Annotated in this window: 44 protein-coding genes and 1 riboswitch; of the genes, 31 read left to right on the top strand and 13 right to left on the bottom strand. The window is 55.4% G+C overall.

Annotated elements, in window-relative coordinates:
* The first annotated feature begins 451 nt into the window (after positions 1 to 451).
* From HRQ60_RS21260 to HRQ60_RS21220, 9 genes are all read left to right on the top strand, one after another.
* Entirely contained in the window at positions 452 to 1684 is a 1233-nt protein-coding gene (locus HRQ60_RS21260; RefSeq protein WP_172199972.1) for an aminopeptidase, read from the top strand.
* Positions 1685 to 1767: 83 nt separating this feature from the next.
* On the top strand, positions 1768 to 2184 hold the full coding sequence (locus HRQ60_RS21255) for a DivIVA domain-containing protein (protein ID WP_172199969.1): 417 nt from the start codon (positions 1768 to 1770) through the stop codon (positions 2182 to 2184).
* A 115-nt stretch (positions 2185 to 2299) separates the two neighbouring features.
* A complete protein-coding gene (locus HRQ60_RS21250) occupies positions 2300 to 2620 on the top strand; it encodes a thioredoxin family protein (RefSeq protein WP_172199966.1) in 321 nt (106 codons plus the stop codon).
* A 441-nt stretch (positions 2621 to 3061) separates the two neighbouring features.
* Complete coding sequence (locus tag HRQ60_RS21245; protein WP_172199963.1) at positions 3062 to 3595, top strand: RNA polymerase sigma factor; 534 nt, start codon at positions 3062 to 3064, stop codon at positions 3593 to 3595.
* Positions 3579 to 5393, top strand: a complete 1815-nt coding sequence (locus HRQ60_RS21240) for a hypothetical protein (protein ID WP_172199960.1) — start codon at positions 3579 to 3581, stop codon at positions 5391 to 5393. Before HRQ60_RS21245 ends, HRQ60_RS21240 begins: the two co-directional genes overlap by 17 nt.
* 326 nt (positions 5394 to 5719) lie before the next feature.
* Positions 5720 to 6253, top strand: coding sequence for an RNA polymerase sigma factor (locus HRQ60_RS21235; RefSeq protein ID WP_172199957.1), 534 nt, complete (start codon positions 5720 to 5722; stop codon positions 6251 to 6253).
* A complete protein-coding gene (locus HRQ60_RS21230; protein WP_172199954.1) occupies positions 6237 to 7982 on the top strand; it encodes a hypothetical protein in 1746 nt (581 codons plus the stop codon). The genes HRQ60_RS21235 and HRQ60_RS21230 overlap by 17 nt, the downstream gene beginning before the upstream one ends.
* Before the next feature lie 145 nt (positions 7983 to 8127).
* Positions 8128 to 8664, top strand: coding sequence for an RNA polymerase sigma factor (locus HRQ60_RS21225; RefSeq protein ID WP_216671661.1), 537 nt, complete (start codon positions 8128 to 8130; stop codon positions 8662 to 8664).
* On the top strand, positions 8648 to 10357 hold the full coding sequence (locus HRQ60_RS21220) for a hypothetical protein (protein ID WP_172199951.1): 1710 nt from the start codon (positions 8648 to 8650) through the stop codon (positions 10355 to 10357). Before HRQ60_RS21225 ends, HRQ60_RS21220 begins: the two co-directional genes overlap by 17 nt.
* Before the next feature lie 408 nt (positions 10358 to 10765).
* On the opposite strand, the gene HRQ60_RS21215 is transcribed toward HRQ60_RS21220, so the two are convergent.
* Positions 10766 to 12046, bottom strand: a complete 1281-nt coding sequence (locus tag HRQ60_RS21215) for an MFS transporter (protein WP_172199948.1) — start codon at positions 12044 to 12046, stop codon at positions 10766 to 10768.
* 180 nt (positions 12047 to 12226) lie between these two features.
* On the opposite strand from HRQ60_RS21215, the gene HRQ60_RS21210 reads away from it, so the two are divergent.
* The gene (locus tag HRQ60_RS21210; RefSeq protein WP_246281428.1) at positions 12227 to 13444 is read left to right on the top strand and encodes a cation:proton antiporter; all 1218 of its coding nucleotides are present in this window, start codon (positions 12227 to 12229) and stop codon (positions 13442 to 13444) included.
* Between the two features lie 82 nt (positions 13445 to 13526).
* Here the strand turns inward: HRQ60_RS21210 and HRQ60_RS21205 are convergent, their stop codons facing one another.
* The 5 genes from HRQ60_RS21205 to queC form a co-directional block, all read right to left on the bottom strand.
* The gene (locus HRQ60_RS21205; protein ID WP_172199945.1) at positions 13527 to 13922 is read right to left on the bottom strand and encodes a rhodanese-like domain-containing protein; all 396 of its coding nucleotides are present in this window, start codon (positions 13920 to 13922) and stop codon (positions 13527 to 13529) included.
* A gap of 133 nt (positions 13923 to 14055) precedes the next feature.
* A complete protein-coding gene (gene queF / locus HRQ60_RS21200) occupies positions 14056 to 14553 on the bottom strand; it encodes a preQ(1) synthase (RefSeq protein ID WP_172199942.1) in 498 nt (165 codons plus the stop codon).
* A 48-nt stretch (positions 14554 to 14601) separates the two neighbouring features.
* Positions 14602 to 15339 carry a 7-carboxy-7-deazaguanine synthase QueE gene (gene queE, locus HRQ60_RS21195; protein ID WP_172199940.1) on the bottom strand — a complete coding sequence of 246 codons (738 nt, stop codon included), beginning with the start codon at positions 15337 to 15339 and terminating at the stop codon, positions 14602 to 14604.
* Complete coding sequence (queD, locus tag HRQ60_RS21190) at positions 15336 to 15839, bottom strand: 6-carboxytetrahydropterin synthase QueD (RefSeq protein ID WP_172199938.1); 504 nt, start codon at positions 15837 to 15839, stop codon at positions 15336 to 15338. Before queD ends, queE begins: the two co-directional genes overlap by 4 nt.
* On the bottom strand, positions 15836 to 16498 hold the full coding sequence (gene queC / locus HRQ60_RS21185; protein ID WP_172199936.1) for a 7-cyano-7-deazaguanine synthase QueC: 663 nt from the start codon (positions 16496 to 16498) through the stop codon (positions 15836 to 15838). Before queC ends, queD begins: the two co-directional genes overlap by 4 nt.
* 268 nt (positions 16499 to 16766) lie before the next feature.
* Positions 16767 to 16804, bottom strand: a riboswitch (PreQ1 riboswitch).
* Between the two features lie 346 nt (positions 16805 to 17150).
* Here queC and HRQ60_RS21180 point away from each other — a divergent pair.
* The 17 genes from HRQ60_RS21180 to HRQ60_RS21100 all read left to right on the top strand — a co-directional run bounded on the left by HRQ60_RS21180 (position 17151) and on the right by HRQ60_RS21100 (position 33778).
* Positions 17151 to 17897, top strand: coding sequence for a metal-dependent hydrolase (locus HRQ60_RS21180; protein ID WP_172199984.1), 747 nt, complete (start codon positions 17151 to 17153; stop codon positions 17895 to 17897).
* A 58-nt stretch (positions 17898 to 17955) separates the two neighbouring features.
* Positions 17956 to 19224 (top strand): MFS transporter, encoded by a 1269-nt coding sequence (locus HRQ60_RS21175; RefSeq protein WP_425501736.1) that lies wholly within the window; start codon positions 17956 to 17958, stop codon positions 19222 to 19224.
* An 80-nt stretch (positions 19225 to 19304) separates the two neighbouring features.
* Positions 19305 to 20063: a VWA domain-containing protein gene (locus HRQ60_RS21170; RefSeq protein WP_172199932.1), complete on the top strand. Its 759-nt coding sequence runs from the start codon at positions 19305 to 19307 to the stop codon at positions 20061 to 20063.
* Positions 20064 to 20177: 114 nt separating this feature from the next.
* Positions 20178 to 20624: a tellurite resistance TerB family protein gene (locus HRQ60_RS21165; RefSeq protein ID WP_172199930.1), complete on the top strand. Its 447-nt coding sequence runs from the start codon at positions 20178 to 20180 to the stop codon at positions 20622 to 20624.
* 281 nt (positions 20625 to 20905) lie between these two features.
* Positions 20906 to 21505: a TerD family protein gene (locus HRQ60_RS21160; protein WP_172199928.1), complete on the top strand. Its 600-nt coding sequence runs from the start codon at positions 20906 to 20908 to the stop codon at positions 21503 to 21505.
* Between the two features lie 60 nt (positions 21506 to 21565).
* Positions 21566 to 22147, top strand: a complete 582-nt coding sequence (locus tag HRQ60_RS21155; RefSeq protein ID WP_172199926.1) for a TerD family protein — start codon at positions 21566 to 21568, stop codon at positions 22145 to 22147.
* Between the two features lie 158 nt (positions 22148 to 22305).
* Positions 22306 to 22887 carry a TerD family protein gene (locus tag HRQ60_RS21150; protein ID WP_172199923.1) on the top strand — a complete coding sequence of 194 codons (582 nt, stop codon included), beginning with the start codon at positions 22306 to 22308 and terminating at the stop codon, positions 22885 to 22887.
* A gap of 36 nt (positions 22888 to 22923) precedes the next feature.
* Complete coding sequence (locus tag HRQ60_RS21145) at positions 22924 to 24390, top strand: TerD family protein (RefSeq protein WP_172199920.1); 1467 nt, start codon at positions 22924 to 22926, stop codon at positions 24388 to 24390.
* Positions 24391 to 24569: 179 nt separating this feature from the next.
* A complete protein-coding gene (locus HRQ60_RS21140) occupies positions 24570 to 25373 on the top strand; it encodes a TerC family protein (RefSeq protein ID WP_343044780.1) in 804 nt (267 codons plus the stop codon).
* Between the two features lie 298 nt (positions 25374 to 25671).
* Positions 25672 to 26856 carry an HpcH/HpaI aldolase/citrate lyase family protein gene (locus tag HRQ60_RS21135; protein ID WP_172199914.1) on the top strand — a complete coding sequence of 395 codons (1185 nt, stop codon included), beginning with the start codon at positions 25672 to 25674 and terminating at the stop codon, positions 26854 to 26856.
* Positions 26819 to 28288 (top strand): phosphoribosyltransferase family protein, encoded by a 1470-nt coding sequence (locus HRQ60_RS21130; RefSeq protein ID WP_246281427.1) that lies wholly within the window; start codon positions 26819 to 26821, stop codon positions 28286 to 28288. Before HRQ60_RS21135 ends, HRQ60_RS21130 begins: the two co-directional genes overlap by 38 nt.
* 2 nt (positions 28289 to 28290) lie before the next feature.
* Complete coding sequence (locus HRQ60_RS21125; RefSeq protein ID WP_172199911.1) at positions 28291 to 29436, top strand: cysteine protease StiP family protein; 1146 nt, start codon at positions 28291 to 28293, stop codon at positions 29434 to 29436.
* Positions 29433 to 30266: an HAD family hydrolase gene (locus HRQ60_RS21120; protein ID WP_172199908.1), complete on the top strand. Its 834-nt coding sequence runs from the start codon at positions 29433 to 29435 to the stop codon at positions 30264 to 30266. The genes HRQ60_RS21125 and HRQ60_RS21120 overlap by 4 nt, the downstream gene beginning before the upstream one ends.
* Before the next feature lie 86 nt (positions 30267 to 30352).
* Positions 30353 to 31402: an ATP-grasp domain-containing protein gene (locus HRQ60_RS21115; RefSeq protein ID WP_172199905.1), complete on the top strand. Its 1050-nt coding sequence runs from the start codon at positions 30353 to 30355 to the stop codon at positions 31400 to 31402.
* A 56-nt stretch (positions 31403 to 31458) separates the two neighbouring features.
* Positions 31459 to 32262 carry a hypothetical protein gene (locus HRQ60_RS21110; protein ID WP_172199902.1) on the top strand — a complete coding sequence of 268 codons (804 nt, stop codon included), beginning with the start codon at positions 31459 to 31461 and terminating at the stop codon, positions 32260 to 32262.
* A 27-nt stretch (positions 32263 to 32289) separates the two neighbouring features.
* Positions 32290 to 33417, top strand: a complete 1128-nt coding sequence (locus HRQ60_RS21105) for a toxic anion resistance protein (RefSeq protein WP_172199899.1) — start codon at positions 32290 to 32292, stop codon at positions 33415 to 33417.
* Positions 33418 to 33469: 52 nt separating this feature from the next.
* Positions 33470 to 33778 (top strand): hypothetical protein, encoded by a 309-nt coding sequence (locus HRQ60_RS21100; RefSeq protein ID WP_172199896.1) that lies wholly within the window; start codon positions 33470 to 33472, stop codon positions 33776 to 33778.
* Between the two features lie 206 nt (positions 33779 to 33984).
* Here the strand turns inward: HRQ60_RS21100 and HRQ60_RS21095 are convergent, their stop codons facing one another.
* Positions 33985 to 34692 carry an AIM24 family protein gene (locus tag HRQ60_RS21095; RefSeq protein WP_172199893.1) on the bottom strand — a complete coding sequence of 236 codons (708 nt, stop codon included), beginning with the start codon at positions 34690 to 34692 and terminating at the stop codon, positions 33985 to 33987.
* 13 nt (positions 34693 to 34705) lie between these two features.
* The gene (locus tag HRQ60_RS21090; RefSeq protein ID WP_172199890.1) at positions 34706 to 35173 is read right to left on the bottom strand and encodes a hypothetical protein; all 468 of its coding nucleotides are present in this window, start codon (positions 35171 to 35173) and stop codon (positions 34706 to 34708) included.
* 266 nt (positions 35174 to 35439) lie between these two features.
* Between HRQ60_RS21090 and HRQ60_RS21085 the strand changes: the two genes are divergently transcribed.
* Entirely contained in the window at positions 35440 to 35595 is a 156-nt protein-coding gene (locus HRQ60_RS21085; protein ID WP_172199887.1) for a hypothetical protein, read from the top strand.
* 135 nt (positions 35596 to 35730) lie between these two features.
* Here HRQ60_RS21085 and HRQ60_RS21080 read toward each other — a convergent pair whose 3' ends face one another.
* The 4 genes from HRQ60_RS21080 to HRQ60_RS21065 all read right to left on the bottom strand — a co-directional run bounded on the left by HRQ60_RS21080 (position 35731) and on the right by HRQ60_RS21065 (position 41010).
* Positions 35731 to 37425: a methyl-accepting chemotaxis protein gene (locus HRQ60_RS21080; RefSeq protein WP_172199884.1), complete on the bottom strand. Its 1695-nt coding sequence runs from the start codon at positions 37423 to 37425 to the stop codon at positions 35731 to 35733.
* Between the two features lie 296 nt (positions 37426 to 37721).
* Positions 37722 to 39944: an Ig-like domain-containing protein gene (locus tag HRQ60_RS21075; RefSeq protein WP_172199881.1), complete on the bottom strand. Its 2223-nt coding sequence runs from the start codon at positions 39942 to 39944 to the stop codon at positions 37722 to 37724.
* 173 nt (positions 39945 to 40117) lie between these two features.
* Entirely contained in the window at positions 40118 to 40531 is a 414-nt protein-coding gene (locus HRQ60_RS21070) for an ImmA/IrrE family metallo-endopeptidase (protein ID WP_172199978.1), read from the bottom strand.
* Positions 40532 to 40602: 71 nt separating this feature from the next.
* Positions 40603 to 41010 carry a helix-turn-helix domain-containing protein gene (locus HRQ60_RS21065; RefSeq protein ID WP_172199878.1) on the bottom strand — a complete coding sequence of 136 codons (408 nt, stop codon included), beginning with the start codon at positions 41008 to 41010 and terminating at the stop codon, positions 40603 to 40605.
* A 263-nt stretch (positions 41011 to 41273) separates the two neighbouring features.
* Between HRQ60_RS21065 and HRQ60_RS21060 the strand changes: the two genes are divergently transcribed.
* From HRQ60_RS21060 to HRQ60_RS21050, 3 genes are all read left to right on the top strand, one after another.
* Positions 41274 to 41777 carry an ArpU family phage packaging/lysis transcriptional regulator gene (locus HRQ60_RS21060; RefSeq protein WP_172199875.1) on the top strand — a complete coding sequence of 168 codons (504 nt, stop codon included), beginning with the start codon at positions 41274 to 41276 and terminating at the stop codon, positions 41775 to 41777.
* Positions 41778 to 41883: 106 nt separating this feature from the next.
* Positions 41884 to 42420, top strand: a complete 537-nt coding sequence (locus HRQ60_RS21055; protein ID WP_246281426.1) for an RNA polymerase sigma factor — start codon at positions 41884 to 41886, stop codon at positions 42418 to 42420.
* Positions 42417 to 43316: a hypothetical protein gene (locus tag HRQ60_RS21050; RefSeq protein ID WP_172199872.1), complete on the top strand. Its 900-nt coding sequence runs from the start codon at positions 42417 to 42419 to the stop codon at positions 43314 to 43316. The genes HRQ60_RS21055 and HRQ60_RS21050 overlap by 4 nt, the downstream gene beginning before the upstream one ends.
* A 207-nt stretch (positions 43317 to 43523) precedes the next feature.
* Here the strand turns inward: HRQ60_RS21050 and HRQ60_RS21045 are convergent, their stop codons facing one another.
* Positions 43524 to 43766 (bottom strand): type B 50S ribosomal protein L31, encoded by a 243-nt coding sequence (locus HRQ60_RS21045; protein ID WP_172199869.1) that lies wholly within the window; start codon positions 43764 to 43766, stop codon positions 43524 to 43526.
* Between the last annotated feature and the right edge of the window lie 1061 nt (positions 43767 to 44827).

Genomic DNA, 44827 nt, shown 5'->3' with positions numbered 1-44827 from the left:
TCGGAAACACGCACGGTTCAAGCGGGTTTTCGAGGGGCGTAACCTAACATCGTTATCGGTCAAGGTACTAGTACCTTGACCGAGTTAAATCTAAGATTTGCGTTCATCGGAAATACGCACGGTTCAAGCGGGTTTTCGGGGGGCGTAACCTAACCTCATTATCGGTCAAGGTACTCGGTAGATTCGGAAGAAGATCGACGGCTGTTTACAGGCCTTCGGTCTTTTTCTTATGTTCAACTCACAACATTCGATTGGAATCGCTCACGGGAAACCTCTCGGTCCCGGCAGGAACGTTCCGGGAGCGAAATGGACAAGAAACGTTCGGCTGCGATTAAACTTGCGATTGAAAGCGGCTTTGTGGATTTTTGCGACATCTTTGACTATGATAAGTAGAGAGGTTTTTACAGTCGATTTTCCTATACATAAGAACGGTCATCAGGGGGCAAGAGAAATGGATTCATTTGAAAAAAAGCTGGAACAATACGCGGAGTTGGTCGTAAAGGTAGGGGTCAACATCCAAAAAGGCCAGGTGCTGCATCTCCAGTCGCCGATCGAGGCGGCGGAGTTCGCGCGGCTCATCGTTCGAAAAGCGTATGAAGCGGGAGCGAAATACGTCGAGATCGATTGGGAAGACGAAGCGTCGACCCGGCTGCGGTATGAATACGCATCGGAAGACACGTTCGACTATTACCCGACTTTCAAAGCGGAGGCGCTCGAGAAGCTGGCCGAAGACGGCGGCGCCATTATGCATATCAAAGTGCCCGATCCCGAGCTGTACCGCGGTATCGACTCGTCGCGCGTCGCGCGGGCGACCAAAGCGGCTGCGGCCGCACGCCGAGGCTATCAGCAGTATGTGCGTTCGAACCGTCTCTCCTGGTGCCTGATCAAAGCTCCGACCCGGGCCTGGGCGAATAAAGTCTTCGGCGATCTGCCCGAAGAGCAGCGCGTGGATGCGATGTGGGACACGATTTTCCAAATGAACCGGGTGGGCGAAGGCGAAGCGGTCGAGAACTGGCACAACCATATCGAGACGCTCAAAGTCATGCAGGACAAACTCAACCATAAACGCTACAAGAGTCTCCATTACCGGGCGCCGGGTACGGATCTCAAAGTCGAGCTGGCACCGGATCATCTCTGGCTGGGCGGCGGTGATACGAACGAAGCGGGCGTTTATTTCGTAGCCAACATGCCGACCGAGGAAGTCTATACGATGCCGAACCGGACAGGCGTCAACGGCACAGTCACTTCGACCCTGCCGCTGAATCTGAACGGACGCCTGGTCGAGCAGCTGTCGCTGACGTTCGAGAACGGACGGGTCGTGGATTATGAGGCAAAGTCCGGGCGCGAGCATCTGGAATCGCTGCTCGATACGGACGAAGGGGCCAAGTATCTCGGCGAGGTGGCGCTTGTGCCGCACAATTCGCCGATCTCGCAGCTAAGCCGTGTTTTTTATAATACGGGCATCGACGAGAACGCCTCCTGTCACTTCGCGCTCGGCAGCTGTTATCCGGTCAACATGCAAGGCGGAACGGAGCTGTCGCAGAACGAACTGCTGGCGCGCGGCGGCAATTCGAGCCTGACCCATGTCGATTTCATGGTTGGCTCGGACAAGCTGGATATCGACGGGGAACGGCCGGACGGAACGATCGAACCGGTATTCCGCGCAGGTCGCTGGGTGATTTAAATTTTGGTTTTGCAAAATCTTTTAATTAAAAATCGATCAATTTTTACATCAAATATGATACATTAAACAGAGGAGGGATGGGCATGGAAGAGCAGTACCAGCGTCAGCTCGAAGAGCAGAAACGTTTGTTCAAACAGCTCGGCATCAAGCTCGACGCTTTGCAAATTCATGAGAAAGATTTTCCCGTCAAAATGCGCGGGTATACGAAAGAGGACGTCGATGCGTTTCTGGACGACATCATTCTTGATTACGAGCGGTTCTATCAGGTCATCTCGGATTTGCTGGACAAGTACAACGCGCTGCAGCGCCGTCAAGGTTACGACTTGGAGAAGAAAGATGCCGAGATCGCGCGTTTGATGGAAAAAGCGAAGGTTCAGGATTATCTGGTCGACCGCCGGATCGTGGAAGAAGCCGTACAGGACATGGAACGTACGCTGCAGGCGGCCAAACGCCGTATGCGTCCGGGCGCAGGCGATGCGTCGTACCCGGACCCTTACTGAGCGCGGCCGCGCCGGAACGTGACGGCAGTCCGAACAAGGCTGCAGGCGGCGTTGTCGCACGTATACCCTTCCGCACGGACGGTCCCGTCCCCGAACCCGAGAGGAGAATGCGGATATGGAACGAATCGAAAGCCTGGAACAATATAACGAACAGATCGGCGGAGAGAAACTGACCGTCATCAAGTTCGATACGAACTGGTGCCCGGACTGCAAAAACCTGGACCGGTTCATCGGCGGTATTATCGAAAAGAACGAGGACAAAGACTTTTTCGCCATGGATGCGGAGAAGTTTCAGGATATCGCGGAGTCGAACGAAGTCCGCGGCATTCCGAGTCTGCTCGTATTCAAGAACGGCGAGAAAATTGCCCATCTGCACAGCAAGTTCGCCAAGACGCCGACACAGGTGTCCGAGTACTTGGAGTCGCTCAGCAAGTAAATCGCAGGTTGAAGATTCGTCGTTCGGCCTAGGCCGGATCGGCGCGGATTGTGCAGGGAAGAAAGGGCGGCCTTCGGCGGTCCAACGTGTCGAGAAAGTCTAATCCTGAATGAAGCGAAAAGGCGAAGGGAGAAATTCAGTGAAGGAACGATAGTGTTCGCCTTTGAAATCGGGGAAATTCCGCTAAATTTCAATCCTTTTCCCCGATTTCAACACGCGACCGGAACGAATTTCTCCCGCAGCTGACGAGCTTCTACAACGAATAAGACTTTCTCGACAACAAGGGCGGCCATCGGCCGTCCTTTTTTTGCGTGCAGATCGCTGCGGGAAGTATAGGCGCGAAGAAGTCCATTTTTTTGATCGAAAAAGGAACCGATTTCCGTACTTGGGAGTTCATATAGGCGAGTGATCACTACAGAGGGGCAAAGGAAGTGAACAACGTTGGGAGATAAAGAGCTGTTCGAGACTTATAAAGAGCCGGTGTACCATTACTGTCTGTATATGCTGCACAATCGTACGGATGCGGAAGACGTCTGCCAGGAAGTGTTCGTCAAGGCGCTGCTGGCGGACCGAAGCGGAATCGAGTATCTCAAAGCCTGGCTGATGAGAATCGCCGCCAACAAATGCCATTCGCTGGTCCGGCGCAGAACGAACGGCCGAATGAAGGAAAAGCGGGCATTCGGGCTGAACCTGCCGCTTCGCTCGCCGCAGTCGGTGGAGCAGACCTACGAATATACCGAGACGTCGGGCGAATTCGAGGAAATGCTGGGCCGGCTCAAGCCGAAGCTGCGTGAGGCGCTGCTGCTGTATTATATGGCAGATCTGTCGACAGCCGAGACGGCGCAGGCGCTGGGCGTCCCGATCGGCACCGCGAAGTCGAGAATCAGCCGAGGACTGAAAGCTTTAAAAAAGTTGACCGAAAAAGAACCGGCGCTGCCGGAGAAAGAAGGTGACGTTCATGCTTCGAGTTACTGACCATGACACCGAGCAGAAACTGCGCGGGCTGCGCAAAGAAAATCCGAACTACGATGCGATGTGGAACCGGATTCGGCTGGAAGCGGACAAACGGGAGTCGGGTTGGCAGGTACAGCCGATGCAGCCGCTCCGCCCGCGCCGAAAATGGGCCATGCCTGCGGCTTGCGCTTCGCTGGCAGCCGTGATTGCGCTCGGAGCTGCTGCTTCGCAAGGGTATTTTGAAAGTTTGTATTCGGAAGCCCAGTCGGCGCCGGTCGGTCAATCGGTCGGGGTGCAGGCGGAAGCGGAAGGCATCGTGCTGAAGCTGAATAACGTCGTGCAGGGAACCGACCGCAGCTTCGGCCAGAGCGAAGCCTCAGGCAAAATGATGCTGGACTTCTCGCTCGGCGGCTTCGGCAGCGAGGATGTGCGGGTCGCAGGTTTCGACAAATCGTCGATCACCGATCTTGATACGGGAAAGAAGCTTGAACTCAGTATGGGCGATTTCAACACGGACGATGTCCGCAGCATCGAAGATTGGGAAACCGGCCGGACGCTGAATACGTCGGCGAGAGTGACGGGAGAGTTCAATCAATCTGAAGGCCCGCATCGCTACCGGCTGGAGATGTCCGACCTGTACATGATCCGCCGAACGACAGTGCCGGTCGAAGGCAAAGTCAAGTTGGGCCAAGAATATACGGTGCTGCCCGATCGGGATTTCAAAATGAAAATTACGGATATTCAGTGGGACAAAAAGCAGGGACTATTGAATATCAAGTTTATGCCGAACAAAAATATGCCGAAGCTCGAGGCGCAGGATGACAGGCTGCTGGTTATGGATCGCGGCAACTCGGTCGGGTTGAAGCTGGGCGACCAGGAGATCGGATGGTCCAGTTGGTCAGAGGGGGCAAAGATCACGGAAGTCGAAGGTTCGTACAGCGTCAAGGGGATAACGGAAGATCAACTCTCCGATATGACGATGACCTTCACGTACGCCGAAACGGTTCGGGTCGTCGAAGGCCCGTGGGCGCTCGATTTTACGCTCGATCCATCCAAAGCCGAAGTGCCGACCGAAACGGTACCGGTCGAAGACGACTCCGCCTTGACCAAGCAGACCGGTTGGAAGCTGGGAGACGCACTGCTCGACGCTTACGGCGTCACGATTCCGATCGACCGGGGCACCGACGATCGTTCGCTGCGAGATGGGCAGATCGTCGATTACGGAAACATCACGCTTACGGACGGGGAAGTGACCACTTCCGGTTTGCAGGATCCTACTCCGAACATGAGGATGAACCAATACCGGTCCGGCGAGCAGGAGTTTGTCAAATTCGACGTGCAGGGCATGGTGCGAAATGGGAACGAAAATAAGATGACGTACGACTATTGGGAGAGCTACGATTTCCGGGACAAACCTTTGACTGCGACGTTCAGCGGCGCACGGATCGCCCACGTCGACCCTGATCTGTGGACACCTATAAAAGTTCCCGTAGAGCAAGAACAAAGGGTATCCGATACCCTATCTGATGGTACTCCGGTCGAATATAGGGTTTCGCGTAAAGATAAAGACGTGCTGGTCGAGATCGAAGTTCCGGAAGGCGTGAATTTGTATCAGCATACTCGGATTCGAGTAGATGGCCAAGAATATGCATTCGATACCGATCCTATGATCGAAAACTCGATCCGGGATGCTCAAGGCAATTATAATTACGTAGACATTTACCGCAATGTTCCCGAAGGCAAGAAATTCGAAATCAATATGCAAGCTTATGGAACGGTTGACAACACCAAAGACGCCCAAGTCATCATCCGCAAATAAAGACGCCGCCAAAGCACGTCCGGTTTTGCGACCCGGACGTGCTTTTTGACGTAACAGCAATAGGAGAGTTCAAAAAAGGCAGGTGGGCTTATGGTCGTTATTCCTCCGATTGTGGCGATGTCTGGACAGGCGCATTTCTCACTATGGTTTTAAGTAATCGTTTGGGACAGCTTCAAAGCTGCCGGGAATATTCCCGGTGGCTTTTTGGTGTGCAGGGCAAACGGGAACCTCTTCGCGGTTTCGTCAGTCCTCTATAAGAAGCGCGCGCTCATTCATCATTCAATGGGCAGGGAGGCAAACGGAAGTCGATAAGGATGTGAGGGGAAATGAACGACCTGGAGTTGTTCGAAAACTACAAAACGACGGTATATCGCTACTGTCTGTATATGCTCAAAAATAAAGGCGATGCGGAAGACGTCTGCCAGGAAGTCTTCGTCAAAGCGATGCTGGCCGACCGGCGCGAGCTCCGCAGCGAGAAGGCCTGGCTGCTGCGGATTGCGGCGAACGAATGCCATGGGCTGACCCGCCGCAGAAGCCGGGGCCGCGAGAAAGAGCAGGAAGCTTTTCTCCAGGCAGCTCCGCTGCATGCCGTGCAGTCGGTCGAGAGCGGTTACGAACGCAGGGAAACGAAGTCGGAATTCGGTCTGCTGCTAAAAGACGTCAAGCCAAGGTTCCGCGAAGTGCTGCTGCTGTACTATATGGCGGATCTGCCTATGGCAGAGGTCGCCGAGATGCTGAACCTGCCGCTCGGAACGGTCAAATCCAGACTCAACCGGGGATTGAAATCGTTAAAAAAACGGATGGAAGAAGCGGATCGACCATCGAAAAAAGGGAGTGAGTTCCATGTCTCGAATTATTGACTCCGATCTGGAGCAGCAACTGCGCGAAGTGGACGACGAAAGTCCGGATTATGCGGGCTTGCGCAGACGGATTGTACTGGAGGCGGAGAAGCGGAGAGCGGGCTGGATCGAAGGAACCACAGGAGGACGGGGGGCGCGCCGGAAATGGGCCGTGCCTGCGGCTTCGGGTCTGCTGGCCTGCTCGGTCGCAGCCGGCGTCATCTTCTGGCAGTCTGCGCCTGCGCACGATCCGATCGATACCGAACCGGTTTACGGAGCGGCGGTCGGTCAGACGCTGGAAACCTCGGCGGCCGTGGACGGCGTGAAGCTGAAGTTGGATCATGCGATCCGGGGGCATTTTGAAGGGGACGAAGCGGCAGGCAAGCAGGAAGACGACAAGCTTACGCTGCAAACAAGTCTAAGCGGACTCGATCCGGAGGATGGCGACTATGCGGGATTCGGCTCGGGCCGTCTGATCGATCTGGACACGGGAGAGACCCAGGCGTTGAACGGAGCTGTCTTCGATCTGCGGCAGGATCTGCGCGATTCGAGCGTACTGGAAGGCAGTTGGGCGGAAGAGGGGAAGAACCGCCGCCTTCGCTTTGAGATGAACGACCTCTATGTGATCCGGCGCCACACCGTTCCTCTTGCAGGAGAGCTGCAGGCCGGCCGAACCTATCCCGTGCCTTCTGTGGAAGGGACAACCGTCCGGCTGCTCGATTCCGCGTGGAACGAAGAGGAAGGGCTTCTGAATCTTCGCTACAGACTTGAAGGGAAGGAAGCGAACGCCGCGGCTTCCTATCCGGATTCGCTGCAGGTCGAGGCCGATACCCGGCTGTTGGTGAATACGGGTTCGCGCACGGTGGAGTCGACTTCGGGAACATGGAAAAACAACGAATTTAACCGTAATTACGAACTATACGATATGGATGCACAAGAACGCGAGGCGCTGACCCTGTCTTACAGTTACGCCGAGAAAGTCCGTGAGATCGACGGCAGTTGGCAGGTGGAATTCACTCTCGACGGGTCAAAAGCCGGAGCGAAGGCCGTCAAGCTGACTCCGGTAAATGCCGCGGAAGTCCAAGACAAGACCGGGTGGACGGTCGGCGAAGCGACGGTAGGGGCTTACGGGGTGTATCTGCCGATTAACAGAAAGCCGGAAGAGCGGACAGCGCAAGAAGGACGTCTGCTCTATTATGATAAACGTACCCTGATCGCCGGCGATTTCGAGTCGACCGCAGTCGAGCATACGGGCTGGCCGCTGCAACCCTTCCCCGAGCAGGGGCAGGAACATGAGGAAGCGCTCGCTTACCGTCCGTTCAGTCTTGATCTTCAGGATCTGACAGCAGGCTCCCTATCCGTAAGATTGCAGGATGCGGTCGTGCTTCGCCGGGCGCCGGACGATTTCTGGACCGAGCTTGCGGCTCCGCAGCCGGACGAACAGCAGGCGCAGGCCAAACTGCCGGACGGCAGCCGATTGACGTATCGTTATCTGCGTCAAGGCGCCGATCTCAAAGTCGTAACCTCGACGCCCGATTCGCTGCATCTGTTGGAAGGAACCGTACTGAAAGTCAATGGGGAAGTGCGGAAACCGGACGCCGACTCTTCGTATAATCCGTACCGGGAACAAGGCGATTACCGGGTCGATCTTTATCAGAATGTGCCCGAAGGGGCCGGACTGGAACTCGGATTGGGGCTCTACGGCCAAGTCGATCCGTCGCTCAACACCGAAATCGTACTGCGCAGGTAAACGACTGCTGCTCAAGCCGGGCCAGGTCTGTATTCAGACCGGGTCCGGCTTTTTTGATTTTTTTGCAAAAAGCGAACTGTTCGCGCGGCCCGCGAGTCTCTATAACTAGGGAAGAATCCTATCAGAGGGGCAAAGGACGTGAGAAATGGTGGACGATAATACGTTATTTATCACCTACAAAGAAGATGTGTTCCGATACTGTCTGCACATGCTGCGAAACCGGACGGATGCGGAAGATATCTGCCAGGAAGTGTTCGTCAAGGCCATGCTGGCGGATCGTGACAAAGTCGAGCATATCAAAGCCTGGCTGATGCGCATCGCCGCCAACGAGTGCCATTCGCTCATGCGGCGCCGAACGAACGGCAGTCTCAAAGAAAAGAAAGCTTTTACAACCAGTATGCCGCTGCGCACGCCGCAATCGGTAGAAAAAGAATACGAAAGCGCCGAGACGGCCGATGAGTTCGGCAGGCTGCTGAGCAAACTGAAGCCCAAGGTCCGAGAAGCGATGCTGCTGTATTACATGGCGGACCTGTCGACACCGGAGACGGCGGAAGCGCTGGGCTTACCGCTTGGCACGGTGAAATCCAGAATCAATCGGGGATTGAAAATGCTTAAGAAATTGTATGAAAAAAATCCGGAATCTCCGGGGGAAGGACGTGAGCGGTATGTCTCAAATTACTGAACAGCAAATCAAACAGAAAATGCTCGCTCTGCCCGATGGCAGTCCGAATTATGATGAGATGTGGACCCGTATTCGTTTGGAAGTGGAGCGCCGCCGTTCCGGCTGGAGCGAGCATACGGATGTCGTGCCGGGCAAGCCAGCCTTGTCGCGTGTACGTCAATGGACACTGGCCGCAGCAGGAGGAACCGCGGTGTATTTTGATCAGCAGACGGACAGAGAAGTCGTTACCGCCGACCCTGCCGGGCAGCGGGTCAATGTTTCGGCCGAAGTCGACGGAGTGAAGCTGACCCTGGACAATGCCGTAATCGGCCATCAAACAATGGACGATACAGACCGGATGGCGCTGCAAATGAGCTTAACCGGATTGGAAGACCAGAAATTCGATTACGCTTCGTTCAAGGAAGCCGAGATTGTCGATCTGGACAGCGGCAAAAAAATCGCAGTCGATTTCGGCGGATTCGATGCTCGAAGTGGAGTCGATCAACTGAAACTCACCGAATATATCTCCGAAAACCTGCCGACATCCGAGCAAAAGAAAAGCTACCGGATTGTCACGAAAGACCTTTACCTGACCCGGCGGTTTGAGACACCCTTGACCGGCAAACTGGCTGCGGGCAAAGAATACGAGGTTATTCCCGAGAAAGGCCTTCGGATCAAGCTTACGTCTTACAATGTAGTGCTGAACGGGGCGAAGCTCAATTTGGAATACGAAGCGAATCAAGCGGAGCCGCTGCCCGAAGATTACGATCCGAATCGAGCGAATTATGAAAGCAGCAGTTACCTTATAGCCAAAAGCGGGGATAAAACTCTTGGAAACTCGTCGATCGGATGGAAAAAAGGGAGCAAGACCCAGTCTTTCGATTTGAAGAGCCTTACGAAGCAGGAGCGAAACAATCTGCAGTTTGCTTATTCCTATGCCGAAACGGTCAAGAAGATCCAAGGTACATGGACTCTGGATTTCACGGTTGAAGGAACACAGGCGAATACGCCAGCCCAGTCGGTACCGATTCAAGACGGGGCGGCATTGGAAGAACGTACAGGCATGAAACTTTCTGAAGCGAAAGTGACTCCGTTCGAAGTGCAAATTCCCGTTAAGCGCAAAAACGATTCTTCCGTGCTTCAAGACGGGAAGTTTATGTATTACGAAGGTTTGACTTTACAGGCCGGAGATGTCGAAGTACCGGGTCTGCAGGCTCCGATTCCCGGACTGCCGTATAATCCCCTCCAAGGAATTTCGGCGCAGTCTGAAACGATGTACTTCAATTTTAGAGATAACGAGATCCAAGATCTTAGTTCGGAACCGCTGACGTTGAAACTTCGCAACGCATTGGTCGCCCGGGTGTATCCGGATATTTGGACGAACATCCAACCTCCTGCGGAGAAAACGCAGTCTGTATCCGAAACCATGCCCGATCAGAGCGTCATGGTCTACAAAGTTACCCGAAAAGGGAAAGACGTACAGGTCAATACGCAAACCCGCAACAAATTTTATATGGTAACCGGTACGCAGCTTAAAGTTGACGGCAAAACGTACGAACGCAGCGAAACCGAATCGCAGGGTAAATATAACGGAGATATCGGCTATCAGGTTGACGTTTTCAAAAATGTTCCGGAAGGCAGCGAGTTCTCGATCAACGCGGGAACGTACGGCGTGTACGATTCCTCGCGGGACATCGACATTCAGATTCGCTAAGTTTTGATCCGATTCGAGCTTTTTTGAGGGGGAAAGTTCGAATTGGGATTTTAACGGATCGAGGCGAAGCTTAGCGGCTGATTTGAACGGTTTGGAAATTCTAACGGATTGAGATGACGCTTAGAACGGAATCAGGCTTGCTTTTGACGAAAAAAAGGCGATAAAAGACGGCTAACAGATATACGATCCGTTAAAATGCGAGAAGAGGTTGATTCGGCATTCTAACGGACATACAATCCGTTAGCCGAGCCGAGCCGAGCCGAGCCGAGCCGAGCCGAGCCGAGCCGAGCCGAGCCGAGCCGAGCCGAGCCGAGCCCCCGCTACAATTGCTCATAAGCGCTGCGCCGCAAAACAAAAGAAGCTGTCCCAAAAGCCATGAATAGGGCTTGGGACAGCTTCTTTTTTTTGTCAGACCTCCGCTCCGTTCTCTTCGGCCCACGCATTCAGCTTCCGGTCGCTCGGCAGTAGAAACGTAATCACGCCAAGCAGCGGCAGGAAGCTGCAAAAGCGCATGACCGCGGCCACGCCGGCAGCGTCCATCCAACTGCCCAGCACGAGGCCGCCGATTCCGCCCATGCCGAACGCAAGGCCGGTGACGAGTCCCGATACCGCGCCGATCCGGCCCGGAATCAGCATCTGGGCGTAGACGACGGACACCGAGAAGCTCGACAGCAGGATAAAGCCGATCAGCGTCAGCAGGATGCCGGTCCACGTCAGGTTGGCATAGGGAAGCGCGAGCGTCAGCGGGGCGGCCAGCAGCATCGACGCGAACAGCACGTTGCGTTTGCCGAACCGGTCGGCCAGCGGGCCGCCCAGCAGCGTGCCTGCCGCCCCGGCCGCGAGGAACAGAAACACATAGATCTGCGCATCGGCGATGCTGACGCCGAATACGTCGCGCAGGTAAAAGGCATAGTAGCTGCCGACCGACGTGACGTACCACGAGCGGACGAAGACGAGCAGCAGCAGAAGCAGCATGGCGGACAGAATCCGTTTGCGCGCCGCCGGATTCAGCGCTTTTCGGACGACGGCTTTTCTGGCCTGCGCCGTCGCTTTGAGCGTGCGTCCGTACCAGCGGGCGATAAAGATCTGAATCACGATGCCAAGTGCGGCCAGACCCGTGAACCAGATCGCGCCGAACTGGCCGAGCGGGATAAAGATCAGCCGCGTCAGCAGCGGGGCGAGCGACTGTCCGGCGTTGCCGCCGACCTGGAAGATCGACTGCGCAAGTCCGCGGCGCGGGCCGGCGGCCATATGCGACACGCGCGAGCCTTCCGGGTGGAACGCCGCCGAACCGAGGCCCACGAAGATAACCGCGACGATGACGGTGGCGTAGCTCGGCGCATAAGCGAGCAGCAGCATGCCGGTCAGCGTGGAGGCCATGGCCATCGGCAGCAGGGCAGGCGTCGGCCGTTTGTCGGCAAACAATCCGATGACGGGCTGCATGATCGAAGCCGTGAAGTTGATCGCGAACAGGATCCAGCCGAGCTGGCCGTAGCTGAGCGACATGGAATCCTGAAGGATCGGCATGATGGCGGGAATGACCGCCTGCATCGAATCGTTGAACAGATGCACGAGACCGATCGCGAACAGCACGCCGTAGACGGTGCCGCGGGAGCGGGAATCCGGCGTGGGCGGGGAAATGGATTCCCGGCCGGGAATAGCGCTTTTGGCGCCGGTCTTGACGAACATGGTAAGGGTCCTCCGAAGCCTGGGCGAATTTTCCGTCATATGCACATATCTGGGATACAGCCGGAATGTGTATTATTGTAGCCCGGAATGTAAGGCAGGCCAAGAGCGGTGTTAGAGAAGTTTATGTTCAGGTTACGATAAAGAGAGGAGTTTGCGAAATTAACGGAAAGGGGCGATTTTTTGAACGTCCATCAGATTGTGCTTATGCTGCTGATCGGTTATACGGTGTACACCATAGATTTGAGAAAGAAATATGTTCCCGTCCCGGTTGTTCTCGTCTGTCTGGGAATCGGACTTTCGTTTATTCCTTATTTTTCTTCGCTCCATATTTCGAAAGAAATTATTTTCAATGTTTTTCTGCCAGCCATTTTATTTGCTTCGGCGTATAAGTTTCCGTTGAAATCGTTTCGGGAAAACTTTGGCTTGATGGCGACGCTCAGCACGGTCGGGTTGATTGCGAGTGCCTTTATGTTGGGCGCGGCCATTTATTACGCGGCTTTGCCGCTTGGCGTATCGTTGTCCTGGACGGGAGCGCTGCTGCTTGCCGCGATTCTGATTCCGACCGACCCGGTGTCGGTCACCGCCATTTTGGAACAGAGCTCGGGTTCGGACAAAATGGCCGGAGTTGTCGAAGGGGAATCGATGATTAACGACGGGACGAGCATTGTCATTTTTACGATTTTTCTGGCCATGCTCCAGACCGGGTCGGGCTTTTCAGTCAGCGCATTCACCATCGAATTTTTGCTCGTATCGGTCAAGGGTATCGGAGTGGGCCTGCTGCTCGGGTACTTGTTGAGCCAGGTTATGCGTTTTAACGATAACAAATCGTATCGGGTCATGGTAACTTTCATTGCGGCTTACGGTGGGTTCTATGCTGCGGAATCTATCGGGGGCTCGGGGGTGCTTGCGACCGTTGCGGCGGGAATGATGTTCTCTTATGAAATCGGACGCCACGGCGGTGGGAAGGAAGAAGACGAACAGGACCTGCGTGTTCATCTGGACGGATTCTGGGACATTGTGAAGCCCAGCCTGCTTGCCGTATTGTTTCTCTGGATCGGTCTGGACGGCGCCGAACATCTGTGGAAAGCGCAGTGGGGATTCGCCGCTGTTGTGTTTTTGCTGTCCGTGCTCGTGCGCGGGATTATGGTGGCGGGAACCTTATACGGCGTTCCGGCTTGGCGAAACGAATTTCCGCACACGTCTTCCGCTGCGCTGCTGATCACCTGGTCGGGAATCAAAGGCACGATGTCGGTCGCGCTGCTGCTCTGGACCCAGGAAGCGGTCTCCGGGCCGGATGAGAATCTCGTTCCGATCGCTTTTGCTGCCATTTTCTTGTCGCTGCTGCTGCAAAGTACCGGCATTTATCCGTTGGTTAAAGGGTTGAACCGTAAAGCTTAGCGTTTCCGGCAGCAAAAAGCAGGCACCGGCCTTTGTGCCGGTGCCTGCTTGCAAGTCTTGCGCAAAAAGAGGGGAGAGGCGATTAAGCTTCCTCCACCTCGAACCCGGCCTGTTTCCAAGCCGCCGTGCCGCCGTCGATAAACGCCACGTCGGTGAAGCCCATCATTTTGAGCGCGTAAGCGCCCAGAGCCGCTTGGCCGCCGGCGCCGCACGTCACGAGGATCGGGCGGTTGCGGTCGCTCAGGCGCTCGTCGCGCAGTTCGGCGGGAACGCCGAGATCGGCGCGGATCGGCAGCATGCCGAGCGAAATGTTCGCGCTGCTCGGGATCAGTCCGCAGGCGCCGGCATCCGTCGCATCCTGTACGTCGATGATGAACGTGTCCGGGTTGGCATTGATTTTCTCGCGAGCTTCCTGGGAAGTAACGGCGGGTACGTTGTTTCGGGCCTGGGTAACCATGTCCGTGAATGTCAAAGCCATCTTGGTTCAGCCTCCTAGTGGGTTCTAAGTATAGGTACCGAACGTTTTCGCAGGGAAGCGGAAGCGTTCGGCGCTTTCCTTATCTATTATACCCACAGAAAAATCCCCGCGTCACGTTCGATCCATACGACGCTTAGCGATTGTCCACTTTTTCCGGATACAGGTCGTGGTTCGACAAGCGGTTCCAAGCCATTTCTTCGTACTTGGTGCCCGGCTTGCCGTAGTTGGTATAAGGATCGATCGAGATGCCGCCGCGCGGCGTGAACTTGCCCCAGACTTCGATATAGCGCGGGTCCATCAGTTTGATCAGGTCGTTCATGATGATGTTCATGCAGTCTTCGTGGAAGTCGCCGTGGTTGCGGAAGCTGAACAGGTACAATTTGAGCGACTTGCTTTCGACCATTTTGACGTCCGGAATGTAGCTGATATAGATCGTAGCAAAATCCGGCTGGCCCGTGATCGGGCACAGACTCGTGAACTCCGGGCAGTTGAATTTGACGAAATAATCGCGGTACCCGTGCTTGTTGTCGAAAGACTCCAGAATGCCGGGATCGTATTCGAACGTATATGTTGTGCCCTGGTTGCCCAGCAGCGTCAGGTCTTCGAGACCGTCTTGGCGGGAATGGCTCATGGGAATTCTCCTTTGATTGAAAAATGGGAAGGCTATCAAATCGGATAATCAGACGCCGCGCTTATTGCCCCAGACGAGTGTGTGCAGCTGCGGCAGCGCGCGGGCGTCTCTCAGATCCGGAAGAACGGACAGGCGTCCGATCAGCCATTCGTAGCGTTTCAGCAGCGAAGAGACGTGATCCTGCACTTCGCCGGCCACTTCGGGATTGCCTGTCTGCAGAATGAACGGCACGTCCGAGTAGCGCTTGTGCACGCCGCGGGCGTAGGTCAGATCGTCTTCGTCGAAGACGACGATCTTGATACACAGATCGCGCTGGCCCGAAGCTTCGTGCAGCCGGTACACGATATCGTCGAGTACGTCGAAGTCGGTCTCCATGCCCGAACTTGGCGGCTTGGGCGACAAGGTGACTTCGTCGATCCGCACCAGCCAGTCCTGCCAGCGGGAACCCTGCGTTTCGACGGCGGTCCGGATACCGCGCTCGCGCAGCAGCTGTACCAGGTAGGCGATCTGCGGCAGCAGCAGCGGATTGCCGCCGGAGATCGTCACGTGATCGAAGGTATCGCCGCCGAGCGCAAGCAGCTCGTCGACGATCTGCTGCGGCGACCGCATACGGATCTGGTCTTTGGCGCTGCCGTCCCACGTGAACTTGGAATCGCACCAGGAGCAGCGGTAATCGCATCCTGCCGTACGGACGAACATCGTTTTGCGGCCAATCGACATGCCTTCGCCCTGGATGGTAGGCCCGAACACTTCGAGAACGGGAATCGGCCGGGAGGAATCCATCATGCTTCCATCCACTCCCGTCGGGCTTCCGCGTAGGAGGTCGGCGTTTCGAACAGGCGGACGAACTCGGTGCGCGCTTGCAGCTGCGCATAAGCTTCGGAAGCCAGAGCGTCTTCCATCTGCTCGTAGATCCAGACCACCATATTCTCAGCCGTCGTGTTCATAAGCGGCAGCGTCTCGTTCAGATAGCGGTGGTCCAGATAGGTCTCGATCTTTTCTTTCCAGATCTGTTTGATCTCGCCGAAATCGACCGCAATGCCGTTGGCGGACGGAATCGCCGAGAGGCCGAATACGACTTCGTACGTGTGGCCGTGCAGATTCTTGCATTTGCCTTCGTAGTCGTGCAGATGATGGGCGGCGTCAAACGTAAACGATTTGCTTACCAGCACGCGTCTGCGGTGGTAGCGCAGCTGCTCGCCTGTAATATCTTCGCCGAATACCTGAAGCTGCTGCACGATCTGGTAAGGGCCCGGACTACGCCGCTGTTCTTCGCTTTTGCTCATACCGTCGCCTTCCGTTCCGAAACGTATTTCTCGAGACCGGCGCGGCGCAGCAGGCAGGCCGGGCATTCGCCGCAGCCGTCGCCGATCACGCCGTTATAGCAGGTCAGCGTACGTTCGCGCACGAAATCGAAGGCGCCGAGTTCGTCGGCCAGTCCCCAGGTTTCGGCTTTGTCGAGCCACATCAGCGGCGTATGGATCACGAACGGATAATCCATCGCCAGATTCAAGGTGACGTCCAGCGATTTGATGAACGTATCCCGGCAGTCCGGGTATCCGCTGAAGTCCGTCTCGCACACGCCTGTTACGATATGACGGGCACCGGAGGTTTTGGCGAGAATGGCGGCGAAGCTCAGGAACAGCAGGTTGCGTCCTTCGACGAACGTGCTGGGCAGTTCGCCTTCTTCATGCGCAATCTCGATATCGTCGCGGGTCAGGGCGTTGGGAGCGAGCTGGTTCAGCAGGCTCATGTCGAGTACGGTATGCTTGACGTTCAATTCTTCGGCGATCGCCCGCGCGCAGTCGATCTCCAGCTTGTGGCGCTGCCCGTAGTCGAACGTGACTGCCTGAACGTCCGCAAATGTCTTTTTGGCCCAGAACAAACAGGTCGTACTGTCCTGGCCGCCGCTGAATACAACTACGGCTTTTTCGTTTTTAAGCATGCAAAAAACCTCTTTCTTCATCTGGGATGGGAAGGAAAGAGGTTCAGGAACTTGCCGTAAAAAAACAGGTCCGGCCGTATCCGGGCGCGTGCGCTCCGGATACGGCGGTACTTGGCGCCGCGAACGGAAAGTTCAAAGCTTCCGTTCGGTTCGGACTGCCCGCAGGAGGATCCGTCAAAGCGGCCTTGGGCAGTCCGGGATCCCCGTGTTTCTTCCGGCGGCTCCCGAAGGACACGCCGAAGAAACCTCGCATGGAGCGGGGCGGCGATTAGTTTTTTATAGAGGGAGTTCTCGAACCTCTCCCGCGCCTGGTTCGGCACGGATTCTCTTCGTCTATGCAGTTGGCTGCCGGGCGCCGGGGCGCTGCAGCGTGACTCATTATAACACAAGCTCCTGCTTGGCGATACGTCGGAATTTGCGCATTCTTGCGAATCCGTAAGGCCCGTGCTGCAGAAGGGTCTACCCGCGCCCCTACAAAACCCGAATAAAAATCCGAATATTTGTTCGTAAAATTCGGGTGTTCGTATTGAGGCGCGGAGGGGGCTGTGGTATGATTGAACCCATAAAGCGCAGCTCGCCTTTGCCAAAAGGCCAAAGCCGGAAAAACGTGCAGGCGGACAAGCGGCAGCCAGAAGAAAGGACAACCACGACCATGATGGGAAAAGCTCACTTTATTATCGGGACCGGAGTATCGTTGTCCCTCTTGGCGCTGACCGGCGCTCCGGTTACGGTCGGAGCTGTGGCGATCGCCGCCGTCAGCTCGATGCTGCCCGATATCGACCACCCGAACTCGCTGCTGGTCACCCGGGCGCTGCCGACCAAGCTGCTGCGGGTTCTGCAGTCGGCCATGCTGCTGATCGCCGCAGCGCTTCTGTTCTACGCGCCGGTCGAGCAGCCGTGGAACAGCGTGCTGGCCGCGGTGGCGGTCGTAGCCATGTTCCTGCCCGAGCAGGCGCTGCGCAAAGGCGCGTTTGTACTGATCGGTCTGGCCGTTATCGTGTTCGGTGAACGGTATGCCCCGTGGAACCGAATGGGAGGCATTCTGCTGATCGTCTTTTCGCTCGCTCCGCACCGCGGCATCACGCATACCTTCTATGCGCTTGCCGCCTGGATGCTGCTGCTGTACGGACTAACCGGGGCGCACGGACCGTCGATCTGGCTGGCCGGAGGACTGGGGTATGCGGTGCATCTGGCCTGCGACTCGGTGACGAAGAACGGAATCCGTCCGCTGCCGCCGCTCAAGGCCAAGATTCGTTTCGCGCTGATGACGACCGGCAAGAAATCCGGCAAACGCGTGGAGCGGATCGGGATCTGGATTACGATCATCCTGTTCGCCGGGGTATTCGGCATCCGCCTGATCGAATACGGAGCGAGGCTCTATCTTCGTTTGACCTCCTGATCCCAAGTCGGACTTGGGCGTCTTGCGATTCCGCTGCTGTACAAGGGAGCCTATAATGATGAGAAAAACGTCTTTCTACTGGCTGTGGTCGTCCCAGACGATGTCCAATGCAGCCGATATTTTATATGTGACGGCATTGACCGTTCTCGTCCTCCAAGGCACCGAATCTGTCGTCTCGACGATTCTCGTGCCCTTTTTTCGTATCTTCTCGCAAATCGTCAGCGGTTTTCTCGCACCTTTGATGCTCCGGAGATTCCGGCTGCCCCGTCTGATGCTGCTGTCGCAGGGCGGGCAGCTTGTGCTGTTCGCGCTGTTGGCTCTGTATCTGCAGCGCTTCGAACAGGCGGCTTCGCTGAGCGTCATCTTCGTATTGGTCTTCGTCATGTCGTTTCTCGACGGATGGACGACGCCGGTGCGCAATGCGCTGGTCCCGAGACTTGTGCCCAGAGACTGGCTGATGCGGGCCAACGGATTGATCTCGGTCAGCGACCAAACCGTACAGTTTGCGGGTTGGGGAGTCAGCGGCGTCTTGGTCGCTTTCGCAGGGCCGCCCCGCACGCTGTTGATTGCCGGCGTCTTGTACGCGGCCGCGCTCGTCTTTACCGCGCTCATTCGCGAGCCGTCCGTCCATGGTGGAATTCCGGGAAGGAACGAATCGGCTTCCGGGGCTTCCCAAGCGGCGGAAACGGATCCGAACTGGAGGGAAGCGCTGCTTGAAGGCTGGAGGCTGATCGGACGAAGCCCGAGACTGCGCGGTTTGACGCTGATCGATTCGATCGACATGCTCGGCGGTTCGGTCTGGGTCGGCGCCTTTACCCTTCTGTTCGTGCAGGAAGCGCTCAGGCAGGGCGAAGAATGGTGGGGATTCATCAACGCTTCCTATTTTGCGGGGGCCGTTCTTGGCGGGATTCTGGTCGTGACGCTGGTCAAAAAACTGCAAAAGCGGCTGTTCGATTCCATGCTGGCCGGGATTTTCGGTTATTCGGCGATTACCCTCGTCTATGCGGGGACCACTTCGCCGGCCGCGGCGCTGCTGCTGGTGCTGATCATGGGGCCGTTTGCCGAATTGTCGATGGTAGCCAGGCGCACGCTGATCCAGCAGAGCGCAAGCGACGAAGAGCTGCCGAAAGTGCTCTCCGCGCAGGCGACCGTTCTCAACCTGATCTTCTGCGCTTCGCTTCTGGGCATGGCGAAACTGGCGGAATCCGTCGGAATCGTCAACCTCTATTTCTATGCCGGCGGGATGTCGCTGCTTGCTTTTGCGATCAGCCTAGGGGTGCGGCGCCACTTCGCGTCCGAAGCTTCGCAGGAGCGTAATGTCCAATAAATACCTTTTAGAAAAAGCCTCTTGATGGTAAAGTGAACAAAACGGTTTCCTGCCGAAGAAAGGAAAAGGAGGGGACGGTAATGAGTATCGATCTGCGCAAAAAAGCCGAAGAAAACCTGATCAATCTCTCCAAGACGGCCATTATCTCGCTGGACAAAAAAGGACTCGGAAGCCAGCGGGCGCGCGTTGCGCTGGCGCTCGATATTTCGGGTTCGATGACGGGATTGTTTACGAACGGAATCGTTCAGGCGGTCTGCGAACGCACGCTGGGACTCGGCATGAATTTCGACGACAACGGAGCGGCGGATGTGTTCCTGTTCGGGGTGGACGATTACGAGGTCGGAGAGATCCGCCAGGAAAACTTCTACGAGTTTGTCGGTCGGGAGATCCGGCCGAACTATCCGCTTGAGAACGGCACGCATTACGCGGGCGTTATGCAGCGGATCGCCGACCACTATTTCCCCGGTGCGCTCAGCGTAAAAAAAGGGCTGTTCGGCTTGGGACGCGGCAAAGTAAGCGTGAAGGCTCCGCCGCCCGAAGAACAGCCCGTCTACGTTATTTTCGTGACCGACGGCAACTGCTTTGACGGGGAGCGCGCGGCCGAGATCGTACGCCGGACGTCGCATCTGGGCATTTTCTGGCAGTTTGTCGGCGTAGGCCGCGAGAACTTCCAGTTTCTTAAGAAGCTCGACGAGCTGGAAGGACGCCTGATCGATAACGCGAACTTTTTCCAGGTTAACGACCTCAAGAAAATCTCCGACGAGGAACTGTACGACCGGCTGCTGGGCGAGTTTCCCGACTGGCTCAAAGCGGCAAAGGAGAAATCGCTTATTAAATGAGTTATACTGGAGCTGTGAATGGTTACTTACATCTTAGAATCCGATTTCAGCAAGCTCGACTGTATTCCCGAACAGACTATTACCTAATTTCAATCCCAATTGGAGGCGCTTAAGATGAGTTCGTTTCAAAGCTGGCTGAACAAGACCAAGACAGGACTGCAGGATCAGGTGAGCCGTTTCAAAAACAAAGACCTGATGGACGCCATCGTGGCGGGCTGCGCGATCGTATCCGTAGCGGACGGCACGATCGACGCAACGGAGAAGCAAAAAATGGCGGGTTATATCGGCCGCAACGAGCAGCTCAAAGTGTTCAATATGAGCGAAGTCATCGACCGTTTTAACCATTTCGCCGGCAATATGGAATTTGATGTGATGGTCGGCAAGCAGGAATCGCTGCGCACCATCGCCAAATTCAAATCGAAACCGGAAGTGGGACGGGTCATCGTGGGCGTATGCTGCGCGATCGGCGCGGCCGACGGCGATTTCGACGAGATGGAAAAATCGGCCGTACGCGATATCTGCAACGTGCTGAATCTGAACCCGGGCGAATTCGGCCTGTAAGTTCGGAGCGTTTTCGACATGGAGGAAGAACCTCCGGCCTGTCCGTTTACGGTCAACGCCGGAGGTTTTTTTGCAAAAAGACTGCCGAAATTCAAAAACGCTGAAACCGGGTACATTCCCCAAGCGTATAGATATAGCGTGCAGCCAAGCACAGGACGTTCCGGTTGACTGCCTCGCGTTTGCGCGGAATCGGCGAAGTTGTTTTGTACCCGGACGAACAGGTATAATTCAATTGAGCGACAGCAACCATACCATTCCAATTGGGAGGGCTATAGACAGCAATGACAATTTCTTTGGTAAAAGGCCAAAAGGTCGATTTGACGAAAGGGAATGCCGGTCTGTCCAAGATTACGGTCGGACTGGGCTGGGACCCGGCCGAATCCGAAAGCCGCGGGCTGTTCGGTATGAAAAAGAAAGCCGCAAACATCGATTGCGATGCCTCGGTCCTGCTGCTCAGTGAGCAGGGCAAGCTGACGCAGAGCAAAAACGTCATTTGTTTCCACAACCTGCAGAGCCCGAACGGTTCCGTCGTACACGGCGGAGACAATCTGACGGGTGCGGGGGACGGGGACGACGAGCAGATCCATATCGATCTCGCTTCGGTTCCGGCCGACGTTCACCGCCTGCTCGCTGTCGTCAACATTTATGACTGCGAAGCGCGCAAACAGCATTTCGGCATGATCCGCTCGGCGTTTATCCGCGTCTTCGAGTCGAGCAGCGGCCGCGAACTGGTTCGCTTCAACTTGACGGACGATTACTCGGGAATGACCGCTCTGCTGGTCGGCGAGATTTACCGCCACGGCAGCGAGTGGAAGTTCAGCGCCGTCGGCGAAGGTGCGCAGGCTCCGCATATCGATCTGCTGGCCCGCCGCTACAGCTAAACCGTACGCCCCGTTTTTCGTGCTTCACCCAAACTCCAATAAAGAAAGAAGGAATTATTCATGGCAATCAGCTTGCAAAAAGGTCAAAAAGTCGATCTGACAAAAACAAACCCGGGCCTCAAAAAAGTACTCGTCGGTCTCGGTTGGGACACAAACAAGTATGACGGCGGCAAAGATTTCGACCTGGATTCCTCCGCTTTCCTGCTGGGCACTTCGGGCAAAGTAACAGCCGATACGGACTTTGTATTCTACAACAACCCTAAAAACGCCAACGGCGCTGTCGTACATACAGGCGACAACCGTACAGGCGAAGGCGAAGGCGACGATGAGCAGCTGACAGTTGAACTGGCAAGCGTTCCGGCTGACGTCGAGAAAGTCTCCTTCTGCATCACGATTCACGATGCAACGGCACGCGCGCAGAACTTCGGTCAAGTATCGAATGCGTTCGTCCGTATCGTGAATGAAGAAACAAACGAAGAACTGATCCGTTACGATCTGGGCGAAGACTTCTCCGTGGAAACGGCGATTGTCGTAGCCGAACTGTACCGCAACGCCGGCGAGTGGAAATTCAGCGCTGTAGGCAGCGGTTACCAAGACGGTCTGGAAGGCCTGGTACGCGACTTCGGTCTGGCTGTATCCTAATTCCTTTCCCGCATAGACTCCACTTTTTAGCTTCAACCCCGAAGGCCGTCTGCTACATGGACGGCCTTCGGCCGTAGTGGAGCGCCTGCCGCAGGCGTCCGCTTTTCGGAATCCCGTGTTCAATTTCATTTTCTGACAAGGAAACGGAGGAACTTCCCATGACTATCAGCCTTTCCAAAGGACAACGAATCGACCTGACCAAAACCAATCCCGGCCTCAAAAAAGTCGTGATCGGCCTTGGTTGGGATACGAACAAATACAGCAGTGGCGCCGACTACGATCTCGATGCTTCGGTATTCCTGCTGCATGAAGACGGACGTGCCAAAGGAATCGAAGACTTCGTCTTCTACAACAACCCGAAAACGCCGAACGGTGCGGTCGAGCATACGGGCGATAACCGGACAGGAGAAGGCGAAGGGGACGACGAGCAGATCCAGGTCGATTTCTCGCTGGTTCCGTCCAACATCACCCGCCTTGGTATCACGGTTACGATTCATGATGCGGAAGCCCGCGCCCAGAACTTCGGCCAGGTATCCAATGCGTTCGTACGCGTTGTCGACGCGGCGGATAACCGCGAAGTGCTGCGTTACGATCTGGGCGAAGAGTTCTCGGTCGAGACGGCCGTCGTGATCTGCGAGCTGTACCGCCACGGCGAAGATTGGAAATTCCAGGCGATCGGTTCCGGCTTTGCGGGCGGATTGGCTGCGCTGTGCAAAAACTACGGCCTCGACGCCCAATAATCCGATCCGCAACTTAACCGAAAGGCGGAATTACTGTTGACGACCACAATCATCAAGGGCCAAAAAGCCGACCTGACCAAAACCAATCCCGGTCTCGACCGGATCGTCGTCGGAATGGGCTGGCAGGCTTCGCCGGGAGTCGATATCGACTTCTCGGCGTTTCTGCTGGTTCCGGGTTCCAAGGCGGCGGCCGACGAAGACCTGATCTTCTACGGTAATCCGTCCGGAGCCGGCGGCGCCATGCAGCTGCAGACCGAAACCCGCAGCGCGTACGCCGGTATTACGGACAGCGAGCAGGTGTCGATCTCGCTGGGCGGCGTTCCGGCGGCTTACGAGCGCATCGCTTTTTCTCTTACGCTGTACGAAGGAGAGAAGCGTCGGCAGAACTTCGCCGGTGTCAACGGAGTGTATCTGCGTATCGTGGATGCGCGCGGCGGATCGGAATTGATCCGGTTTACGCTGGACAAAACATCGGGCGTCGAGACGGCCATTGTCGTCGGCGAACTCTATCGCCATAACGGCGAATGGAAGTTCAATGCCGTAGGCAGCGGCTATACGGGCGGACTCGAAGCACTGTGCCGCAGCTTCGGCATCGATGTGCAGTCGGAGCCCGAACCGGCTCCCGCACCAACGCCGCCTCCGGCACCACCTGCGCAGCCTTCCAAGCCGACGCCGGCCGCACAGCCGTCGCCGCCTGCGCAGCCTCCCGGCGGCAATCCGTCGCCGCTCAACCTGGGCCGCCCTTCGCAGCAGGGCAGCCCGCCGGCTTCCGGCGGCGGACTGAGCGGAGCTTCGCCCCGCGTCTTTCCGCCCGCTCCGGGCGCCGCACCTTCTCCGTCGCCGCAGGCGGGAACGCCTTCGATCCCTGCGCCGCCGGCTCCGGCTTCCCAGCCTGCGGCGCCAAGCCTGCAGAAGATCGAATTGACCAAACGCGGCGACAAGATCAGCCTGGAGAAGAAAGCGGGTACCGATTCCATCGGCGAGATTCTGATCAATCTCAACTGGAATCAGCGCAAGAGTACCGGCTTCTTCGGCAAAACGGCCGGCGTCGATCTGGACCTGGGCTGTTTGTTCGAGTTGAAAGACGGGCATAAAGGCACCGTACAGGCGCTCGGACGCGCGTTCGGCTCGCTAAGCAGCGAACCTTATGTGATGCTCGACGGCGACGATCGGACCGGCACCAAAGCCGGAGGCGAGAATATGCGGATCAACGGTGCCCACCTGCGCGATATCAAGCGTATTGTCGTGTATGCCTTCATCTATGAAGGCGCGGCGAACTGGGCACAGGCCGACGGGGTCGTGACGATCAAGGGCGGCGGTCCCGATATCATCGTCCGTATGGACGAGCACGGCAGCCGCAAAGGCATGTGCGCCGTCGCCATGATTACCAACGTCGGCGACCAGACGTTCAGCATCGAACGGCTGGTCGAGTACTTCTCCGGCCACCGCGAACTTGACCAGGCTTACAACTGGGGACTTCGCTGGCAGACCGGAAGCAAATAACATACGGTTTTCCTGATTTATTATTCCAGACCCGTACGACGGTTCGTTCCGTCCTGTACGGATACGCCGCAGACCTTTCGGAAACGAAACGGGCCTGCGGCGTATCCGGTCTCTGCCCGCATCGAATGCCCGCAGTCTCCGCAGCAGGCCGCCTCTGAACCGCCTTGAAGGAGAGAGCAATCATGGCGGATTTTTTTCAGAGTTTCTTCGGCAATTTTGCCGGTTACTTTCAATGGGAACATATCGGCGCGATTCTGAGCGAACCGGCAACTTGGGGCGTGATCGGTACGCTCGTCATTCTTGAAGGGCTGCTGTCTGCCGACAACGCGCTGGTCCTGGCTGTCATGGTCCGGCATCTGCCGCCCAATCAGCGTAAAAAAGCGTTGTTCTACGGAATTATCGGCGCGTACCTGTTCCGGTTTGTCGCAATCGGGGTCGGGACCTTCCTGGTTAAGATCACCTGGGTCAAAATCATCGGAGGTCTCTATCTGCTCTGGATTGCCATGAGCAATCTGTTTGGACTTGAGCTGCGATGGAACCGGGTCGGAGGTCTGCCGCTCATCCCGTCGATCGGGCGCAAACCCGAAACGGACGACACGGAAGACGCGAAAGAAAACCATTACGGTTTCTGGCGCACGGTGCTTGCCGTCGAGCTGATGGATATTGCGTTCAGTATCGACAGCGTTCTGGCGGCCTTCGGAGTCAGCCAGGAAGTCTGGGTGCTTCTGCTTGGCGGCATGATCGGCGTCCTGATGATGCGGGGCGTCGCCCAACTGTTTCTCAAACTGCTCGAAAAGTTCCCTGAACTGGAACGGGCCGCTTTTATTCTGATTACGATCATCGGTTTGAAAATGATTGCGGCCGCGGTATTCGATTACGAACTGCCGCAGGAAATTTTCTTCCCGCTGCTCATTGCCGTTTTTGTCGGTACGATTCTGCTGAGCCTGGTTCGCCAGCGCCGGGAACATCGTTCGGGTGTGTGAACGCTGTCCCGCAGTCGTACCTACGCAGCCGACCGCATCGCTTCTTTTGCAGGGATGCGGTCGGTTTTTGCGGCAGAGCCTGCTTCCAACCTACCTTATTCCTCCGCACATGGAGAAAGGCTTCCTGCTTCGTAGTGTCTGCGGCGATTCGCAAGCACGGACAACGGGCAGAACGTTTTTCTCCGTTCGGCGGAGTTTTTTAAAATTTGCCTTGACTTTGCCAAAGCGGCAGGCGGCACCGGATTTATCCATGAAAGATCTGCCAGGAAATGGACTCAATATTGTGGGAGGAAAGACCATGCGTTATTTCGATTATTTAGAGGTGGAAGAAACCCAGAAATTGTTCCACCTGGCTCCCGCACCTTTTTGCAACCGCTCCGACAAAGACCTTCTGGCCTATGCGCTTGGAGCGGCTTTGTATATGCCCGCAACCCGGCCTGATATCGCGCAGAATTTGAGTACCGGCAAACACGTCGGGCTCACCTCCGTGGTTATCGATCTGGAAGACGCCGTCGGCGATCTCAGATTGGAAGAAGCGGAACTTTCACTCGTCTCGCAGATTCGCAAGCTGAATGATTGGAGCTGCGCAGGGAAGATCGATCCGGAGTCGCTGCCGCTGATTTTTATCCGGATCCGTACACCGGACCAGGCGAAGCGGATCCTTGAACTTCTCGGCGAAGCAGTGATTCGTCTGACCGGACTCGTCTTCCCGAAGTTCGATGTGCCTCTCGGCGAACGTTACCTGGAGCTGCTGCATACCTATAACGAGACACGCTCTGCGGGAAGCCCGGTTCTATACGGTATGCCGATTCTGGAGAGTCCCGAGATCATTTACGCGGAGACGCGCAGAGAGACGCTGCTCGGAATCAAACGGCTGCTGGACCGGCATCGTCCATACATATTGAATGTACGCATCGGAGCAACCGATTTTTCCAGTCTGTTCGGACTGCGCCGCAAACCGGATATGACTATTTACGATATCGGCGTCATTCGCGATTGCGTCGCGGATATCGTCAACTTGTTCGGACGGGCGCACGACGGTTATGTGATTTCGGGTCCGGTCTGGGAATATTTCAAGAGCGAACGCGTGCTCAAACCCCAACTGCGCGAGACGCCTTTTCAGGAAACGGCGGGACGCGAAGGACTGCTGCTGCGCATGCAGTGCATCAACAAGTATGTGGACGGTCTGATTCGCGAGGTGGAACTGGACAAAGAGAATGGCATTGTCGGCAAAACGATCATTCATCCGACTCACATCTGCCCCGTTCAGGCTCTGTATACGGTCACGCACGAAGAATATATCGACGCTTCGCATATTCTCGCCAGCAGCGGCGGCGAGATCGGCGTCGTCAAGAGCGGATACGACAACAAAATGAACGAGATCAAGCCCCACCTGAATTGGGCGCGGCGTATCATGATCCGTTCGGAAATCTATGGGGTGCTCAATGAGAACCAAAACTTCACTGCCTTACTCGTTCGATAAGAAAGATTCCAAGCAGCCGGATGCGTACGTCTACGACATGCCCGAAGGATTAACGGTGAAAGTCCGTCTGACCTCCAATCCGCTGGGCCTGCATCCCGATCATCTGTTCCGGATGGCGGCGCGAATCAACAAGAAGCGAAGCTTCCTGTTCGTCAGCCGGATTCTCGGCAAGCATATTCCGGTCGATCCGCATGTTTCGCTGCTCGGCGGAGCAGCGCTGGCCCTGCTGTGGCAGCGCCGCAGCGCGGAATCGGTGCGGGGTGGATCCAGGCAGGCGGCTGAAGATGCCGGCGCTTACAGTCTGGAAGAAGTCTGCGAAGCGCTTCAGGGCGATGACGAATCGGCCCGTCAGCTGTATGCCCGGCTCAAAGGGGACAAGCTGCAGGTCGAAGAACCGGCGTTGTTTATCGCGTTTGCGGAGACGGCGACTGCGCTTGGACATGCCATGTACGACTGTTTCACGGGAGACACGCGCTTTTTGCATACGACACGCGAAGAACTGGTGGGCAAGCAGCCCGTGCTGAGTTTCGAAGAAGAACATTCGCATGCGACGGCACACCGCTGCTATGCGAGAGAAGCTTCCTTTTTCGAAGGGGAAGATACGGTCGTGCTGGTGGACGACGAAGTGACGACCGGCAATACCGCGCTGAATATCATCCGCGATTTGCAGAGCAAACATCCGCGCCGCCGCTACGTTGTCGCAAGCCTGCTGGACTGGCGAGGGGAAGCGGACCGTCTGCGATTCGATGAGCTCGAAGCGGAGCTTGGGATCGCGATCGAGACGATCTCGCTGATCGAAGGACAGATCGAAGTCGAGGGCGGCCCGGTTGAACGTCTGACGCAGCCTGCGCCGGAAGCGCGTGCGGAAAACGGGACGAAGCTGATTCGGCACGATCTCTCTTCTTATTTCAGTCATCTGGACGCCGTATCCGCCGATCTGTCCGGCCGGACGTCCGATTGTCCGTATCTCGAGTGGACCGGACGGTTCGGGATGCGCGAAGCGGACAATGCCTCGCTGGATCGTCAGGTTCGGGAAGCTGCCGCGGAATTGGCGAACAGCCGTACGGGAAGCCGCACGCTGTGTATGGGTACGGGGGAATTTATGTATGTGCCGATGCGGATCGCCGCGGAATTGGGCGAGGGCGTTCGGTACCAGTCGAGTACGCGCAGTCCGATCCATGTGCTCGACGAAGAAGGCTATGCTATTCGAAGCGCATTTCCGCATACATCGCCGGATGATCCAGCTGTCGCGAATTTCTTCTATAACGTGCCGGAAGGTGCGTACGACGAGATTTTCGTTTTCCTGGAACGTATGCCGCTTGAAAAAGATCTGAAGCCGCTGCTTGACGCTCTGGCGCATACGGGAATTCCGGTCCTGCATCTGGCTGTCGCAGGCAGGCCAGGTCGTGCCCACCCACAAGGAGGAAACTAAATATGTCGAACGATACGCTGACTTCACAGCCGCTTCCAGTCCCCGAGAAGCTCGGCAGCTACAGTCCGGAAGACGTTGTGTTTTTGCTGAAGGATCTGAGTGATGTCCATTTGGAACGTCCGACCGAAGACCGCGAAGAAGCGATCCAGGGCGGCGTACATTATTCGGAGATGCTGCCGGTCGAATACCGGCCGACGCCCGAGTATCTGGCGCTGTTCCATGAGACGCTCGATGCGACGGCGAGAGACGTATCGCTTGCCGCAGGCATCGTCTCGGAACGCTTGAGAGCCCGTCACGGTACCGACTTCGTGCTTGCTTCGCTTGCCCGCGCGGGCACGCCGATCGGCATTCTGATCAAACGTTATTTCCGCCAGGTATACGGAGCGGAATTGCCGCATTACAGCATCTCGATCATCCGCGGCAAAGGCATCGACGAGAATGCGGTCCTGTATATGCGGCAGCAGAATCCCGGACGCCGCATCCAGTTCGTCGACGGTTGGACCGGCAAAGGCGCGATCCGCAAAGTACTGGAAGACGCCCGTGAGACCATGTCCGCCAAATACGGCATCGAACTCGACGACGACCTGGCCGTACTGGCCGATCCGGGCCGCTGCTCGGAAACGTTCGGCACGCGCGAAGATTTCCTGATCCCGAGCGCCTGCCTGAATTCGACCGTATCCGGGCTGATGAGCCGCACCGTGCTGCGCGAAGATTTGATTGGACCGAACGATTTTCACGGAGCGAAATATTACAAAGAATGGCTCGAAGACGACGTCTCCAATCTGTTCGTCGACCGGGTTAGCGGCTATTACGAAGAAATTCAAGCCGAAGCGCTGCTCGAAGCCGCGAAGCTGGAGCAGCTGCCGGAAGCGAATGTCTCCAGCTGGCAGGGCATGAAAGACATCGCCCGCATCCAGCAGGATTACGGGATCGAAGACGTCAATCTGGTCAAACCGGGCGTAGGCGAGACAACGCGGGTGCTGCTGCGCCGCGTACCGTGGAAGATTCTCGTCGACCGGCTCGATAATCCGCATCTGCGCCATATTCTGCTGCTGGCCGAAGATCGCGGCGTTCCGGTCGAGGTCTATCCGGGCCTGACGTATTCCTGCTGCGGTATTATCAAACCCCTGAACGGAGGCACGCCATGATTTTCGCAAGCGATCTCGACCGGACCCTGATCTATTCCAAAAAAGCGATGGGCGCAAGCTTCGAGTCCGCCGACATCATTCCCGTAGAACTGTATCAGGGCGAACACATTTCGTTCATGTCGCCCGAGGCGGCAAGGCTTCTTGCGGAGCTTGCGAAGACGACGCTGTTCGTGCCCGTCACGACGCGGACGATCGAGCAGTACGAGCGGATTTTCTATATTCGGGAAACGTTCAATCCGAAGTACGCGGTGACGAGCAACGGAGGGAACGTGCTGGTGGACGGCGTTCCGGATCCGGATTGGCAGCGGCATGTGGCCGAAGCGCTGTCGCGCAGCGAACATGCGGAGAAAGTGATCGAAGCCTTCGGACGTATCTCTTCGCCGGAGTGGGTCAAGTCTTACCGGCATTCTGACAGTTTGTTCTATTCGATCATTCTGGACCGGGACAACATGCCGCTGGACGCCGTCGAAGAGTTCCGCACAGAACTCGCCGGCATGCGCTGGAATCTGTCGGTACAGGGGCGCAAGATGTATCTGGTGCCGGACGGCGTAAGCAAGGGAGACGGTCTGCTGTATGTCAAAAAGTTGTCCGGCGCGAAGCGGATCGCCGCTTCCGGCGACTCGCTGCTGGACGAAAGCCTGCTCAAAGCGGCCGATTACGCGATCGTGCCGCGGCACGGAGAAATTTATGCGGCACATATGGAATCGGGAGTCTATTCGTTCACCGAGCGGGACGGTATGGGAGCGGCTGAAGATCTGATCGCGAAGATCGCCGAATGGTTCGCTCTGCCCGTTCCGGAGACCGACCTTCCGTCTGCCGACAAACGCTGAACGAAACCGAACAGGCTTTTCCCGCGTAGTATCCCGTAATTCCGTTAAACATCGCTGTGCCAAAACGCCGAAGAGGAAGATGAACGATGAGAAAAATATGGCTGAACCGCTGGTTCTCGGTCGCTTACCATTATGTGAACCTGATCCGCAACAATGAAGACGGAGAGCGGTTCGAATTCTACGGCACGCATCCGAGTATCGACCACGTTTCGCTGAGTGCTTGCGATGTCAAAGAAACCGAACCCCAAGTCGAAGGCGAAGCCTATATCGAGTTCTGCCTGGACTTTTGCCGCAGACACGGGATCGACCTGTTTATTCCGCGCCTGCATATGGAACTGATTGCCCGGCATATCGGGCGTTTCGAAGAGATCGGCACACGCGTAATGGTCTGCAGCGACATGGAACTGCTGGAGAACATGATGAACAAAGAAAAGTTCTACCGCTCGCTCGAAGGCAAAGGCATCGTGGAGATTCCGAATTACCGGGTCGTTCGCACGGCCGAACAGTTCGCACAGGCTTATCGGGAACTGCGGGCGGAAGGCGAGAAAGTCTGCTTCAAACCGACCGAAGCGGAAGGCGGCATGGGCTTCCGGATCATCGAGGAAGAAGCCGGCGATCCGCTGGAAGAACTGTACGGCTGGGTGACGCTTGAGACCACGTACGAAGAAGCCTATCGGACGCTGTCTTCGGTGGAAAGCTTCGACGACCTGATGGTGATGGAAATGCTGGAAGACGACGAATACAGTATCGACTGCCTGGCGGACGCCGCGGGCAACCTGCTGACGGCCGTTCCGCGTCTCAAGTCCGAAGGGCGCGTGTATCAGCTCGAATACTCGGAAGAACTGCTCGCCCTGTCGCGGCGCATCGCGGAAAATTGCCGCATTCCCTATGCTTTTAACGTTCAGGTGAAGTACAATAAAGGTGTTCCCAAACTGCTCGAAATCAATCCGCGCATGTCCGGCGGTTTGTATATTACCTGTCTATCGGGTGTCAATTTCCCGTATTTCGCGGTCAAAGCGGCGTTCGGGGAAGAGTGCCGGCCGCCCGAGCCGGAGTTCGGCATCAAGGCAAGTTACGTGGAGCAGGCCGTCAGGCTGGATCAAGTTCGCGGCAAAGCGGTTATTTCCGACCTTTGACGCGGGTGCCGGCATAGCGGGTTCGTGTTCTGCTATCAAGCTGGAGGTGTTCAAGCATGATCGATTACATGAAACGTTTCGGGCTGCCTCTTACAGCCTTTATAGCCGGCTGTGCGGTTGCTTTCGTCTCGCAGGGGATTCTGCCGGAAGAGATTTCCATGCTTATTCCCGGAGGAGCGGTGCTGCTCAGTATCGGTGCTTTTAAGCGGAGCAAGCCCAAGGTACTTCCGATCGAGGTATCGCCGCAGTCCCGGCCGCAGCCGGAAGTGCTTCCGCCGAGCGGAAGACGGACCGGCATTCCGGCCGTCGACGAAGCGGTGCAGCGCAGGCTGCGCGAAGAAGCGGCAGCGCGCGGCGAACAGGAACGCAGACGGGCGGCATACGACGCCGTGCAGTCCCCTTCGATTCCGGCTCCTGCCGCCGCTTCCCCGGCTGCAGCCCCGAAGCCGAAATCGGAAGCCGACGAAATGTGGGATCCGGTTCACGAGTATATCTCGGTGATCGAAGAAATGATCATTTCCGAAGGTCAGAAAAACTCGCTGGATGACGAAATCGTCGAGAAAACGATCTCGCTGCTGGCCCGCATTTCCCGCCTCATTCCACAGCTCAAAGAAATCAATGACAGCAAGATCAACCATAATATTCAGCGTCTGGTGTTCAAGGATCTGAACGGCGCGATCAATCCGTTCCTGAAGCTCAGCGGCGAAGCCAAGCGCAAGAACCGCCGCCTGCTGCTGGACGGAATCAAGGATATCAATTCCCGGCTGTCGCTGTACGTAGAGACGATCGAGCATCGCGACCTGATCGAACTGCAAAGCCGTGTCGATCTGATTCAACAGCGTTACCGGACTTCGGATTAACGGCAAATCGCCAAAGGAGGACTATTCATGTCTACGAATCTTTCGGTTGAACTGAAAAAGAACGATATGGAAAAGGTCGAACAGGAAGCGAAGCAGGTTATTCAAAAAGTCGCCAACACCGACAATATGCAGCTCGACGAACTGATGGACCAGATCGGACGGATGGGCCAGCGCACGATGGAAAAAGCGGGCCAATCGCTGGAGATGCTGCAGCGCCCGGTCAACGATATGGTCGCCGGCAAGCGTTCCGAAGTCGGAAACAATATCCTGCGGCTGCGTACCGAGATCGACTCGCTCAGCAAGAGCAAACAGGTCGGTTTTTTCGATAAGATTATGCGCAAGACCCCGCTCAAAAACTATATTTACAAATACCAATCGGTCAAAACGAATGTCGATGCGATCGTCATGTCGCTGCGCAACGGCAAAGATACGCTGGAAGAAAATATGGCGTATATGCGAAATCTCAAGCGTACATCTATCGAGGAAGTCTACAATCTGCAGATGCGGATCGCGATGGGCAACCGCCTCAAAGCTTTGTTCGAGGAAGAGATCGCCAAGCCCGAAAACGCGGGCCGCAAACCGACGCTCGAACGCGGACTTCGTAAAGTCGTCACGCGTATCCAGTCGTTTACCGAGATGATTCTGCTGTATCAGCAGGCCATTGCCGGTACCGATATTATCAACGACAATAATGACAAACTGATCGATTCCGTTGACGCGACGATTGACAAGACTCAGCATCTCATCACCGTGTCGGCCATGATCGCCATGGCGCTGCAGGATCAGATGGAGACGATCGAAGCGGTCAATACGGCCAATCAGACGCTGCAGAACATGTTCGAAGAGAACTCGCGCATGCTAAAAGAAACGACGCAAAAAACGAACGAACTGCTGGGTAAGCCGGCTATGCAGCTTGAAGCGGTCGAACGCGCGATGGGCGATCTGTTCACGGCCATGGATCTGTACGAGCAGTCGAATCGTACGATTATCAAGTCCGCGACGGAACAGACCGGACGCATGACGGAAATCAACCAGAAGATGAGCGACCGTCTGGGACTGATGCAGGGAAGCGGTACGGACTCCGAGCCTGCCCGCGTGGCCGCCGGACAAAGCGAAGCCCAGCGTCTGCAGTCGATCTCCAGCCTGCTGGAGTAGCGGGAAGATTCATACCGAGTTAGATCGACGATAAAGGGAGGACTACCGAACGATGAACATCAAGATCCTGACTGCCCGCATGGAACGGATGGAAGACAAGAGCTACAAAGGCAAAGTGGAAGCGGAAGTCGAAGGACATAAAGAACCTTACGAACTGACGATCTACAGCAAAAACGGTAACCTGTGGGAATACAGCCTGCATTTCCTGCAGCAGCCGGGGCCGGAAGAAGAAATTCTGGCGTTTGAAGAACATATCGAAAACGACGAAGAAGCTTTTGACAAGCTGGTGGATGCGGCCTGGGATACGATGGAGCCTCAAGGCGAAGAGGATGCGGAGAACGGGGCCGACGACGAAGCTTGATTGAAGGTTAAAAAATAAAGGCCGCCTTTTCCGGGTAACGGGGAAAAGGCGGCTTTTTGGGGTTTGACCTGAATATAAGCCGATTGGATTCGAAGAAGCCAAGCTTTGAACATCGGATTGGAATCGTTTGCTGGAAACCTTTAACCGCGGTTAACCCGTCCGCGTTCAAAGCTGTGAATCAAGTCGCGGGTTGGGAATGTTCAAAGCTATTTAATAAATACATTCCCGAAGGGGATTGCTTCACGCAGGATCCGTTTCACCAAGCCGTCATCTTCCATATGCTCGCGAAGCTCCTGGCTGCGGGTGCCGCCGGCTTGAAGAAGCACATGGCCGCGGCCGGTCATTTTCCAATGATAATTCATATGCTGACTAGCCAGATGGTTGCCGTAAACGGCAAGATCGAGTCGTGCATTTTCCGGATAAGCGAGGATACTGCCGGCGTTGACGTAGAGCGGTTCTTTCTCATGCAGCTCGACCTGAAAAACGGTCCCCTGCGTCATAATGCCGATCTGTCCTTCGCCGGAAAACTTCATTTTGATCGCGTCCTGCGTAATCAGCATATTCTTAAGCTTCAGGATACGGCTTTTCATCTCGATGCCTTCGGTGTAGAAAAAAAGCTGGCGGAAGTCGTAGAGCATGTCGCTGCCGCCGCTTATGTGGAGCGTTTGCAGGCCGAATCCGGCGGGGAGAACGGCCGTAAACGCACATTCGCCGCGAAAATCGGCGCGGATCAGCTTGCGTTTGCGCATCATGCGGCTGATCTCGAGCAGGCGATCGCTTCGAAGTTTCGGATTGCCGCGGTACGCGATCACCTGCTGCGGATGCAGCACATGCGCCGTATCATGCTCGCCCAACTCGAACGTATACGCTTGCGCGCCGAACGAATCGCCGGACTGTTCATGGGTAATGTTCATGCCATTCCTCCGTTCATCGTCTGCCGCGCAGTCCGAGACGCAGCACGCGAATCAGCAGGAAGTAACCGACGAACAATCCGATTAACACGAAAATCACGATTTTCATCGTCTTGGCGCTTTGATCGCGTTCCTGCTGGGCTTTATTCAGCAGGGCGACGGTGTCCTGCAGCTGTTTGTTTTGTTCATCCAGCCGCTCGTTTTGTTCGTTCAATTGGGTGATTTGTGCCCGGTAGGTCTCCATGTCGTCCCGATAGGCTTGGAGATCCGACTTGGCGTCTTCCAGCTGGGTGACAGTCTCATTATAACTTTGACGAAGTTCGTTGACTTCGCTCGGAAGCTCGCCGAACATTTCGATTCCGTTGACGAAATTGTCGAAAGGTTCCCAGGCTTTGGCCTCGCGGCCTGCAGGAAGCAGAAGGAGACCAAGCAGGAGAGCGGCGGGAAAAGATTTGCGCAAAATACGGAAAAATCCATGTCGCATGGCAGGCGGTCACCTCGATTTCGGGAGTCGTATAGAGAGCGGAACAGGTCCGTTTTTGTGGACAAAAAGTTTAATGGACGCATGATCCGGGTATACATTAAAAGATGCGGCACCGGAGAATATTCTCGGTCCGGTCCTTTACTGCGCAAAGGATTGTACGTCATTAAGTGTACCGAAGTTCCGTGTAAAATACCAATCCCGACACAAAAACCAACGCTTTCCCGAGCGTTTTCTTATTCCGAATTATTGAACAGGAGTGAACCGATATGTACTCGACAAATTCAGACTTCAAAAAAATAAAGGTAACCGTAAACGGACAACCCGTAGGCAACGGGCTGGTGCTCGACAGCGTCACGTTCCGTCTGATCACCGGAGAATCCGAAAGTCTTGAAACCCTCCGCAAAAGTGCCGTGAAATCGTAAAGGATCTGCCCTTTTTTATCCGACGATCCCAAAACGCTGTTTTCCCTGATCCGTCCGCCTGCCGGACACCAAGGGAAAACAGCGTTTTTTTGAATCTTTTTTATCTTCGGTGCGGATTTCGGATTAAGCTTGCGATCAGATCTTGAAGCGGTCTACCAGAGTGAACAGATTTTCGGACAGATGCGACAGCATCGTGGAGGAAGCTTGGATCTCCTGCATGGAGGCGTGCTGATCGCCGGAGGAGCCGGCCAAACGTTGAGCCCGCTCATAGGCTTCGTCGGCAATAGAGGAGCTGAGGCGGATACGCTGGGCTACCGCATGGGCATCTTCCGCGAGGCGTTTCACATCGGTCATCGCGGCATCCGCGCTTGTCAGGGAATCAGACCAGGCGCTGCGGATCGTACCAAACGATTCGGAAGCGGAAGCGAACGTGCGCGTCCCCTGACTGGCTGCGGAAGAGACCGCAGCCATGGCTTGGGCAGCCGCTTCGATCTGAACCAGTGTGGACCCGATGATATCATGGATTTGCCGGACGGCAGAGCCGGAACGGTCCGAGAGTTTGCGGATGCTGTCGGAAACGACGGCAAACCCGCGGCCGTGTTCGCCTGCCCGGGCGGCTTCGATCGCGGCATTCAATGCGAGCAGATGCGTTTCTTCGGAAATCTCGGTAATGACGCCCAGGATCTGGCCGATTTCCTGCGAATGCGATCGCATATCTTCGATCGATCCTTTGAGCAGGCTCAGTGCTTCGCTTGTCCGGTTCATCTGCAGCGAAGCTTCTTCCAGATCTCCTCCGGCCAGGCGCGAATGCTGTTCCGATTCGGAAGCCCGGCTGGACAGTTCTTCAACCCGCCCCCGTACCTGTCCGGCGAACAAAGAAATCTGCCCGAGCAGTTCCGAGCTTTCGGCCAGGGAACTGCGCTGGAGAGAAGATTCTTTTTCGAGTTCGAGAGCAATGGTATAGACCTGTTCGCCGGATTCTCCGGTTTGTCCCGCGCTTGCCGTCAGCTGTTCGGAAGCGGAAGCGACCTGATGCGAACTATCCCGAACTTCCGTCAAAATGTCCCGGAAGCTTCGCGTCATTCGGTTGAAGTCCGAGGCCAGACGAGCCGTCTCGTCGCGCCCCCGAATCTGAAGTTCGTCCAAGCTGAGGTCCCCCTGCGCCATCAGGCGGGTCTGTTCGGACAATCGAACGACCGGTGAGACCATGCGGCGAATAATGAAGTGAGCAGCCACCAGAGCCGCCGTGAGCAGCAGTACGCCGATCAGGAGCGGCAGTTCGAACACGGAAAGGGTACGTTCCCGGATAATCGACGAATCGAAATTGATCGCCATCAGGGCGACGACTTTCCGATCTTGACCTTCGCCCGAATAGATCGGCCCATAGCCGGTCTTCAGGCCGACGCCGTCGTAGCTGTAGACTTTTGAATAGACGCCGTGCGACATGGAGAGAGCCATCTTGCGGTCTGGGTCGGCGAAGTAAAACGAATCACCGGCTTTGTAGCCGCGTGCGCTCAAGTTGGAGTCGGCCGCCAAAATTTTTCCGTCCGGCGACAAGATAAAGGCTTCTTTAAAAATCGGTTTGTGATCGTGAATCCAGTCGATTTTACTCTGAATATCGGCCAGCTTGGATGTACCGCCGGATGCCAGAGCTTCGATATCCGCCGCATCCACCAAGCCCGTCGTGATGTTGGCGCAGCCGACCAGCTCGATTCCTACCGCTTCGTCGACCTGACCGTAAGCCGCCCGGTAAGCGAGCAGACCGACCGCCAGCCCGATGACAAGAAACAGACTCACAATGGCGCTTGTGATTTTTCCGGCTAATTGCATATCCGTTCATCCCCCTAAATATACCGTTGAACAACGCCGCGTCGACCGCCGCCGTCATTCAAACAGAAAGCCGGAGTGAACGGAGAATCGGATAAAGACCGAGTTGTTGTCCCATACGTTCATATCCTGCAAGATTAGGGGAAGGTTCTGCTGTGAGAAAACAGTGAAATGAATCATTTTTCGCAAAACCGCCCGGGATCAAAAGATCCAACGCAAATCGGATAAGGAAAACAAAAAAAGCGGATGCTTGCTCCGGCAGGAGCAGCATCCACTTTTTGTAAGAACGGAAGTCCAGGTTATTTCTTGACGGTAACGGAGATCGTGACCGTTTTATTGCCGTATTTGCCTTTGATTACCGTCTTGCCTTCGGCAAGTGCCGAAATTTGTCCGGCTGCCGAGACGGAAGCAACGGAAGGTTTCGAGCTGGTCCATGTTGTCGAAGCGGCAACTTCAGCCGCAGCACCGGTATCGAAAGCGGCGGTCACGACGATTTTGGACGATGCGCCCGGAGCCAATTTAAGCGTCTTTTCGGCCGCGGTCAATTTGATCAGCTTGGGTACGACACTGACATCGACACTCAGGGCCTGACCTTGGTAAGAGCCGCTCAGCGTAGCCGTGCCTTCCGAGATCCCTTTTACCGACGTGGTCGCAATCGAAGCAACCAGAGGGTTGGACGATTCCCAGCCGACTTTGCTTGCCAGGGAAACCTTGGAACCGTCCGCGTAGTAACCGGTCACTTTGATCGACTTGCTGGATTTGATATTCAGCTGGATCGAAGTGGGTTCCACGACGATTTTGGTGATTTTTTGCTCGATTTTTACTGGTACGGTAATCGACTTGTTCAGGTAGGTGCCTTTCAGGGAAGCCGAGCCTTTGAGCAGCGCCTTGATCTCCTGGCCTTTGTCGGTTTTCTTGATCACGGCATTGGCGCCGCTGACCGTCCAGGTAATCAGGGAAGAAATGTCTTTCTCCTGCCCGTCTTCCCAGACCGCATTAACGGTAGGAAGAGCGGAGGTTTCGCCTACGATCAGATTAAGCGATTCGTCCGGACCGATCAGGACGAGGATCTTCTCGTTGACGGTCACTTTGAATTCGACCGTTTTGCTGCGTACCGAGACGTCGCCCGAAGGCGTGTTGACGGAAGGCGCTTCCGGCAGGGAAGCGGTCAGCGTAACCGTACCGGCCGACTTGGCCACCACTTTGCCGTTTTCGATCGAAGCGATTTCGTCGTCGCCGGATTTCCATTTGACGTCTCCGCTCAGATCGAGCTTGGCATCGTCAAGCTTGAGTCCGCTGATCTTTGGAAGAGCTTCTGATTCGCCTTTGTACAATTCGGTTTCGGTCTTGGACGACTCCAGCGATTTCAGTGTCGGATAGACCGTGATTTTGATTTCTTTGGAAATGCCGCCGTATTCGGCTTTGATCGTGCTGCTGCCGAGAGCTTTGGCGGTTACTTTGCCGCCTTCGACTGTTGCGGCGAGCAGGCTGCTCGATGTCCATTTGGACTGTGCCGAGACGTCCAGCGAAGAGTTGGCGCGGTCGCGAACTTCGGCTTTCATATCGATCGTTTCCCCGAGGAACAGGGTTGTCGCTTCCGACGGAACGAGCAGAAGCGCTTCATACGGAGCACGGACGTAAATGTCCAAGCTCGCGGTAACGCCCAGGTATTGAACGGTAATCGTCGCTTTGCCGGCCGATTTGACCGTCAGTACGCCTTTTTCGACGGACACGATCGATTCGTTGGATGTGCTCCATTCGGCATCCGCGGTAACTTCGTGCTCGGCGCTGCCACCGGCAGCCGGAGCGACGGATTTCAGTTTTGTTTCATCGCCGACGAGCAGTTCCAGACTCGAGACCTTTGTGTCCGCTTCGCGGATCTCCAGGGAGGAGTACGGAAGTTCGACGCTGGCTTTGAACGTGCCGGTTTGTCCTTTGTACTTGGCGGTAATGGTAGCCGTACCTTTGCCGACGAGTTTAACCTGTCCGGCTTCGACTGTCAGTACGTTCGAATTGGAGCTGGTCCAGGTTGCGAGCGCGGTAACATCGGTAACGGTATCTTTTTCTTCGCCGCCCGTGAGCTTGGCCGTGATTTTCAATTCGCTTTCGGAATCGCCCAGTTTGTATGTACCGCTTTTGGCCGATTCGAGGGCAAGTTTCGTGTACGGGTAGGAAGCCGAAACTTCAACCGTAGCAATCGCACCTTCATAAGTGGCGGTAATGATCGAGTCTCCGCTGGATTTCGGAGTGACCAGACCTTTGATTACCTGTGCGACGTCTTCGTCCGAAGAAGTCCACACTGCCGAGGCCGTTATATCTTTTTTGGAAGTGGAACCTTCGACCGTGGCATACACTTTAAGCTGCTTTGCCGACTGACCGATTACCAGTTCTTTTTTTGCAGTGTCGTCGAACGAGATCGAGATGACGTCTCCCGTAGCGGCAAATGCATGGGCCGGAAAGACGATCACGGCAATTGCCAGCAGAAGGGCCAGGGTACGCATCACTCTTGTTTGTCGGATCATGATCTTCTCCTTCGATAAATAAGTTTTTTGGATCTGTGGATTGAGCCTCTGCCCAAGCCGTCTTTTCTATTATCGAATAAAAAGTCCTCCAACATTACCTTTTTTATATAAAAAACTGGAAATGGTTAATTTGACCTACGTCCGATTATGAGGGTTTTGGAACATATGTTCGATCAATGGGCAAAAAAATAAACGCAATCCGCAGGAATGCCGCTCCGCAGCAGAAAATGTTCAAAAGATTCGCCCGGAATCGGCTCCGTACCGCTGGTCAGCAGAAGCATCGCAAAGCGGTTGGCCTGACGTTCAAGCTTGCCGGCGCTGAAAAATGAATGTTCTTCGATAAAAAAACGGTTAACGCCTTTATGCAGACGGTCGTGCCCGAGTTCATGCGCACAGACGAAATTGCGCCATTCCTCCGGCAGCTGTTCGTTGATGACGATAAAACGCCTGCGCAGCTTGCGGTAATACAGACCTTTGGTCGACTTGCCGAGATCCATGTAACGGATATGAATACCGAGCGCTTCCGCCATGGCGAACGGATCGGTCGTGCGGGTGGTGCAGATCAGGCGGGTTACGAGCTTCTTCATCGGGTCCACCGTCCATGTCCTCCTTTGGCGGAATGTCTGTCGCAGCACAGTCAAGGAAACGGCCTGCCGTTCTAACTCCTGCGTTTGTTCATTTGTTTCGCTTCCCAGAACAGGCCGGTCAGTACATCCTTGATCCGCTGTTTGTCTTCTTTGTCCAAAGGAATGCCGTCGAACATCAGCTCGCCGTCTTCTTCCAGCATCTTCTTGAAATCGCGCTTGTCGCGGGAAGTGGCCCAATCCGGAGCCGAAGTCTCGTGCGCATCGTGCAGATAGCCGGCTTCATTCATCATTTCTTCGTACGAAACGCCGAGCGCCTGGGCAATCTTGGTGATCGTCTGCGGCTTGGGGACGCCGCGGAGCCCGTGCTCGATCCGGGAAATCTGCGACGTGCTGACGCCCGCGGCACCAGCCAGGCGGTTGATGCTCCAGCCTTTGCGTTCGCGAACCTGTCTCAAATAACTGCCGAACCGGTTTTCCATGTGCGCACCCTTCCTCGCTTCGTCAATTTGGCCGATCGCTCTGAGGCATTCTATCTCTTTTTAATATACCCAATATCCGGTGCCGGGTAAATGTGTTTGCCAAAATATTGCCAAAAGGCGGAAATGACAATTGTCTCTTTACGTGTTTGGAAAAAATGTGGTAAGGTTAAAATGAGAATACGAACAAGATGCGAACAGAGAGAACGGAAGACGAATTTTTTTGATCATTTTGTTGCCAAAAGACAATAGAAGGGGAGAGGAAAATGGAGCATGCATTGGATCTGCCGAAACTTGACCGCCGCAAGACCCAGGCCGCTATCGAGGGAGCCATGGAAAAATACCGCATGTACAAAACGATCACATTCGAGGCAAGGGAAGCCCGGATTACTTCTTCCTATAATGAAGTGCCTTCCGGATTCACGGGGACGCTCAGCGATTCCACCGCAGCCGCCGCTGTGTACAACGTCGATATGCCCGCGGCCCGCGCCGCTTACTGCGAACGGATCGAGCGGATCGTGGAGCGGCTGAACGAGCGGGAACGCCTGCTGCTGCGCGAACGTTATATGAAGCAAGATGACGTATTCGATTACAAGGTATACAACCATGTATTCGATCCGCCGGTCAGCAAGGATACGTACGTCAAGGTAAGAACCGCGGCTTTCTACAAAATGGCGCTGATGCTGTCGGCGACGGGGATGCTTGAACTGGACGGTCTGCTGGCCAAAGCGGCGGAAGGGAAAAAGCGCGAACCGGAGAAGCGGAGATAGGAAAAAAGCGCCGGCAGAACTTTTTCGGATATCTTCTTTTTTATTTGGCATAAAAGGGAACGATCCCGCTTCTGTCTTGTCTATAAAGTATAGAAGAGGTGAGAAGATGGACAAACCGAAGGAAAGTTCCGGCGGATATATGGAAGCCATGGACCCGGATACCGTCGTGCGCACACACTGGGGCGAGGTGTGGAAGTATCTCTTCTTCATGACGGGAAGCCGTTTCGCCGCCGACGATCTGACCCAGGACACTTTCATCAAAGCGCTGCGTTCGCTGGACGGATTCAGGCGCGAGTCTTCGCTCAAGACCTGGCTGATGCGTATCGCGCGAAACACGTATATCAACCACAAACGCTCGGCTTTTATGCGGCGCGTCGTTCCGTCGGCAGAGGTCGAGCCGGACGCTTCGGCGGCCTCGGCGGAGAAGGAGTACCTGGCCGAAGCGGGAGAGCGAAAAGTCTGGGAGCTGGTCTTCCGTCTGCCGGACAAACTTCGCGAAACGCTGCTGCTGGAAGCGCACTATGATATGACCGCGCGCGAAGGCGCCCGGCTGCTCGGCATACCGGAAGGCACCTACAAATCACGGCTGTCGCGTGCCAGAAGCCGGATCGATCGCATGATGAAAGAGGAGGAACACAGATGAACCGATTCAAAACGCCGGAAGACCGCCGGGAAGACGAAGCGGGGAAGAACGGTCGGCCGAATTGGTACGAAGCATTGGCGCGCGAGCCGGGGCCGATGAGTACGGAACCCACGCTCGCGCAGATGCGCAAAATCAAGGAGGAATCAGATATGGAACATACACAGGGATCGACCAAACGCAGAGGCAAGCAAATAGGAGGCGTTATTCTGGCGGCTGCCGTCGTTTTCGGGGGTCTGTGGGGAGCGAACTCGGCAGGTTGGCTGGACGGGGAAACGCCCAAAGCCGCGTATACCCAAGCCTCACCGGGATCGGACCCGGGCAGCGTCCAGACGGGAGGCGGCATAGTCTGGCAGACGGAAGAAGAGGCTGCCGAGTCCGAAAAAGAAGCCGAGACCCAGGCTCGGGCCGTCGCCGAAAATTTCAAACGCGAAGATCTGACGGTGACCCAGGCTCAGAAAGAGGTATTTGAAAAAGAGTTTCGGCAGGGAGAACAGAGCATGCTCGATTGGATCGAACAACGTCATGCCGAATTGTCCGTGTATGCGGAAAAAGAATTCTTGTCGAATTATTTTACGAACCGGGCGGCCGATATGCCCTATGAAGCGGCGATCCGCACAGACTCGGAATTGACTGTCGAAAATCTGAAGATGACGACAAGAAGCATCAAATTGGAGATCGATCAGGTTACGTTCGATTATACGCTTGACCTCGTATTTTCTGGTGAACAGGATCCGCTGCCCATGAAAGGATCGATCCGGATGGAAAAAGGCAAAAACGGATGGAAAGTACTCAAAGATACGCCGGACAAAGAAGGATTCCTGGCGCTCTATAAGCTTGCCTGGCCGGAACCGTCGCCGCCGGCAGAGGATACGAATGCCGACGAACCTGCGAAATAAGCGACGACCGATGCAGCGAACCCACAAGGCCCCTGACTCCGAAAAACCAAAAAGCCGCGATTCCCGATTCGGGAGACGCGGCTTTTTGACGAGGGAATCAGACGCAGGGAGGCTGCCGCGAAGCGGTTTTCCCGAAAAAGGCGAAAAAAAACAGGCGTCGGAAAAATCCGCTGCCTGGTCGTAGAAGTCCGCTTAGCGGACTTGAGCTTACATGTTGTATTTCTTTTTGAAGCGTTCAACTTGGCCGCCGGCATCCAGAATTTTCTGTTTGCCAGTGAAGAATGGGTGCGAATCGGAGCTCACTTCCACTTTGATCAGTGGGTAAGTGTTGCCGTCTTCCCAAGCTACGGTTTCGTTGGATTTACGAGTCGAGGCGCTCAGGAACTGGTGCCCTGTGCTCGTGTCCATGAAGATCACGGGTTGGAAGTCCGGGTGGATTCCTTTTTTCATTTATTTTCAACTCCTTCTTAAAATAATCAATAATCACATACACTATATAGTAGCATAGGGCAAGCGCGTTGACAATAAACAATTCTAAGAGAAATCGTAGGCAGATGCAATAAGTTTATCGGCAGCGTGTTCAAACGGTTGTCTAAGTACTCCTATATAGATGAAGAAACAGGTTTGGAGGAAGAGGACGGCCCCGGAGAATTCATCTTTGGATGGCTTGGAAAAATAAGAAACTGCACAGCGGTGCGGGTTCCCAGACAGCTCTCCTTTTCCCGCCGAAAGATCGTCTTTTCTCCGCCGTTTATCGGACGAAAACCGGACGCTTCTCCGTCTTTGTTTGGAGAAAAAGGCGGTAAGATTGTATCATCGGGAAGTTGAGCAAGAGGCCGGGCGCCGAAAGCTCGAAGAAGCTGAAATCACGCAGAAAAGACGGGTGCGGCCCCAAGGGGCCAGGCAGCCGTTTTTGTTATGCGCCTCGCGGCGAGAGCCGGTCCTTGCGAGACTCCCGAAGCCTTGAATGTACAATACGGTAGGCGCGATAAGCGACAAGGTGAAGGTTTGATGGGAAAAGAAAGGGAAATGCGGAAAGGGAGGAGGGGATTGAGATTCGGAAGGCGATCAAAAAAAGCTGGAAGAACAAGTGGCCGGATTGAACGGCCGCGCGCATGACCTGCCTGTCGTCGGATCGGCCGTTAGCGGATCGTCTTGAGAATCAGTGATCGTATTTGTAGTGAAGAATTCTGCAGCCTGAGGTTCTTCAAGATTAAATTTCCTCTGATCCACTTGGAGAAATGATAATTTCTGCTTCTTCTGCAACGGCATCAATGTTTTCGTAATAAGGCATTTTAGCGTGTATGGATTGCATTTGATAGGTTACAGGTGCTTTTTCCGTAATAGAAACTTGAGCAGAATGAACTGATTTTTTTGAATTTTTCGTACAATACGGCGAAAGCAGCTCCAAAGATTATTATTAGAGCTGTTAAGCTAGGGCCTGTACGCAAACCTATTTAAGCCAGATCCGAATCGAAATTAAAGCTAAAAAAGCCTTGAACATGCTCGCT

It is taken from the genome of Saccharibacillus qingshengii, from assembly GCF_013185195.1.
GTDB classification, from domain to species: Bacteria; Bacillota; Bacilli; order Paenibacillales; family Paenibacillaceae; genus Saccharibacillus; species Saccharibacillus qingshengii.
Note: the sequence above shows the minus strand (reverse complement) of the source record. Positions and strands in the feature narration are given on the sequence as shown.

Excerpts from the sequence above, each read along its gene's own strand:
- HRQ60_RS21120 (WP_172199908.1), top strand. The coding sequence starts at position 29,433 with ATGATTTTCGCAAGCGATCTCGACCGGACCCTGATCTATTCCAAAAAA.
- HRQ60_RS21165 (WP_172199930.1), top strand. The coding sequence starts at position 20,178 with ATGAGTTCGTTTCAAAGCTGGCTGAACAAGACCAAGACAGGACTGCAG.
- HRQ60_RS21075 (WP_172199881.1), bottom strand. The coding sequence starts at position 39,944 with ATGATCCGACAAACAAGAGTGATGCGTACCCTGGCCCTTCTGCTGGCA.
- HRQ60_RS21150 (WP_172199923.1), top strand. The coding sequence starts at position 22,306 with ATGACTATCAGCCTTTCCAAAGGACAACGAATCGACCTGACCAAAACC.
- HRQ60_RS21220 (WP_172199951.1), top strand. The coding sequence starts at position 8,648 with ATGTCTCAAATTACTGAACAGCAAATCAAACAGAAAATGCTCGCTCTG.
- HRQ60_RS21205 (WP_172199945.1), bottom strand. The coding sequence starts at position 13,922 with ATGGCTTTGACATTCACGGACATGGTTACCCAGGCCCGAAACAACGTA.
- HRQ60_RS21115 (WP_172199905.1), top strand. The coding sequence starts at position 30,353 with ATGAGAAAAATATGGCTGAACCGCTGGTTCTCGGTCGCTTACCATTAT.
- HRQ60_RS21135 (WP_172199914.1), top strand. The coding sequence starts at position 25,672 with ATGCGTTATTTCGATTATTTAGAGGTGGAAGAAACCCAGAAATTGTTC.
- HRQ60_RS21180 (WP_172199984.1), top strand. The coding sequence starts at position 17,151 with ATGATGGGAAAAGCTCACTTTATTATCGGGACCGGAGTATCGTTGTCC.
- HRQ60_RS21070 (WP_172199978.1), bottom strand. The coding sequence starts at position 40,531 with ATGAAGAAGCTCGTAACCCGCCTGATCTGCACCACCCGCACGACCGAT.
- queF (WP_172199942.1), bottom strand. The coding sequence starts at position 14,553 with ATGAGCCATTCCCGCCAAGACGGTCTCGAAGACCTGACGCTGCTGGGC.
- HRQ60_RS21060 (WP_172199875.1), top strand. The coding sequence starts at position 41,274 with ATGGAGCATGCATTGGATCTGCCGAAACTTGACCGCCGCAAGACCCAG.
- HRQ60_RS21160 (WP_172199928.1), top strand. The coding sequence starts at position 20,906 with ATGACAATTTCTTTGGTAAAAGGCCAAAAGGTCGATTTGACGAAAGGG.
- HRQ60_RS21170 (WP_172199932.1), top strand. The coding sequence starts at position 19,305 with ATGAGTATCGATCTGCGCAAAAAAGCCGAAGAAAACCTGATCAATCTC.
- HRQ60_RS21250 (WP_172199966.1), top strand. The coding sequence starts at position 2,300 with ATGGAACGAATCGAAAGCCTGGAACAATATAACGAACAGATCGGCGGA.
- HRQ60_RS21225 (WP_216671661.1), top strand. The coding sequence starts at position 8,128 with ATGGTGGACGATAATACGTTATTTATCACCTACAAAGAAGATGTGTTC.
- queE (WP_172199940.1), bottom strand. The coding sequence starts at position 15,339 with ATGATGGATTCCTCCCGGCCGATTCCCGTTCTCGAAGTGTTCGGGCCT.
- HRQ60_RS21230 (WP_172199954.1), top strand. The coding sequence starts at position 6,237 with ATGTCTCGAATTATTGACTCCGATCTGGAGCAGCAACTGCGCGAAGTG.
- HRQ60_RS21090 (WP_172199890.1), bottom strand. The coding sequence starts at position 35,173 with ATGCGACATGGATTTTTCCGTATTTTGCGCAAATCTTTTCCCGCCGCT.
- HRQ60_RS21155 (WP_172199926.1), top strand. The coding sequence starts at position 21,566 with ATGGCAATCAGCTTGCAAAAAGGTCAAAAAGTCGATCTGACAAAAACA.
- HRQ60_RS21260 (WP_172199972.1), top strand. The coding sequence starts at position 452 with ATGGATTCATTTGAAAAAAAGCTGGAACAATACGCGGAGTTGGTCGTA.
- HRQ60_RS21050 (WP_172199872.1), top strand. The coding sequence starts at position 42,417 with ATGAACCGATTCAAAACGCCGGAAGACCGCCGGGAAGACGAAGCGGGG.
- queC (WP_172199936.1), bottom strand. The coding sequence starts at position 16,498 with ATGCTTAAAAACGAAAAAGCCGTAGTTGTATTCAGCGGCGGCCAGGAC.
- HRQ60_RS21235 (WP_172199957.1), top strand. The coding sequence starts at position 5,720 with ATGAACGACCTGGAGTTGTTCGAAAACTACAAAACGACGGTATATCGC.
- HRQ60_RS21125 (WP_172199911.1), top strand. The coding sequence starts at position 28,291 with ATGTCGAACGATACGCTGACTTCACAGCCGCTTCCAGTCCCCGAGAAG.
- HRQ60_RS21105 (WP_172199899.1), top strand. The coding sequence starts at position 32,290 with ATGTCTACGAATCTTTCGGTTGAACTGAAAAAGAACGATATGGAAAAG.
- HRQ60_RS21240 (WP_172199960.1), top strand. The coding sequence starts at position 3,579 with ATGCTTCGAGTTACTGACCATGACACCGAGCAGAAACTGCGCGGGCTG.
- HRQ60_RS21175 (WP_425501736.1), top strand. The coding sequence starts at position 17,956 with ATGAGAAAAACGTCTTTCTACTGGCTGTGGTCGTCCCAGACGATGTCC.
- HRQ60_RS21065 (WP_172199878.1), bottom strand. The coding sequence starts at position 41,010 with ATGGAAAACCGGTTCGGCAGTTATTTGAGACAGGTTCGCGAACGCAAA.
- HRQ60_RS21130 (WP_246281427.1), top strand. The coding sequence starts at position 26,819 with ATGAGAACCAAAACTTCACTGCCTTACTCGTTCGATAAGAAAGATTCC.
- HRQ60_RS21100 (WP_172199896.1), top strand. The coding sequence starts at position 33,470 with ATGAACATCAAGATCCTGACTGCCCGCATGGAACGGATGGAAGACAAG.
- HRQ60_RS21110 (WP_172199902.1), top strand. The coding sequence starts at position 31,459 with ATGATCGATTACATGAAACGTTTCGGGCTGCCTCTTACAGCCTTTATA.
- HRQ60_RS21080 (WP_172199884.1), bottom strand. The coding sequence starts at position 37,425 with ATGCAATTAGCCGGAAAAATCACAAGCGCCATTGTGAGTCTGTTTCTT.
- queD (WP_172199938.1), bottom strand. The coding sequence starts at position 15,839 with ATGAGCAAAAGCGAAGAACAGCGGCGTAGTCCGGGCCCTTACCAGATC.
- HRQ60_RS21085 (WP_172199887.1), top strand. The coding sequence starts at position 35,440 with ATGTACTCGACAAATTCAGACTTCAAAAAAATAAAGGTAACCGTAAAC.
- HRQ60_RS21045 (WP_172199869.1), bottom strand. The coding sequence starts at position 43,766 with ATGAAAAAAGGAATCCACCCGGACTTCCAACCCGTGATCTTCATGGAC.
- HRQ60_RS21095 (WP_172199893.1), bottom strand. The coding sequence starts at position 34,692 with ATGAACATTACCCATGAACAGTCCGGCGATTCGTTCGGCGCGCAAGCG.
- HRQ60_RS21055 (WP_246281426.1), top strand. The coding sequence starts at position 41,884 with ATGGACAAACCGAAGGAAAGTTCCGGCGGATATATGGAAGCCATGGAC.
- HRQ60_RS21255 (WP_172199969.1), top strand. The coding sequence starts at position 1,768 with ATGGAAGAGCAGTACCAGCGTCAGCTCGAAGAGCAGAAACGTTTGTTC.
- HRQ60_RS21215 (WP_172199948.1), bottom strand. The coding sequence starts at position 12,046 with ATGTTCGTCAAGACCGGCGCCAAAAGCGCTATTCCCGGCCGGGAATCC.